Raw genomic sequence first — 57671 nt, forward strand, 5'->3', positions numbered from 1 at the left:
CGCGCAGAACACCTGGGACGGCATGCGCTACGACAAACGCAAAGCCACCTACGTCGATATGGAAGACGGGGCGACCTTTCTGGTGCGCAAACATCCGGCGGGCGGCTACCAACAAGCCTCTGCCCACCAGCGCAATTCGCTCGGCGCGCGGGTCGAGCAGATTCCCGGAAGCAAACGCTGGCGAACCCGAGCGTCCGACGACCAGTTACCGGGGCCAAGCAAACGTGCGCGCCTGACAGACGCTCATCACCCGGCGCTGGCACGCCCATCGTCTGGCCTGACACCCGAGGCGCAGCCTGCGACCGGAGTCTGGAGAAGCTGGGGCAAAACCAGCAAACCCGAGTGGAATGACTCCATAGACATAGATGGCCTGCACTACGTGATCGTGCCGCAGCGCATGCAGAGCGATACGCTGCTCGTCTATCTGGAGAACCCGCTGTTCACGCCTGGCCGATACGAGGCCTTCGAACAGATGTTGCAGACCGACCCGTCTCTGCAACCGAAATGGGCGGTTAAAAACGCTGATACCTGGACGGTGGTGGAGCAACGCCCGTTTGAGGGATCGCTGACCGAGTACGTCGGAAAAACCTTCCTGGATTTATCGCATCAGTCGTCGAACGCTATCGCCAGAACCGTGTTCAATCAGGCTAACCATTCCGAAGTCATCAACGGTGATGGGCTGCGCATTCTCTTCGACACGCTGTATCACTGGGAGAACCGAACCACCTCGGCAGCACCGAGACAGGAACTGGCCGACCCGTTATTGCTACTACCCATATTGCCGGCACAACCCAGTGCCGATCTGCTGGGACACAACCTCATGCTCCCTCGCCGTCCGGCGAAACCTTCCAGCGACTCGATTTCGATACCAGCCGATTCCACCAGCAATGGCGCGATGCGCTGGACACGCCGGGCAGCAGCTTGCGCGCGATGTTCAGTGACCTTCTCGAACACAGCGGGTACGCGGTCGATCGCACCAGCCGCATGTTCAGCGATGACGCGTTGATCTTCAAACGGGAAAACCTCGACAGCGTATTCGTCCTCAGGTTTCGCCCCAGCGCTGCCGACGGCACGCTGTATCGAGCCATGGACCCGGCTTCTGAACTGAGCGGCGAAGGGTTCAGGAGCAGGGTCGAGAAATCGAAATGGAACCAGATGCTCGAGCCCGGCAAGGTCGTCTATCTGGTCGGCGGTACACAACCCATCTCTGCACAGCAGACGTTGCTCTTCATTGTGAGAGAGGGCTGACGTTCAGCGCCAGGCACACCTGTTTCAGGCGCACTGCAACGTGCAGTGCGTCACCCGGAACCATCACGACTATCGAGATAAACAGAATGGCCAAAACACCAAAAAAACTACCAGGCACCGTTTCACCTGACTCTTCTACGCCAACTGCGCGACCTGTGACTGATGCGCTTGACGGCACTCACAGAATTGCCGGAAACACTGAGTCCGGCACCGCTGCAGATCAGCCCTTTGCACGTGTTCGCGAAAGTGCAGACGAAAACAATCCGGTCTCGGCGGTTTCCGTCAGCAATATGCCCGCAACGGCGTGGCCAACGCCGGATGCCGCTCGCCGATCGATTACCTGGCCGGCGGATCAAGTGCATCTGTTGCGCCCGCTGACGACCGACAGCGATCTGTTCATCAGTCCGGATGGCAGGACGTATGCGTATATCGAAAACGAGGGCCACTTTCTGGTTGAACGCCAACAGGATGGTCGTTATCAGGTGCCCTTCGACTTCACACCAGACTTGCCCGGACCTTTTTTGCATAAGGTCAGCGGCCAGTCATCGTGGCGTTTCGAACTGCCGGCCTGGCTTGCGGCGGACTCGCCAGCCAGCCCGACTCCTGCGGCCATTACCGCGCGCGCATCCGCGAAAACGCCCAGCGTTCTCGCGCCTCATCTCGCCGCACGACTCTCAGACGCGGCGGCGTCAGCGCAGGGCATCCGCTATGACAAGCACCGTAAAACGTATGTCGACACCGCAGAAGGCACCGTCATGGTCGGCATAAACGCCGACGGTGAATATCAGCAGACCTTTGCCAGCGAACTGAAACCTTCCGGCGAACGGGTGGAACAGATTCCCGGATCAAATCGCTGGCGCCGAAAAGTAGCGAACGCCACAAACGCTGCCGAGCCTACGCCGACAAATAATCGACGACCGGCCGAGCAATCGCAGGCAGACGAGTCAGGCCCGAGCAAGCGCCCGCATCTCACGGCACAAGACGAGACGGCATGGCCCCATCAGCCGGATAACTTCAACGGCGATCGCCAGCCGACATAACCCTGACAAAAGACTGATACCGCGCCGCCTCGGACCACATTCCACAGACGAAAAAAAGCCCGCAGTGTGGGCGGGCGAAAGACCAAAGAAGCTATATGCGCAGTCGCTTCCCGGTGGGGGCAGCTGCTTGGGGTCAGCTGCCCCGGTACGTGGAATAGCTGTATGGCGAAATCAGCAATGGCACATGGTAGTGATCCTGTTCGGCAGAGATGCCGAAACGCAGCACCACCACGTCGAGGAATGCCGGTTCCGGCAACTGAACGCCACGGGCGCGGTAGTAATCGCCGGCGTGGAACTGAACCTGATAAACCCCGGTACGGTAATCATCGCCTTGCAGCAGCGGTGCATCGACCCGGCCATCGCTGTTGGTTACAGCACTGGCGACCAATTCCAGTTGCGAACCTTCAACGCGGTACAGCTCGACCTTGATCGAACTGCCCGGACAACCGTGTGCAGCGTCCAAAACGTGTGTTGTCAAACGTCCCATTGATTCTGCGCGCCTGCCTGCGTGGAAGCAGTCAGACCTCGCGCCTCCCGAAGTCAGATAAAAAGGAGACCGCACCGATTCGGAGCACGAAAAGCTGCGGCGAGCGACTGATTAAGACACTTTTCATAAAAATTGTACACAATAAAAACGACATTTTTCACACCACCCCCGCCATTCGGGGGTTTCCTCACGATCTGCCAGCGGCAGGCCTATTCATTGAACCTCGTATCCATTAGCTGACTGGTCAGGCAGGTTTCTTGCAGGCTCACGCCATTAACAGTAAAAGATGACAGTCGGTGAAAAATGCAAAAAATCAGGCTTACAAATTGCGATTAAAGTTGTATACAATCAGCCCATCGCTGTGACGCCAGCCTGTTAACTCACCGCCAGGCCGCCACACTTATCTGTCAACGAATAAGAAGGAAGACTGCAGTGAGCGCTGACTACCCACGCGACCTGATCGGTTACGGCAGTAACCCTCCTCACCCACACTGGCCGGGTAATGCCCGCATCGCCCTGTCTTTCGTGCTCAATTACGAAGAAGGCGGCGAGCGCAACATTCTCCACGGCGACAAAGAATCGGAAGCCTTCCTCTCGGAAATGGTTGCTGCCCAGCCTCTGCAAGGCGCGCGCAACATGAGCATGGAATCGCTTTACGAGTATGGCAGCCGTGCCGGCGTCTGGCGGATCCTCAAGCTGTTCAAGGAATTCGACATTCCGCTGACCATCTTCGCCGTGGCCATGGCCGCGCAGCGCCACCCGGATGTGATCCGCGCGATGGTCGATGCCGGGCACGAAATCTGCAGCCACGGCTACCGCTGGATCGACTATCAGTACATGGACGAAGCGCAGGAACGCGAGCACATGCTCGAAGCGATCCGCATCCTCACCGAAATCACCGGCGAGCGCCCACTGGGCTGGTACACCGGCCGCACTGGCCCGAACACCCGTCGCCTGGTGATGGAAGAAGGTGGTTTCCTCTACGACTGCGACACCTATGACGACGACCTGCCCTACTGGGAGCCGAACAACCCGACCGGCAAGCCGCATCTGGTGATCCCGTATACCCTCGACACCAACGACATGCGCTTCACGCAAGTGCAGGGTTTCAACAAGGGTGACGACTTCTTCGAATACCTCAAAGACGCGTTCGACGTGCTCTACGCCGAAGGTGCCGAAGCGCCGAAAATGCTCTCGATCGGTCTGCACTGCCGTTTGATCGGCCGTCCGGGTCGCATCGCTTCGCTCAAACGCTTCATCGAATACGCTAAAAGTCATGAACAGGTTTGGTTCAGCCGCCGCGTTGACATCGCGCGTCACTGGCACGAAACCCAGCCGTACCAAGGGGCCGCCAAATGAGCCGCTTTCAAACCCTGCAACCGTCGACCCTGAGCCGCGACGCCTTCGTCAAAGCTTTCGCCGACATCTACGAACATTCGCCATGGGTGGCCGAGAAGGCCTACGACCTGGGCGTGGACGCTTCGATCGACGAGATCGAAACCCTGCACCAGCGCATGAGCGACATCCTGTTGAGCGCCGATCATGCAAGCCAGCTTGCCCTGATCAACGCTCACCCGGACCTGGCCGGCAAAGCTGCCGTCCAGGGCCAGCTTACCGCGGCCAGTACTGAAGAACAGTCTGGCGCGGGGATCCACCAATGCACGGCCGAAGAGTTCCAGCGCTTCACCGAGCTGAACGACGCCTACAAAGCCAAGTTCAAGTTTCCCTTCATCATGGCGGTAAAAGGCAGCAACCGGCATCAGATCCTCGCGGCGTTCGAAACGCGCATCCACAACTCGCAAGACACCGAGTTCAAGTGCGCGCTGGCGGAGATCAACAAGATCGCCCTGTTCCGTTTACTGACCCTATAGCGAGCCTGACCCGAGTACATCAAACGCGGAGAGTACCCAGGGTCTTGCAAGCATCCCCAGCCACTTTTTTAAAGGCAGACAAGAAGAATGAAAGCTTACGCCGTACCTTTCGAAAAATTCGTCAACCTGGCCGATGCCCGTCTGGGCACCAAAATCATCTCGGTCACCGATGACTGGTTCGCAGACGCCAATCGTCTGTTTCAACCGACTCCGGCCGTCTGGAAGGAGGGCGTGTTCGATGACAACGGCAAGTGGATGGACGGCTGGGAATCGCGCCGCAAGCGCTTCGAAGGCTTCGACAGCGCGGTGATCCGTCTGGGCGTACCAGGCTCGATCAAAGGCGTGGACATCGACACTTCATTCTTCACCGGCAACTTCCCGCCATCGGCCTCTCTGGAAGCCTGCTTCCTGGCCTCGGGCGAGCCTGATGAAAACACCCAGTGGACTGAAGTGCTGTCGGCCGTCGAGCTGCAGGGCAACAGTCACCACTACCACGAAATCAGCAACGACCAAGCGTTCAGCCACCTGCGCTTCAACATCTACCCGGACGGCGGTGTTGCCCGTCTGCGCGTGTACGGTGTGCCGCACCGTGACTGGTCGGCTGTTGGCGACAACGAGCAAGTCGATCTGGCAGCAGCCCTGAATGGTGGCCGCGCCCTCGCCTGCTCCGACGAACATTTCGGCCGCATGAGCAACATCCTCAACCCGGGCCGTGGCATCAACATGGGCGATGGCTGGGAAACGGCACGTCGTCGCACGCCGGGCAATGACTGGGTCATCGTCGCGCTGGGCCACCCGGGCGAGATCGAGAAGATCGTCGTCGACACCCTGCACTTCAAGGGCAACTACCCGGACACTTGCTCGATCCAGGGCGCGTTCGTGAAAGGTGGTACTGACAGCCAGATCGAAACCCAGTCGCTGTTCTGGCGCGATCTGCTGCCAAGCCAGAAGCTGGAAATGCACGCCGAGCACACCTTCGTCGAGCAGATCAAAGCGCTGGGCCCGATCACCCACATCCGTCTGAACGTGTTCCCGGACGGTGGTGTAAGCCGCCTGCGCGTTCTCGGCAAGGTCGCTAAATAATGCCGAGCCTGTAGGAGCTGCCGCAGGCTGCGATCTTTTGATCTTAAAAACAAAGTCAAAAGATCGCAGGCTTCGCCAGCTCCTACAGGGATCGCGCAAGACGCACTGACAAGTTGTACAACACAGAATTCGGATAAGAAGAACAGCATGCGCACACTAACGATTGAACCGCTGACCAAAGAAGCCTTCGCCCCTTTCGGTGACGTGATCGAAACCGACGGCAGCGATCACTTCATGATCAACAACGGTTCGACCATGCGCTTCCATAAACTGGCGACGGTCGAAACCGCTCAGCCTGAGGACAACGCGATCATCAGCATCTTCCGCGCCGACGCGCAGGACATGCCGCTGACCGTTTGCATGCTGGAACGCCATCCGCTGGGCAGCCAGGCTTTCATTCCGCTGCTCGGCAACCCCTTTCTGATCGTGGTCGCGCCAGTTGGCGATGAACCTGTATCAGGCTTGGTCCGCGCCTTCGTCACCAACGGCAGGCAGGGCATTAATTACCATCGCGGCGTTTGGCACCATCCGGTGCTGACGATCGAAAAGCGGGATGACTTCCTGGTGGTTGATCGCAGTGGCACAGGCAATAACTGCGATGAGCATTTTTTCAAAGAGGATGAGCGTTTGATCCTCGCCCCCCACCAATAAGAGAAGGTCTGATCACTCGACAACAAGAGTGACAGGCGAGAGGTAAAGACTGTGGAAGCACATCTGTTGGAATGGCTGAACCTGAGCGTGCGCTGGGTTCACATGATTACTGGCGTGGCCTGGATCGGCGCGTCGTTCTACTTCGTCTGGCTGGAGAACAACCTCAACCGCGTCAACCCGAAAACCGGTCTGGCCGGTGATCTGTGGGCGATCCACGGTGGCGGTATCTATCACCTGGAAAAATACAAACTGGCCCCTCCGTCGATGCCGGAGAACCTGCACTGGTTCAAATGGGAAGCCTACTTCACCTGGATGTCGGGTATTGCGCTGCTGTGCGTGGTGTTCTACTCCAATCCAACGCTCTACCTGCTGGCTCCGGGCAGCACCCTGAGCGGCCCTGAAGGCGTGGCCATCGGTATCGGCTCGCTGTTCCTCGGCTGGTTCATCTACTCCTTCCTGTGCGACTCCGCTCTGGGCAAACGCCCTGCCCTGCTCGGCTTCATCCTGTTCGTGCTGATCATCGGCGCGGCGTATGGCTTCAGCAAGGTGTTCAGCGGTCGTGGTGCGTACCTGCACGTCGGCGCGATCATCGGCACCATCATGGTCGGCAACGTGTTCCGCATCATCATGCCGGCGCAACGTGCACTGGTCGCGGCGATTGCCGAAAACCGTACGCCGGATCCGGCGCTGCCGGCGAAAGGCTTGCTGCGTTCGCGTCACAACAACTACTTCACCCTGCCGGTGCTGTTCATCATGATCAGCAACCACTTCCCGAGCACCTATGGCAGCCAGTACAACTGGTTGATCCTGGCCGGGATCGCAGTGTTGGCCGTGTTGGTGCGTCATTACTTCAACACCCGTCACGACAGCCACAAGTTTGCCTGGACTCTGCCGGTGGCAGCGGTGGGCATGATCACTCTGGCGTACGTCACTGGCCCAGCGCCAATGTCGACCGCTCCGGAAGTGGCCAAGGCGCCTGCAAAAATCGAGTACCAACCGCTGCCGGAAACAGCACTGGGTGGTGGCGCGAAACCGGCTGAAGCGGCGGCACCTGCTGCACCCGCCGAAGCTCCTGCTGCAGCACCGGCGCAAGCCTCCAATGCAGGGCCAGGCTTTGACAAAGTGCATAGCGTGATTCAAGAACGCTGCGCGGTTTGCCACTCGGCCAAACCGACCAGCCCGTTGTTCAGCGCTGCCCCAGCGGGTGTGATGTTCGACACCCCTGAGCAGATCCGCCAGAACGCGGCGCGCATCCAGGCGCAAGCCATCACCTCGCAGATCATGCCACTGGGCAACATCACACAGATGACCCAGCAGGAACGTGACCTGATCGGTGCATGGATCGCGCAGGGAGCCCAGACCAACTAAGCAGTAAAGCTTCGCGGGCAAGCCTTGCTCCTACCAGGATCACCTGAATCCTGTAGGAGCAAGGCTTGCCCGCGAATAGCCGCAACGCGGTTTACCTGATGCACAGAAACAGCTGTGAGCAACCCGGCAGCTGTTCAATCACAAGAATAAAAAAGATCCGAGGTGTTGCATGTCCGAGCTGTCCAAAGCGCGCATCCCCGACGCACCCGCCATTCAGCGTTTGCCCCTTTTGCAACTGATTCTGGTCGGTTTGCAACATGTTCTGCTGATGTACGGCGGTGCCATCGCGGTGCCGTTGATCATCGGACAGGCCGCTGGCCTGAGTCGTGAAGAAATTGCCTTCCTGATCAATGCTGACCTGCTGGTCGCTGGTGTCGCCACCATCGTGCAGTCCATGGGCATCGGCCCGATGGGCATTCGCATGCCGGTGATGATGGGCGCCAGTTTTGCTGCGGTCGGCAGCATGGTCGCCATGGCCGGCATGCCCGGTATCGGCCTGCAAGGGATCTTCGGCGCGACCATCGCTGCCGGATTTTTCGGCATGATCATCGCGCCGTTCATGTCCAAGGTCGTGCGCTTCTTCCCTCCTCTGGTGACCGGCACGGTCATCACCTCGATCGGTTTGTCGCTGTTCCCCGTGGCCGTGAATTGGGCAGGTGGCGGTGCTGGCGCTGCGCAATTCGGCTCACCGATTTATCTGGCCATCGCCGCCCTGGTGCTGGGCACTATCCTGCTGATCCACCGCTTCATGCGCGGTTTCTGGGTGAACATTTCTGTGTTGATCGGCATGTGCTTCGGCTACGTGTTGTGCGGCGCGATCGGCATGGTCGACCTGAGCGGCATGGCCAACGCGCCATGGGTGCAGTTCGTTACTCCGCTGCATTTCGGCATGCCGAAATTCGAACTCGCGCCGATCCTGTCGATGTGCCTGGTGGTGGTGATCATCTTCGTCGAGTCCACCGGGATGTTCCTCGCCTTGGGCAAGATCACCGGTCAGGAAGTCTGCCCACGCATGTTGCGTCGCGGCTTGCTGTGTGATGCCGGCGCTTCGTTCGTCGCCGGTTTCTTCAACACCTTCACCCACTCCTCTTTCGCGCAGAACATCGGCCTGGTGCAGATGACCGGCGTGCGTTGCCGTTCGGTGACCATCGTCGCCGGCGGCTTGCTGATCGTCCTCAGCCTGCTGCCGAAAGCGGCGTTCCTGGTGGCATCGATTCCGCCAGCGGTTTTGGGCGGTGCAGCGATTGCGATGTTTGGCATGGTTGCCGCGACTGGCATCAAGATCCTCCAGGAAGCCGACATCGGTGACCGTCGCAACCAGTTGCTGGTGGCGGTAAGCATCGGCATGGGCCTGATTCCGGTAGTGCGTCCGGAGTTCTTCGCGCACCTGCCGATGTGGATGAGCCCGATTACCCACAGCGGCATCGCGATGGCGACGCTCAGCGCGCTGACGCTGAATTTGCTGTTCAACATTCTCGGCGGCAAAGAGCGCGCGGCGATCAATGACTGCCACGCACACCAGCACTAAAAACAGCAACACCGATGTACCTCTGCAGAGCAGAGCTTGCTCGCGAAGAGGCCAGGTCAGCCACCATCAATGTTGAATGACCTACCGCTTTCGCGAGCAAGCTCTGCTCCTACAAAGGCATGCAACAGCTCTGCGCCTCAAACAATAAAAACAAGAGGGAGCAACAGATGATTCGTACACAGACAAACATGCTGTTAGGTGGTGGCCTGCTGGCCGCGAGTCAAGCCATGGCCGGCGATTTACTACTGTGGCAGACCAACAGCCTCAGCTATCTGTACGGCAAGAATTTCGCCATCAACCCGTCGATCCAGCAGACGGTGACGTTCGAGCACGCCGACAAATGGAAGTACGGCGACAACTTCCTGTTCGTCGACAAGATCTTCTACAACGGCCAGGAAGACCGCAACAAAGGCCCGCATACCTTCTACGGCGAATTCACCCCGCGTTTCTCGTTCGGCAAAATCTTCGACCAGAAGATCGAATTCGGCCCGATCAAAGACGTGTTGCTGGCGATGACCTACGAGTACGGCGAAGGCGACAGCGAGGCTTACCTGATTGGCCCCGGTTTCGACCTGAAAGTGCCAGGCTTCAACTACGTCACCTTGAACATCTTCCGCCGCCAGACCGAAGGCCCGCGCCCCGGCGATGGCGTCTGGCAGATCACCCCGGGCTGGTCCTACAGCATTCCCGTGGGCAATTCCGACCTGCTGATCGACGGTTATCTGGATTGGGTCGTCGACAATGACGAGAACTCGCGCGGCACCTACCACGCCAACCTGCACATCAATCCGCAGATCAAATACGACCTCGGCAAAGCGTTGGGCTGGAGTCAGAAGCAGCTGTATGTCGGCACCGAATACAGCTATTGGAAAAATAAATACGGCGTCGAAAGCAGCCACAACCTCGACACCAATCAGAACACCGCCAGCCTGCTGGTGAAGGTGCACTTCTAAGATGACCCGCAACCGTGCCCCATACCTGTCGTCGGTGCTCTGTTGCGGGGCACTTGAGAGCTGGCCAAGGAGTCAGTATTCTCCGCGGCCTCATGAATTCGGTCTAAAAAAAAGCCCGGATTTAATTCCTGACCGACGGGCCAACTTATCCCGGCCCCGGCCAGTACCGAGGCATCCCGAAAACACGCTCAATCGACTGTTTTTCAGCAGCCGAGAGGGCGTTTTTTTGCTTTTCGAAAGCCTTGGCTCAGCTTTTGCTAACACACAGAAGCTGACCGATCGGATGACTTTTGCAGCAACGAAAAAAGGCGCCACACCAGAGCGCCGATCTTAAAAAAATAAACGTGGAACACCTACTTTGGGAGCAACCGAATGAAACGTATGTGCACCAGCCTGATGCTCGCGGGATCGATGTTGGCCGGCGGCCAGGCCATGGCCGATGGTCTGCTGCAGTGGCAGAACAACAGCCTGACCTACCTCTACGGTAAAGACTTCAAGGTCAACCCTGCGATCCAGCAGACCGTCACCTTCGAGCACGCCGATGCATGGAAGTATGGGGACAACTTCCTGTTCGTCGACAAGATCTTCTACAACGGTGACAAGGACTTCAACAACGGCCCGAACACCTACTACGGCGAGTTCCAGCCACGCATCTCGCTGGGCAAGGTCCTCGACCAGAAGATCGAGTTCGGCCCGATCAAAGACGTCCTGCTGGCGCTGACTTACGAGTTCGGTGAGGGTGACACCGAGTCCTACCTGATCGGCCCGGGCTTCGACCTGGCCATCCCGGGTTTCGACTACTTCCAGTTGAACTTCTACCAGCGCCACACCGAAGGCTCGCGCCCGGGTGACAACGTCTGGCAGATCACTCCAGTGTGGTCCTACACCATTCCGGTCGGCGATTCGAACGTGCTGATCGACGGCTACATGGACTGGGTCGTCGACAACGACGTCAACAACCGTGGCGAATACCACGCCAACCTGCACTTCAACCCACAGGTCAAATACGACTTGGGCAAAGCGCTGAATTTCGGCGAGAAGCAGTTGTATGTCGGTGTTGAGTACGATTACTGGAAAGACAAGTACGGGATCGACGACACCCGTGCCTTCACCACCAATCAGAACGTGACCAGCTTCCTGGTGAAGTTCCACTTCTGATGCAGGTGTAGGTGGCGTCTGCGAGGACGCCATCGCGAGCAGGCTCACTCCTACAGGGGTTCATTGTTGATGCCATTTGCGCTTACGACATAAATCCTTGTAGGAGTGAGCCTGCTCGCGAAGGCCGCGCCACAGATCTCAGGCCGGAACCACCGCTGCGGATATACCCAAAAACCGGCACAGCTCTTCACGCTTGGCCAACGCATCACGCCGCCCCAGATCGATCAACTCGCTGCAATACCCCGCCTCGAACAGCAGATAACTCAACACCCCCGCCCCACTCGTCTTGGTCGCTCCCGGCCCACGCAAGAACAAGCGCAACGCCGCCGGCAGTTCCTGACGATGCCGCGCTGCGATTTCATCAATCGGCTGACTCGGCGAAATCACCAGCACCTCTACCGGCGCCACGCCCAATTCGCGCGTCGGTGTCCCGGCGGGCGTCAAATGGCTGAACTGGTTGAGACGCTGCAACAACTCGATATCGCTCTCCAGGCTGTCGATGAACGTGCTGTTGAGCATGTGCCCGCCGATCTGCGCCAACGTCGGCTGTTGCCCCGTGTAGCTGCGCTGCAGCGGCTCCTGCGGATCGGACCCGCGCGGATTGCCGCTGACCCCGACCACCAGCACTCGACTGGCGCCCAGGTGCAACGCCGGGCTGATCGGCGCCGATTGCCGCACCGCACCGTCACCGAAATACTCCTCGCCGATCTTCACCGGCGCGAACAACAACGGTATCGCCGAGCTGGCCAACAGATGATCCACCGACAACTGCGTCGGCACACCAATGCGCCGATGCCGCAGCCACGAATCAATCGTGCCGCCGCCCTGATAGAACGTCACCGCTTGCCCCGACTCGTAACCGAACGCGGTCACCGCCACCGCATGCAATTGCTTGCGCGCGATAGACTCGGCAATACCGGGCATGTGCAGTTTTTCATTGAGCAGATCGCGCAGCGGCGAACTGTTGAGCAGCGCCACCGGCAGATGTCGACCGAGGCCGAGCAAGCTGTGGCTGACAAAGCGGCTGGCCTGTCGGATGACACCGGGCCAGTCGCTGCGCAACACGCGATGGCTGCGAAAGCCCTGCCAAAATAATGTGAGGCGTTCGATGGCGGCGCGAAAATCGGTGGCGCCACTGGCGAGGCTGACTGCATTGATCGCCCCGGCCGATGTGCCGACGATCACCGGAAACGGATTGTCCGCGCCCAACGGCAACAACTCGGCAATCGCCGCCAGCACCCCCACCTGATACGCCGCCCGCGCCCCACCGCCAGAAAGAATCAAACCTGTGACCGGTTCAGCAGGGCTCATCGCAACACTCCATGGTGCTTGTCAGGGATGGGTTCAGCGGCGTTTGGCGTACAACTTCGGCTCGCCCGGTGGACGGCTCTTGAAGCGGCGATGCGCCCACAGGTATTGCTCAGGGCAATCACGCAAGACGCCTTCGACCCACTGATTGATGCGGATGCAGTCGGCTTCCTCCGTCTCGCCCGGGAAATCTTCCAGCGGTGGATGCACGACCAGACGATAACCGCTGCCGTCGGCCAGACGCTCCTGCGTGAACGGCACCACCAACGCCTTGCCCAAACGAGCAAACTTGGTGGTCGCCGTCACCGTCGCGGCCTGAATGCCGAACAGCGGTACGAAAATGCTTTGCTTGGCGCCGTAGTCCTGATCCGGCGCGTACCAGATCGCCCGGCCCGAGCGCAGCAGCTTGAGCATGCCGCGCACGTCGTCGCGCTCCACCGCCAGCGAATCGAGGTTGTGCCGCTCACGGCCCTGACGCTGGATGAAGTCGAACAACGGATTTTTGTGTTCGCGGTACATACCGTCGATGGTGTGCTGTTGACCGAGCAACGCCGCGCCGATTTCCAGGGTGGTGAAATGCACCGCCATCAGGATCACGCCCTTGCCTTCGCGCTGGGCCTTCTGCAAATGTTCCAGGCCTTCGACGTGGGCCAGTTTCGCCAGGCGCTCACGCGACCACCACCAGCTCATCGCCATTTCAAAAAAAGCGATGCCGGTGGAGGCGAAGTTTTCCTTGAGCAGACGTTTGCGCTCGGCGGCGGATTTTTCCGGGAAGCACAGCTCAAGGTTGCGCTTGGCAATGCGCCGCCGGTCGCCGGCCAGGCGATACATCATGGCGCCCAAAACTCGACCGATGGTCAGCAACGCCGGATACGGCAACTGCACGATCAGCCATAAAAGCCCAAGACCGCACCAGAGCGGCCAGAAGCGAGGCGATAAAAATGCTTTTCGAAAACGCGGGCGATCCATTAAAGCTTCCGTAAATACAGTGGCCGCGCATTCTACATCGTTCGACCCGGCTTGCGGCTCGCGGGCGTTCTCGTTATAAGTCTCGGCACTTTTAGTGACAAGCCGTTGTATGCCGACATGAGCCAAACCGAACCGTTAGACCAAGATCCCGTGTTCCAGCTGAAGGGCAGCATGCTGGCCATTACCGTGCTGGAACTGGCCCGTAACGACCTCGACAGCCTCGATCGGCAATTGGCCGCCAAAGTCGCGCAGGCGCCGAATTTTTTCAGCAACGCGCCACTGGTTCTGGCGCTGGACAAATTGCCGCCGGGCGAAGGCGCCGTCGACCTGCCAGGCCTGATGCGTGTGTGCCGCCAACACGGCCTGCGCACGCTGGCGATTCGCGCCAGCCGCATTGAAGACATTGCCGCCGCCATCGCCATCGACATCCCGGTGCTGCCGCCGTCCGGTGCCCGTGAGCGGCCGCTGGAAATGCCCGAAGCCGAAATCAAAAAGAAGCCGGAAAAACCGCCTGAGCCGACCGTCAAACAGACCCGCGTCATCACCACGCCAGTACGTGGTGGCCAACAGATATATGCCCAGGGTGGCGATCTGGTCGTGGTGTCGTCGGTCAGTCCGGGGGCGGAACTTCTCGCCGATGGCAACATCCATGTATACGGCCCGATGCGCGGTCGGGCGCTGGCCGGCGTCAAAGGTGATACCAAGGCACGGATTTTCTGTCAGCAATTGAGCGCTGAACTGATCTCTATCGCCGGTCATTACAAGGTGTCCGAAGATTTGCGTCGCGATCCAATGTGGGGTTCGGGCGTACAGGTCAGCCTGTCGGGCGACGTGTTGAACATCATTCGGCTTTAACGGATACTGCCGCATTTTCCAAGCATCTCTAAAACGTAGCGAAAACGGCTCAAACGAAGTAGGAAAAAGGCCAAAAGCCGAATTCCAGCCAAGGCTGTCCGACTGCAGTAGTTTTCAAGAGATGTTTTTCAGGGGCTAAAAAGTCCTTCTTCCTTAGGGGTGAAACACCTTGGCCAAGATTCTCGTGGTTACATCCGGCAAGGGTGGTGTGGGTAAGACCACCACCAGCGCCGCTATCGGTACCGGCCTCGCTCTGCGCGGCCACAAAACAGTGATCGTCGACTTCGACGTGGGCTTGCGTAACCTTGACCTGATCATGGGTTGCGAGCGCCGCGTGGTGTATGACTTCGTCAACGTGGTCAACGGCGAAGCCAACCTGCAACAGGCACTGATCAAAGACAAGCGCCTGGAGAACCTCTACGTACTGGCCGCCAGTCAGACCCGCGACAAAGACGCGCTGACCGTCGAAGGCGTGGAAAAAGTCCTGATGGAGCTCAAGGAACAATTCGAGTTCGTCGTCTGCGACTCGCCGGCCGGCATCGAGAAAGGTGCCCACCTGGCCATGTACTTCGCTGATGAAGCGATCGTCGTGACCAACCCGGAAGTGTCCTCGGTACGAGATTCGGACCGCATGCTCGGCCTGCTGGCGAGCAAATCGCGCCGCGCCGAACGTGGCGAAGACCCGATCAAGGAACACCTGCTGATCACTCGCTACCACCCGGAGCGTGTTGAAAAAGGCGAAATGCTGGGCGTTGAAGACGTCAAGGAAATCCTCTCGGTAACCCTGCTCGGCGTAATCCCGGAATCCCAGGCGGTGCTCAAGGCATCCAACCAGGGCGTACCGGTGATTCTCGACGACCAGAGCGATGCCGGTCAGGCTTATAGCGATACCGTCGACCGCTTGCTGGGCAAAGAAAAAGCCCACCGTTTCCTCGATGTCGAGAAGAAGGGATTCTTCGAGCGCCTGTTTGGAGGTAGGTAATGAACCTTTTTGACTTCTTTCGTGCCAACAAAAAGCCAAGTACCGCCTCGGTAGCGAAAGAGCGTCTACAGATCATCGTGGCGCATGAGCGCGGCCAGCGCAGCACGCCGGATTACTTGCCAGCCTTGCAGAAGGAACTGGTCGACGTGATCCGCAAGTACGTCAATATCGGCAACGACGACGTACATGTTGCACTGGAAAGCCAGGGCAGTTGCTCGATTCTGGAACTCAACATCACCCTGCCCGATCGCTGAGTCGATCCGGCAGGAACGACGGCGGTTCAGGTCCATTCCCGAAACGGGAATGACCCTGAACCGCCGTTGGCATTTGTTACGAGGCTGTTTTAATGCCGTTGTCCAACATCCGCATCATCCATCAGGACGCCGCCGTACTGGTGGTCGACAAACCGACCCTGCTGCTCTCGGTACCCGGTCGCGCCGACGACAACAAGGACTGCCTGATTACCCGCTTGCAGGAAAACGGCTACCCGGAAGCGCGTATCGTCCACCGCCTCGATTGGGAAACCTCCGGCATCATCCTGCTCGCGCGTGATGCAGACACTCATCGCGAACTGTCACGCCAGTTTCACGACCGTGAAACAGAGAAGGCTTACACTGCCCTCGCTTGGGGACAACCGGAGCTGGACAGCGGCAGCATCGATCTGCCCCTGCGCTACGATCCGCCGACCAAGCCGCGTCATGTGGTCGATCATGAATTCGGCAAACACGCGCTGACCTTCTGGCGTGTGCTGGAGCGTTGCGGCGACTGGTGCCGCGTCGAGTTGACACCGATCACCGGCCGTTCGCACCAGTTGCGCGTACACATGTTGTCCATCGGCCACCCGCTGTTGGGCGACGGACTCTACGCCCATGAGCAAGCCCTCGCTGCCTGGCCACGCCTGTGCCTGCACGCGAGCATGTTGAGCTTCACCCACCCGCAGTCCGGCGAGCGTTTGCGTTTCGAATGCCCGGCCCCGTTCTGACCGTACCCTCTGTAGGCGCTGCGGCACGCTGCGATCTTTTGATCCTAAAGACCAGAATCAGAAGATCGCAGCGTGCCGCTGCTCCTACATTGAGATGTTGTCATGTCCCAAGGCTTGGGCCGATGCGTTAAACTCCCGGCCATTGCTGTCTGGAGCTTCTTATGCGCGAAGAGTTGAACCAAGGCCTGATCGACTTCCTCAAGGCCTCCCCTACCCCGTTCCATGCCACTGCCAGCCTTGTTCAACGTCTGGAGGCCGCCGGTTTTGTGCGCCTCGACGAACGCGAGCCGTGGACCACCGAGGCCAACGGCCGCTATTACGTCACCCGTAACGACTCCTCGATCGTCGCGATCAAAATGGGCCGCCACTCGCCGTTGCACGGCGGCATCCGCCTGGTCGGCGCGCACACCGACAGCCCGTGCCTGCGGGTCAAGCCGCAACCGGAACTGCAACGTCAGGGTTTCTGGCAACTGGGCGTCGAGGTCTACGGCGGTGCGCTGCTGGCGCCGTGGTTCGATCGTGATCTGTCGCTGGCCGGCCGCGTGACCTTCCGCCGCGACGGCAAGGTCGAAAGCCAACTGATCGACTTCAAGGCGCCGATCGCGATCATTCCCAACCTGGCCATTCACCTCAACCGTGAAGCCAATCAGGGCTGGGCGATCAACGCGCAGACCGAGTTGCCGCCGATCCTCGCGCAGTTCGCCGGTGACGAGCGCGTCGATTTCCGCGCGGTACTCACCGATCAACTGGCGCGCGAACATGGTTTGAACGCCGACGTCGTGCTCGATTACGAGCTGAGTTTCTATGACACGCAAAGTGCTGCAGTGATTGGCCTGAACGGCGATTTCATTGCCGGCGCACGCCTCGACAACCTGCTGTCGTGTTACGCCGGTCTACAAGCCTTGCTCACTGCCGAGACCGACGAAACGTGCGTGCTGGTGTGCAACGACCACGAAGAGGTCGGTTCCTGCTCAGCCTGTGGCGCCGACGGCCCGATGCTCGAACAGACCCTGCGTCGCCTGTTGCCGGAAGGTGACGAGTTCGTCCGCACCATTCAGAAATCCCTGCTGGTCTCGGCCGACAACGCCCACGGCGTACATCCCAACTACGCCGAGAAGCATGACGCCAACCACGGCCCGAAACTCAACGCCGGCCCGGTGATCAAGGTCAACAGCAACCAGCGTTACGCCACCAACAGCGAAACCGCCGGGTTCTTCCGCCATCTGTGCATGGCCGAAGAAGTGCCGGTGCAAAGCTTCGTGGTGCGCAGCGACATGGGCTGCGGCTCGACCATCGGCCCGATCACCGCCAGCCATCTGGGCGTGCGCACCGTCGATATCGGCCTGCCGACTTTCGCCATGCACTCGATCCGCGAACTGTGCGGCAGCCACGACCTCGCGCACCTGGTCAAAGTGCTGAGCGCGTTCTACGCCTGCCACGAATTGCCGTAAACCCTGCTTTTGTGGCGAGGGAGCTTGCTCCCGCTGGGCTGCGAAGCAGCCCCGACCTGCCGCCGCGATGATCAGTCATATCGCGAACTCAGGTATTGCGACTGCTACGCAGTCGAGCGGGAGCAAGCTCCCTCGCCACACGATCAAAGCAAAACCGGCTCATTTCTGATACACATCAGCCTTGGTCAGCCGAATCCGACCTAGACTTCCATCATTCATTTCGACAAGGCAGTCTCCATGATCTCGATGTCTTCGTTTCACGCCATGCTCATTCCCATCCTGACCGGGATGATCCTGCTGGCCATCGGCTTCAACTTCCGCGACAAGAACGCCGGCGTGTTCGCCATGTGGATCGGCATGCTGATGATTCTTGCCACCGTGGTCTACAAGATCCTCGCCAAACTCAACGAATAATCCGCGACGGCTCGCATTGATTGGGTGGGCCTCGTACACTCCAGCGAATCCGCCCCTTGCGAGGTTGACCGCCTAGTGTTCGCTCGTCTTTTTGCTTTGCCCAGTCTGTTTCTCGTCTGCCTGATGATGCTGCTGCCGCTGGCCCCCGCCCAAGCGGTCGGCCTGCCGGGCCTGCTCAACACCACCAAGACGCAGCCCGAGGCCCAGGAACCGCTCGGCCAGTCCCTCGACGAAGTCATCAAGTCGTTGGAAAACGACAAGCAACGCGCACAGTTGCTGACCGACCTGAAAAAACTGCGCGACGCCACGAAAAAAGCCCAGGCGACCCAGGAAGAAGGCGTGCTCGGGCTGATCGGCGGCACTCTCGCCACGTTCGAGAAGCAATTTACCGGCGACGACAGTCCAATCAAGCGTTGGTCCACCGAGTTCAGCCTCGCCCGGGATGAATTGTCTGCGTTGATGCTGCCAGCCAGCGAGTGGCTGCCGATCATCTTCGCTTTCGCGATGATCCTCATGGTCTGGAGCCTGCTCGCCGCCGCGCTGATCTGGCTCGGTCATCGGGTACGAATGCGTTTCGGCCTGACCGAAGAACTGCCGCAGCACCCCAAAGCCCTCGACATGCTGCGCTTCGCTCTGCGCAAACTCGGGCCGTGGCTGATCGCATTGGTCATCACGGTCTACATGAGCTACGCGCTGCCCTCGTCATTGGGCAAAAGCCTGGCGATGGTGCTGGCTTACGCACTGGTTGTCGGTACCTGTTTCTCGGCGATCTGCGTGATCGCGTTTTCTCTGCTCGATGGCCCGCACCGCCATCGCGCGCTGTACATCCTGCGTCATCAGGCCTTTCGGCCGCTGTGGCTGATCGGCAGCTTCGCCGCGTTCGGTGAGGCGTTGAGCGATCCACGCCTGGTCGAGAGCCTCGGTGTGCATCTGGCGCACACCGCCGCGACCGTGGCCAATGTTCTCGCGGCGTTCTCCACCGGGTTGTTCATCCTGCGTTTCCGTCGGCCGGTGGCACACCTGATCCGCAATCAGCCGCTGTCACGACGGCTGACCCGCCGCGCCCTCAGCGACACCATCGATATCCTCGGCACCTTCTGGTACGTGCCGGCGCTGGTGCTGGTCGGCATCTCGCTGTTCGCCACCTTCGTCTCCGCCGGCGACACCAGCACCGCGCTACGCCAGTCACTGATCTGCACCGTGCTGCTGGTGTTATGCATGGTCATCAACGGTCTGGTGCGTCGCCACTCACTGAAACCGCAACGCGGGCCAAAACGTCACGCGCTGTATTCCGAGCGGCTGAAAAGCTTCTTTTACACCCTCGCGCACTTGCTGGTGTGGCTGGCCTTCATCGAACTTGGCCTGCGCGTGTGGGGCCAGTCGCTGATCGGTTTCGCCGAGGGCGAGGGCCATGACATCAGCGTCAAACTGTTCAGTCTGATCGGCACGCTGATTTTCTCCTGGCTGATCTGGATCCTCGCCGACACCGCCGTGCACCACGCCCTAACCCGCTCGCGCAAAGGCCTGGCCAATGCACGCGCGCAAACGATGATGCCGCTGATCCGCAATGTGCTTTTCGTGGCGATCTTCATCATCGCGCTGATCGTTGCGCTGGCGAACATGGGCATGAACGTCACGCCACTGCTGGCCGGTGCCGGTGTGATCGGTCTGGCCATCGGTTTCGGCGCCCAGTCGCTGGTCGCCGACCTGATCACCGGTCTTTTCATCATCATTGAAGACTCGCTGGCCATCGACGATTACGTCGACGTCGGCGGCCACCTCGGCACCGTCGAAGGCCTGACCATCCGCACCGTGCGTCTGCGCGATATCGACGGCATTGTCCACACCATCCCGTTCAGCGAAATCAAAAGCATCAAGAACTACTCGCGGGAATTCGGCTACGCGATCTTCCGCGTCGCGGTGCCGTACAACATGGAAATCGACGACGCGATCAAACTGATGCGCGATGTCGGCCAGAAGATGCGCACCGATCCGCTGCAGCGGCGCAATATCTGGTCGCCACTGGAGATTCAGGGCGTGGAAAGTTTCGAGTCCGGCAGCGCGATTCTGCGGGCTCGGTTCAAGACCGCGCCGATCAAACAATGGGAAGTTTCCCGAGCGTTCAACCTGTCGCTCAAGCGCCATCTGGATGAGGCTGGACTGGATCTGGCAACACCGCGCATGAGCGTACAAGTGATCACTGCCGGTGGCGGCCAGCCGAAGGAATAGCACGCACGCGCGCGCGCGGTTGCAGTCACAGGCAGAGAAGCCCTAACAACAATAATCAAGGAGAGCCCGATGCTACTGACGCGCATTGCCCAAGCCGTACTACTCACCCTTTTCGCCGGCCACGCCGGCGCGGCGACAATGGACAGCACCCGTACGCAAATTGCCGAACAAGCGCAAAAGCTCGAACCCGAATTGCTGGAAACCCGCCGCGACATCCATGCCCACCCCGAGCTCGGCAACAACGAAAAGCGCACGTCCGAGTTAGTCGCCAAACAACTGAAAGCCATGGGCCTGGAAGTCAAAACCGGCGTCGCCCGCACCGGCGTCGTTGCCATCCTCAAAGGCGCCCTGCCCGGCCCGACCGTAGCCCTGCGCGCCGACATGGACGCGCTGCCGGTCAAAGAAGTCTCCAACCTGCCCTTCGCCTCGAAAGCCAAAGGCACCTACCTCGACAAAGAAGTCGACGTCATGCACGCCTGCGGCCACGACGCCCACACCGCCATCCTGCTGAGCACGGCAAAAATTCTCACCGGCATGCGCGACACCCTGCCCGGCACCGTGGTGTTCTACTTCCAGCCTGCCGAAGAGGGCCCGAGCGACTTCATCCCCGACGGCAAAAACACCTGGGGCGCGAAAATGATGGTCGAGGAAGGCGTGATGAAATCACCCAGACCCGACGCCGTCTTCGGCCTGCACGTCTGGGCCGGCGTCCCCGCCGGCCAAATCGCCTACCGCCCCGGCCCGACCCTGGCCAGCTCCGACGACCTGCGCATCAAAATCCTCGGCAAACAAACCCACGCCGGCCGCCCCTGGGACGGCATCGACCCGATCACCGTCGGCGCCCAAACCATCGTCGGCCTGCAAACCGTAGTCAGCCGCCGCACCGACATCTCGTCTTATCCATCGGTGGTCAGCATCGGCACGATCAATGGCGGGACGCGTTACAACATCATTCCCGAATCGGTCGACATGAGCGGAACGATCCGCTCCTACGACTACGGCATCCGCCAGAAACTGCACGCCGACGTACGCCAGACCATCGAAAAAATCGCAGAAAGCGGTGGTGCGAAAGCGGACGTCACCATCATCGAAAAATACGACCCGACGATTAACAACCCGGCACTCACCGAAAAAATGCTACCGACGTTGAAGTGGGCGGCCAAGGACGACGTGGTGAATGCCCCGCTGGTGGGCGGCGCAGAAGACTTTTCTTTCTATGCCAAGGAAGTGCCGGGATTGTTTGTATTTCTCGGGGTGACGCCACGGGATCAGGACATGAGCAAAGCGGCGCCGAATCACAACCCAGGTTTCTTCGTGGATGAATCGGCACTGGTGGTGGGCGTGAGGACACTCGCCTCGTTGGCGACCGATTATTTGTATGCCAATGCGGGGGTAGGCAAATAAGGACAGGGATTAGGGCGATTGTGGGGGCGCTTTCGCGAGCAGGCTCGCTCCTACATCTAGACCATGTGCAGCCTGCCAGAGATTGGTCGGCTGTTCGGGCGCCTTCGCGAGCAGGCTCGCTCCCACATTTGGACCATGTGCAGCCTGCCAGAAATTGGTCGGCTGTCAGGTTGCCATCGCGAGCAGGCTCGCTCCCACATTTGGACCATGTGCAGCCTGCCAGAAATTGGTCGGCTGTCAGGCCGCCATCGCCAGCAGGCTAGCTCCCACATTTGGACCGCGTGCAGCCTGCCAGAGAATGGTCGGCTGCCAGGCCGCCATCGCCAGCAGGGCTAGCTCCCACAATGGACCGCGTGCAGCCTGCCAGAAAATGGTCGGCTGTCAGGCCGCCATCGCCAGCAGGCTAGCTCCCACATTTGGACCGCGTGCAGCCTGCCAGAGAATGGTCGGCTGTCAGGCCGCCATCGCCAGCAGGGCTAGCTCCCACAATGGACCGCGTGCAGCCTGCCAGAGAATGGTCGGCTGCCAGGCCGCCATCACTGTCACAAAAAAACGAGTACACCCCAAACGCGGCGCATGCCGCCCCACTCAACACGATGAGCGTTAGCTCGAGTAAAGCTCTTGATCTAGAAGGCCCGTCGGCAGGCTGAGTGGAGGGATTGATCCGGGGGTGGGAGCGCAGCGACCGTTTGGCGAAGCCAAATGCATCGAGAGGAGGTGCAGCGAAGCAAACCGTAGGCGATGCGCCCGGATCGATCCCGGAGCGAAGGAATCCGAGCCTGCGAGGGCCGAACGCTGGGGCAAGCCTTTTTTTGCTTACTTTTTTGAGGCGTTTGTCAAAAAAGTAACTCGCCGTCAGGGCGAAACCCTAAGCAGCCATCACCGCAGCAACGGATATACACACACAAACCATCAAACCACATCAACCCCGACGTGAATCGCATCATGCCGCCAAAACTCCAGATCACAATCAATCAACCGCTCATGCTGATCATAATTAACCCGAGCAATCCTTAATCCCGGGCTCCCCACAGACACCCGCAAAGCCGCCGCCGCATCCACCGACAACGACGTAGGAACAATCTCAAACCGCACCCGCCCATAGTGCAAATCGTAATGCCGCGCATACAACTCAGTAATCGACTGATTCAAATCAAACTCCAGAATCCCGGGAAAAAATTGCGGATTCAAATAGTGCTCCACATACAACACCAACCGCCCATCAATGCGCCGCGACCGGCAAATCTGAATCACGCTCGACAACGCCGGCAGCTGCAACCAGGCACACACCGCCGCCGAAGCCGGCTGCAACCGCGCCGAAATCACCTCGGTCGAAGGCTCCCGCCCCTGCGCACTGACCATCGCGTGAAAGTGACTGCGCTGCATCAGGTTGTAAGCCAGACGCGGCGGCGACACAAACCAGCCCCGCCGCTCCTCGCGATAAATCTGCCCCTGCGCCTCCAGCTGTAACAACGCCTCGCGCACGGTAATCCGCGTCGTACCAAACAACTCACTGAGCTTGCGCTCGGCCGGCAACTTGCTGCCTGCAGCCAACAACCCGTGATCGAGCTGTTCCTGCAACACCTGGCCAATCGCTGTCACCGCTTTTGTTGCCTCATCGCGCATCAACGTTACCTATCTGGACTAGACCAGCACTGTTTCAGGGCAAAACCACACGGCCAACGAAGCGTTTCCGTGTGTTGCAAGCCTAGGCAGTACAGATGACCGAGAGATGACAAAACTACCCAACGGTCGCTCTCATGACTTGCAATACATCGGCCAAGTCCCTTGTCAGCCGGGGCCTGGGCATGGTCTACGCTTATCTGGCAGCCGCTGATATCGGGCAAACAAAAGGCTTGCCGCAGGGCCACCGACATCAAAGTGTCATCCAGCCCCCTTAAATTGGCTCAGGTATTGCTGACCTAGACCAACACAAACCGCAATCGCAGCGTTGAACACGACCAAGGAGCTTCGGAATGAAACAGCTTTTCCTGGCAACACTGTTAGGCTCGACCATTGTTATGTGCACCTCCGCCATGGCGGCGGGCACCGATCTGAAAACCCTCGAAGCCGCTGCGAAAGCGGAAGGCGCCGTCAACAGCGTCGGCATGCCCGATGACTGGGCCAACTGGAAAGGCACCTGGGAAGACCTGGCCAAGACCTACGGCCTAAAACATATCGACACCGACATGAGCTCGGCTCAGGAAATCGCCAAGTTCGCCGCGGAAAAAGACAACGCCAGCGCCGACATCGGCGACGTCGGTGCCGCCTTCGGCCCGATTGCGGTCAAGCAAGGCGTGGTGCAACCGTACAAGCCAAGCACCTGGGATCAAGTCCCGGACTGGGCCAAGGACAAGGACGGCAACTGGGCCCTGGCCTACACCGGCACCATCGCTTTCATCGTCAACAAGAAGCTGTTGCACGGTTCCGAAGTACCGACCAAATGGGCTGACCTCAAGGGCGGCAAATACAAGGTTTCCATCGGTGACGTGAGCACCGCCGCACAAGCGGCCAACGGCGTTCTCGCTGCTGCCCTGGCCAACGGTGGCGACGAGAAAAACATCCAGCCTGCGCTGCTGCTGTTCGCCGACATCGCCAAGCAAGGTCGACTGTCGATGGCCAACCCGACCATCGCCACCATGGAAAAAGGCGAGATCGAAGTCGGCGTGGTCTGGGACTTCAACGGCCTGAGCTACAAGGCCAAGATGGCCAACCCGGATGACTACGTGGTGCTGATCCCGTCCGACGGCTCGGTGATTTCCGGCTACACCACGATCATCAACAAGTACGCAAAAAATCCTAACGCCGCCAAGCTGACCCGCGAATACATCTTCAGCGACGCCGGCCAGACCAACCTCGCCCGCGGCAATGCCCGCCCGATCCGCGCCGAGCACCTGCAACTGCCGGAAGACGTGAAGGCCAAACTGCTGCCGAACGAGCAGTACAAAAAGGTTACCCCGATCAAAGACGCCGACGCATGGGAAAAAACCTCCAAGGCCCTGCCGCAGAAGTGGAACGAAGAAGTCATCGTAGAGATGAAGTAAAGCGGCTGATCACCACTTTGTGATCTGAAACAAATCCCCATGCAGGAGTGAGCCTGCTCGCGATAGCGGTCGAACATTCAACAACAGTCTTGACTGATCCACCGCTATCGCGAGCAGGCTCACTCCTACAGGAGATCCAGGTTGAATCTTGAATTTTCTGTTTCGCGGAGTTTTTGCCCCTATGAAGCACAACGTCATCCTTGTCGTGCTCGACGGCCTCAATTACGAGGTCGCGCGCCACGCCATGGGGCATCTGCAGGCTTATGTTGGCGCAGGACGCGCCGCGCTCTACCAGTTGGAGTGCGAGTTGCCGGCCCTGTCCCGACCGCTTTATGAATGCATCCTCACCGGTGTGCCGCCGATCGACAGCGGCATCGTCCACAACAACATCTCGCGCCTGTCCAATCAGCGCAGCATCTATCACTACGCTCGCGACGCCAGCCTGAAAACCGCCGCTGCGGCCTATCACTGGGTCAGCGAGTTGTATAACCGCTCGCCTTTCGTGGCCGCCCGCGACCGTCATACCGACGACCCGGATCTGCCAATCCAGCACGGGCACTTCTACTGGAACGATCACTACCCGGATTCGCACCTGTTCGCCGACGCGGAAAACCTGCGCCTGCGCCACGCGCCGAACTTCCTGCTGATCCACCCGATGAACATCGACGACGCCGGGCACAAGCACGGCCTCGACAGCTCGCAGTACCGCAACAGCGCGCGCTCGGCAGACATCATCCTTGCTGACTATTTGCAGACCTGGCTCGATGCCGGTTATCAAGTGCTGGTAACCGCCGACCACGGCATGAACAACGACCGCTCGCACAACGGCCTGCTGCCGGAAGAACGTCAGGTACCGCTGTTCGTCCTCGGTGACGCCTTCAGCCTCGACGCTGGCGCCATACCAAAACAGACCGAGATCTGCGGCACAGTCTGCGAACTGCTCGGTGTGCCCCACGACAAACCTGTGTGCCGGGAGCTGCTCAAGTGAAATCCATGACCCGCGGCAAATGGCTGGCGGCGCTGTGGCTGGTGCCCTTCGCGCTGTTCTTTATCGTCTTCGAAATCGCCCCGCTGGTCTGGGTGATGATCAACAGCCTGCAATCGGAAGAGTTCGGTTGGGGCGTCGAAAACTTCACGAAAATCTTCAGTTCGAAGTTTTATTTGCAGGCGATCCAGTACAGCCTCGAAATCAGTTTCTGGTCGAGTGTGTTCGGCATCATCATCGCCGTGCTCGGCGCCTACTCATTGCGCCGGGTCGATTCGAAACTGCGCAACTTCGTGAATGCCTTCGCCAACATGACCAGCAACTTCGCCGGTGTTCCCTTGGCGTTTGCGTTCATCATCCTGCTCGGTTTCAACGGCAGCTTCACCATCATGCTCAAACAGGCCGGGATCATTCAGGACTTCAATCTGTACTCGAAAACCGGGCTGATCATCCTCTACACCTACTTCCAGATCCCGCTTGGCGTGCTGCTGCTCTACCCGGCCTTCGACGCCTTGCGTGAAGACTGGCGCGAGTCCGCCGCACTGCTCGGCGCCAGCGGCTGGCAGTTCTGGCGGCACATCGGTTTGCCGGTGCTGACCCCGGCATTGCTTGGCACTTTCGTGATCCTGCTGGCCAACGCCCTTGGCGCCTATGCCACGGTATATGCATTGACTACCGGCAATTTCAACGTGTTGCCGATCCGCATTGCGGCGATGGTTTCCGGGGATATTTCCCTCGATCCGAATCTGGCCAGTGCCCTCGCCGTGGTGCTGGTGGCACTGATGACCATCGTCACCGTCGTGCATCAACTGCTGTTGAAGAGGAGCTACCATGTCTCGCGCTGAATCCGGCCCCGCCGGCCTCTACCACCGCGTCGTGGTTTACCTGTTGTTCGCCATTCTGTTGCTGCCATTGGCGGGCACGCTGGTCTACTCGATCGCCAGCAGTTGGTCGGCGACCATTCTGCCCAGCGGTTTCACCTTCAAGTGGTACATCCAGCTGTGGAGCGATCCGCGCTTCCTCCATGCGTTCGGCCAGTCGTTGCTGGTGTGCGTCGGCGCGCTGGTGCTGTCGGTGGTGCTGATTCTGCCGCTGCTGTTCGTGGTGCATTACCACTTCCCGAAACTCGATGCGCTGATGAACATCCTGATCCTGCTGCCCTTCGCGGTACCGCCGGTGGTGTCGTCGGTGGGGCTGTTGCAGCTCTACGGTTCCGGGCCGATGGCGATGGTCGGCACGCCGTGGATCCTGATCGGTTGCTACTTCACCGTGGCGCTGCCGTTCATGTACCGGGCGATCACCAACAACCTGCAAGCGATCAACCTGCGCGACCTGATGGACGCCGCACAACTGCTCGGCGCCAGCACTTTTCAGGCAGCGTTCCTGGTGGTGCTGCCAAACCTGCGCAAAGGCCTGATGGTCGCGCTGCTGCTGTCATTCTCGTTCCTGTTCGGTGAGTTCGTGTTTGCCAACATCCTCGTCGGCACCCGCTACGAAACCCTGCAGGTTTACCTGAACAACATGCGCAACAGCAGCGGCCACTTCACCAGTGCACTGGTCATCTCGTATTTCTTTTTCGTGCTGGTCCTGACCTGGATCGCCAACATCTTGAACAAGGACAAAAGCGAATGAGCTACGTCAGCGTCCAACACCTGCAGAAAAGCTACGCCGGCACCACCGTGTTCAGCGACATCGATTGCGAAATCAACAAGGGCGAGTTCGTCACACTGCTCGGCCCGTCCGGTTGCGGCAAGTCCACACTGCTGCGTTGCATCGCCGGCCTGACGTCGGTGGATGGCGGCAAGATTCTGCTCGATGGCGTCGACATCGTGCCGCTGAGCCCACAAAAGCGCGGGATCGGCATGGTGTTCCAGAGCTACGCGCTGTTCCCCAACATGACCGTCGAGCAGAACGTTGCATTCGGTTTGCGCATGCAAAAAGTCAATGCCGACGACAGCCATAAACGTGTCGCCGAAGTGTTGAAACTGGTTGAACTGAACGACTTCGCCAGCCGCTATCCGCATCAACTTTCCGGCGGCCAGTGCCAGCGTGTCGCCCTCGCCCGCTCGCTGGTCACGCGTCCACGCTTGCTGCTGCTGGATGAACCGCTGTCGGCACTCGATGCACGCATTCGTAAACACCTGCGTGAACAGATCCGGCAGATCCAACGCGAACTCGGCCTCACGACAATCTTCGTCACACACGATCAGGAAGAAGCGCTGACCATGTCTGACCGGATTTTCCTGATGAATCAGGGAAAAATCGTACAAAGCGGCGATGCTGAAACGCTGTATACGGCGCCAGTCGATGTGTTCGCGGCAGGCTTTATCGGGAACTACAACCTGCTCGACGCAGAGGATGCCTCGAAGCTGTTGCAGCGCCCGATCAATCACCGCATCGCCATTCGCCCGGAAGCCATCGAACTGAGCCTCAACGGCGAACTCGACGCGCAGATTCGCAGCCACAGCCTGCTCGGCAACGTGATCCGCTACCGAATCGAAGCGCGGGGCGTGGAATTGGTCGTGGACGTGCTTAATCGTTCGGCTGCCGATCTGCATCCCGATGGTCAACGCCTGGCGCTTTCCATCGATCCAACGGCCCTGTGCGAAGTAGCTTAAAAGCAGCTGCAAGCTTCGAGCTACAAGCTTCAAGTTGTAGACTGCGGCGTACTTGATTTCAATTCTTGCAGCTCGAAGCTTGTAGCTCGCAGCTGTTCTCGGAGAGAACCGATGGCTTTGGCAATTTTTGATCTGGACGAAACGTTGATCCACGGCGACTGCGCCACCCTCTGGAGCGAGCAGATGGGGCGCTTGGGCTGGGTCGATCCCGAGTCGTTCATGCGCAAAAACAACGAACTGATGGACGCTTACAGCCATGGCAAATTGCGCATGGAAGACTATATGGAATTCAGTCTCGAACCGCTGATCGGGCGCACGCCGGAAGAGGTCGAGCACCTGGTCGGCCCGTGGGTTGAAGATTTCATCGAACCGATCATCTTCAGTGACGCCACCAAAACCATCGCCGCCCACCGCAAGGCGGGCGACCGGATTCTGGTAATCTCGGCGTCGGGTACGCACCTGGTCAGGCCGATTGCTGACCGACTGGGTATCGATGAAATTCTCGGCATCGAGCTGGAAGTCGCGCATGGCGTGTACAGCGGCCATACGGTCGGCACCCTGACCTACCGCGAAGGCAAGATCACTCGGTTGCTGGAGTGGCTGGATGCCGAGGAAGAAAATCTGGAGGGCGCGAGTTTCTACTCCGACTCACGCAATGATTTGCCTCTGCTGCTGAAAGTGGATTTCCCGCATGTGGTCAACCCGGATCCAGTGCTGCTTGAGCACGCTCAAAAGGCTAACTGGCCGATCCACCTCTGGAAATAACCCGATCCCGTAGGAGCAAGGCTTGCCCGCGAAAAGCGTCGTGTCAGTCAACATCACCGTTGAATGACACGACGCTTTCGCGGGCAAGCCTTGCTCCTACGGGGTTCTGTCGTGTCAGGTGAGGCTTTCGTCAATCACCAACACCAGTTTCCCCGCCACCGTATTGCTCGCCAACTCGGCAAACGCCGCCTCGGCATCCTTCACCGCAAAAGCCTTGGCCAACTGCGGCTTCAGGCGTCCTTCGGCAAACAGCGGCCACACATGCTGGCTCAGGTCACTCAACAGATCTGCCTTGAACTGATCACCGCGGCTGCGCAGCGTCGAGCCCAGCAGTTGCACACGCTTGGCCAACACCTGCGCCAAATCGAGTTTCGCCTCGCGGCCGCCCATCAATCCGATCAACACCCAACGTCCGTCCAGCGCCATGAGCTTGAGATTGAGCGCCGAATAATTGCCGCCGACCGGATCGAGGATCACATCGAACGGCCCGAAATCGCGCAAGCTGTCCAGATCATCCGTGCGCACTACCCCGCCCTGGGCCCCCAGCGCCTCACAGTAGGCCAAACGCTCTGCCGAACCGACGCTGACCCAACAAGGATTGCCAAACGCCTTGCACAACTGAATGGCCGCTGAACCGATTCCACTTGCCCCGGCGTGCAAGAGAACTTTCTCACCCGGTTTGAGCGCCGCAAGTTGAAACACATTCAACCAGACTGTTGCATAAACCTCGGGCAATGCCGCGGCCTCGATCAGCGAAACGCCTTCGGGCACCGGCAGCACGTGCCGTCCGTCGACCACCACCTCTTCGGCCATCCCACCCCCGGCCAGCAAGGCGCAAACCCGATCGCCAACCTGCCACGAACTGCCCGCACCCACTTCGCTGATCACACCAGAGCACTCGAGACCGAGCACTTGGCTGGCGCCTGGCGGTGGTGGATACAGCCCCGCTTTCTGTAATAAATCGGCGCGATTGAGGCCAGCAGCCGCCACTCGAATGCGTACTTGTCCTACATCACACGTAGGACTCGGCTCCTCAACCCATGCCACTTGACCTTCAACGCCTTGCAATGCCTTCACAGTGCCTCCATAGTGAGTCTGGACTGAGCCCGAAGCTGTAGCGCCGGGCTTTTTGCATTATGCGACCGGCTCTCGTAGAACCGGCGACTTCAAAGACGGCCTAATATGCGTTATCAATTGTCCCCGCGTCGAATCAGCATGAAGCATTTGCTCCCCAGCACCGCCCTCGCTCTTTTCATCGGTATCGGCTTGTTGCCGGTGTCGGGCAGTACATTCGCAGCCAACAGCTGGGACAAGTTGCAGCCTGATCGCGATGAAGTCATCGCCAGTCTGAACGTCGTCGAGTTGCTCAAGCGTCACCACTACAGCAAGCCGCCGCTCGACGATGCGCGCTCGGTGATCATCTACGACAGCTACATCAAGCTGCTGGATCCGTCGCGTAGCTACTTCATGGCCAGCGACATCGCCGAATTCGACAAGTGGAAGACCCAGTTCGACGACTTCCTCAAAAGCGGCGACCTCAACGCCGGCTTCACCATCTACAAGCGCTATCTGGATCGCGTCAAGGCGCGTCTGGACTTCGCCATCGCCGAGCTGAACAAAGGCGTCGACAAGATGGACTTCACCACCAAGGAAACCTTGCTGATCGATCGCAAGGACGCTCCTTGGCTCAAATCCACCGCTGAACTCGACGACCTGTGGCGCAAACGCGTCAAGGACGAAGTGCTGCGGATGAAGATCGCCGGCAAAGAGCCGAAGCAGATCCAGGAAACCCTGACCAAGCGCTACAAGAACCAGTTGGCGCGCCTGGACCAGACCCGTCCGGAAGACATCTTCCAGGCGTACATCAACACCTTCGCCATGTCTTACGATCCGCACACCAACTATCTGTCGCCGGATAACGCGGAAAACTTCGACATCAACATGAGCCTGTCCCTCGAGGGCATCGGTGCCGTGTTGCAGAGCGACAACGACCAGGTGAAAGTCGTGCGTCTGGTGCCGGCAGGCCCTGCCGACAAGACCAAACAGGTGGCTCCGGCCGACAAGATCATCGGCGTTGCCCAAGGCAACAAAGAGATGGTCGACGTGGTTGGCTGGCGTCTGGACGAAGTGGTCAAGCTGATCCGCGGTCCGAAGGGCACCGTGGTGCGCCTGGAAGTGATTCCGGCGAGCAATGCGCCGAACGACCAGACTACCAAGATCGTGCCGATCACCCGTGAAGCGGTGAAGCTCGAAGACCAGGCCGTAAAGAAGTCCATCCTCAACCTGAAACAGGACGGCAAGGACTACAAGCTCGGCGTGATCGAGATCCCGGCCTTCTATCTCGACTTCAAGGCGTTCCGTGCCGGTGATCCGGACTACAAGAGCACCACCCGCGACGTCAAGAAACTGCTGACTGAACTGCAAAAGGACAAAGTCGACGGCGTGGTCATCGACCTGCGCAACAACGGCGGCGGTTCCCTGCAGGAAGCCACCGAGCTGACCAGTCTGTTCATCGACAAAGGCCCGACCGTCCTCGTGCGTAACGCCGATGGCCGCGTCGACGTACTTGAAGATGAAAACCCGGGCGCGTTCTACAAGGGCCCGATGGCGCTGCTGGTCAACCGCCTGTCCGCCTCGGCATCGGAGATTTTCGCCGGCGCCATGCAGGACTATCACCGCGCGCTGATCATCGGCGGCCAGACCTTCGGCAAAGGCACTGTGCAGACCATTCAGCCGCTGAACCATGGCGAACTGAAACTGACTCTGGCCAAGTTCTACCGGGTTTCCGGTCAGAGCACCCAGCATCAGGGCGTGCTGCCGGACATCGACTACCCGTCGCTGATCGACACCAAGGAAATCGGCGAGAGCGCGCTGCCGGAAGCCATGCCATGGGACACCATCAAGGCTGCGATCAAACCGGCGGCAGATCCGTTCAAGCCGTACCTGGCACAGCTCAAGTCCGAGCATGACACGCGTACCGCCAAGGATGCCGAGTTCGTGTTCATCCGCGACAAGCTGGCGCTGGCGCAGAAACTGATGGAAGAAAAAACCGTCAGCCTCAACGAAGCCGACCGCCGCGCCCAGCATGCCGACATCGATGCCAAGCAACTGGTGATGGAAAACATCCGTCGCAAAGCCAAGGGCGAAGAGCCGCTCAAAGAGCTGAAGAAAGAAGACGAAGATGCTCTCGCGGCAGCCGAGCCGGACAAGGTCAAACCGGAAGACGATGCCTACCTGAGCGAAACCGGGCGCGTGCTGCTGGATTACCTGAAGCTGAGCAATCAGGTGGCCAAGAAGTAAGATGATGGCAATTTAATGCTGACGATCTGCGGATCGTCATCAAACAGTCATCATTCTGTCGTGCAATAAAGGACTGGGAGCCACTCTCTTCATCGAGAGCGCTCCCAGTCCTTTTTTTATCGCCAGAGATTGCCATGACCACGACCGAACAGCTGAGTGCCTTGAGCTCGATCCTGACTCAAAGCGGTTTGCACAGCCTGTTCCAGCCGATCATTTGCCTCTCCGAGCGACGGATACTCGGCTACGAAGCCCTCACCCGTGGCCCGTCCAACAGTCCATTGCACTCGCCCATCGCACTGTTTGCCGTGGCGCGCCAGGCCGGGCGCTTGAGCGAACTGGAAATCGCCTGCCGGCAAAGCGCTTGCCGCCGTTTCAACGAGCAGCAACTACCGGGCAAGCTGTTTCTCAACGTCTCTCCTGAATCCTTGCTGGAAGCCGCGCACCAACCGGGTCGCACGTTGCAGTTGCTGCAAGACTTCGGTATTCCGCCCAGTCAGGTCGTCATCGAACTGACCGAACAGACGCCGATCGACGACTTTCAGCTGCTGCAAACAGCGCTGCATCACTATCGGGCGATGGGCTTTTCGATTGCGCTGGATGATCTGGGTGCCGGTTACTCGAGCCTGCGTTTGTGGTCAGAGTTGCGCCCCGACTATGTGAAGATCGACCGACATTTCATCGACGGCATTCACCAGGATGCCTTGAAGCGCGAGTTCGTCGGTTCGATCCTGCAAATCGCCAAAGCTTCCCGCGCGCAGGTGATTGCCGAAGGCATCGAACTGCCAGAAGAACTCGCGGTATTGACCGAGATGGGCGTGGACCTGGTGCAGGGTTACCTGCTCGGACGTCCACAAGAGCATCCACCGCGCGATGCCCGCGCCTTGATGCCGAAACACGACAGCAGCGCCGTCGCACTGAATGACGAAGGCAGCGACCTCAGCGCCCTGCTCAACGACCAGCCGGCCGTCCCACGCGACACACCGACCGCCACTGTGCTGGAAGCCTTCCGCCGCCAGGCCAACCTCAACTCACTGGCAGTCCTGGACGAACAAGGCCAGCCGTGCGGAATCGTCCACCGTCATTCCTTGTCTGATGCCCTGCTCAAACCCTTCGCCACCGACCTGTTCGCGCGCAAACCGATCAGCCGCCTGATGAACGACGACTTCCTCGCCGTGGAAATGAGTCAATCACTGCAACAAGTCAGCCGCCTGATCACCAGCCGCGCCCGCCAGCGCATCGAAGAAGACTTCATCATCACCCTCAACGGCGGCTACCTGGGTCTTGGCCGGGTGATCGATGTGCTCAAGTTGATTACCGAACTGAAAATCCAACAGGCGCGTTACGCCAATCCGCTCACGTTGCTACCCGGCAACGTGCCGATTCAGCAATGCCTGACACGCTTGCTGCAACAGGGGCGCGAATCGGTTATCTGCTACGTCGACATCGACAGCTTCAAACCCTTCAACGACATCTACGGGTACGGACGTGGTGACGAAGTTCTGTTGTGCCTGGCGCAATGCCTCAACGAACGCGTCGATCCGTCGCGCGACTTCGTTGGCCACATTGGCGGGGATGACTTTCTGCTCGTCCTTGGCCCGGAAGACTGGCGCAAACGCCTCAACCAGTTGCTCGACGATTTCCAGAGCCAATGCCGCCGTTTCTACCGCACGGAACACCTTGAGGCCGGCTGCTTCATCGCGCCGAACCGCCAAGGGATTCGACAGGAATTCCCGCTGCTGTCGCTATCCATTGGCGTAGTCCACCTTCACCCTGAAGCCTGCGCACAACTTGATGCCAGTCAGCTGGCGGAGATGGCTTCGCAGGCGAAGCATCATGCGAAGAATGTTCCGGGGTATAGCGTGCATTTGCTTGATAGCCTCACTGCCCCCGATCTCCATACCCCGCAGGTAATCGGTCAACGCTGATCCTCCAAATAACATACATCTATGTGGGAGCGGGATTGCCTGCGAAGGGGACTGTCATGAACCAACATTTCTATTGATCAAAAATAATAAAAGCTTATCCAAGACAATTTAAATATAACTTTTTGGTTCCTCTCGAATAACCGCAGAAATGTGCTTCAACCAGGCATATCCATTTTTCCAGTCATGCCAATAGCAGTAACAACATCCTATTTCTTTCAGCAAAAAATCCCGAGTTTCGTTTTCTGTAATATTCATGGCCAACAAGTCATTGATTTCCTTTATCACTTCCCCCACTACACAAGCTTCTGAGTCTGCCAGGAAAGATTTTACAACGTCATCTGCCAAGTCAAACTCACACATCCAATCCTCGTGAAAATAGGCCCCGAGAAATTGGAATAGGCTAGGAAAATCTTCAGTTGTCATTCACAAAACCCGTCAAGATAAAGTACCCAAGTGGTGAAGTTGCATCTCGCCGCAGCACTAATCTAATACTAAACAGCTGTTCCAAATTTCCGCTCTGCCTCACAACACCCACACCAGCAGGAATAGGCACCCGTTCATTAATTACGAGTTTATTTGCGTTACCTGCTAGAAAGTCATCAATTTTTACTTTGTTGCTCCTCATAACATTCGAGAGTGCAGCTTCAGCTTCAGCCCTATTAAGAAATGTTGATGCAATGGGTATGTTCGGTTCAGCTAATAGTCTAGCTCTCAGTTGGGCCTCCGATCTATCGACATGTCTCGCAATAGCATGTCCTCCTCGAGACTCATGAGCCTCTAACCCTCCTCCTGGAACGATTTCACTGTAGGGGCCATCAGCAACACCCGACCCAGGACAAGGAGTGCAAGCCAACCCCAACGGATCCACCCACCCCGTCGGATTCGGCACGTACTGGTACTGATTCAACCCACCCGCCAACTTGATCGGATCCGGCGTCAGATACCGTCCAAGCCTAGGGTCGTAATACCGATGCCGGTTGTAATGCAGTCCGCTTTCCCCATCGAAATACTGCCCCTGAAAGCGCAGCGGCTGGTCCAGGTATTCCTCGCCGGCCAGGGTGATCGCGGCGACTTTGCCGTAGGCGTCGTATTGCGCTGACCAGACAATTTCGCCGCTGTAATCGGTGAGTTCCTGCGGGGTGCCGAGGTGGTCGAGTTGGTAGTAGAACGGGCAGGCTTTTTCGGGCCTTTGCCGTCGAGCAGCGCCAGCGGGCGGAAGGTGCCGGGCTCGTAGACGTAGCTGCGGTATTCGCTCGCGCTGCGTTCGGCGAGGAGGTGGTCGCCCTGCCAGAAGAATTCGGTGGTGACGCCGTCGACGGTTTTGCTGATGCGCCGGCCGAAGGCATCGTAGCGGTAGCTAGCGGTTTTGCCGTCGGGGCGAGTCAGACCGATCAGCCGATGCTGACAGTCGTAGCGGTATTCGGTGACGAGCTTCTGCGCGGTGCCGCGCCGTTCGCGGATCAGGTTGCCGAAGGCGTCGTAGTCGTAGTGGCGATCGCCCTGCATCAGCAGGCGGTTGCCCTTGACCTGTGTCGGGCCGGGGCGGTCCTGCATCAGCAGGTTGCCGGCGGGGTCGTGGGCGAAGGATTCCGGCAGTTCGTCGCGTGAATGGGTGACGCGGATCAGCTGGTCGAGGGCGTCGTAACCGTAGGTGCGTTGGCCGTGACGGGTGTCGGCGATGTAGTTCAGATTGCCGTTGGCGCTGTAGGCGTAGTCGCGGCGATAGAGGGAGTCGCGCCGGTGGCCTACGGCGTGAGCCAGCAATCGACCCTGATCGTCGTAGGAATATTCGCTGAGCAGCAGGCCTTGCTGGCGTTGTTGCTCGCGACCCGATTGATAGACGTGGCCTGTCAGTTGTGAACCGTTGAGGTCGATGGCCGTCAGCACGCCGCCCTTGGCGTAGTGGTAATCGAGCTTGCTGTTGTCCGGCAGGCGCATGCGTTTGAGCTGGCCGCAGGCGTCGTAGGTGTAACGCAGGGTGCCCCAGCCCTGATGCTCGGCGACCAACCGATCCTGCAGGTCGTACTCAAACGCCAGCGGATATGTCTGGCCATCATTGACCGCCATCAGAAGACCGAGGTGGTCGTATCGGTAGGTGATCTTGACCCCGTCCGGCAGGGTCTTGACCAACAGGCGCCCGGCGGCATCGCGCGCATAAGCGGTGACTAACTGCGAGCCGTCATCGCCGAACTCGATCTTCTCCAGCAGATGCCCGTTGAGGTCATAGGCATACGCCGTGCGCCGGCCGTCGAAGCCGGTTTCCTGTCGGATCAATCCGGTCGGCGTGTAGTCCAGCAGGTATTTTTCGCCAGACTCGTTTTCGATCTCGGTGAGCAGCAGCTGCGCATGATCGTAGCGATACTGCACCCGCGTGCCGTCGGGGTTGATCTTGCGCGAGACCAGGTGCAGGTCATCGTCGTATTCATAGCGGGTGAAGCGGCCCAGTTCATCGCGTTCAGCCGTGACCTGGCCGTAAGCGCCGTAGCTGTAGGCGCGGGTGGCGCCGGTAGGAAAAGTCGTCTGAACCAGTCGGCCAACGGCGTCCCAGTGCTGACGGGTAACGGCACCGTGTTCGTCAACCGTGGTCGTCCGCCGCCCCAGCGCATCATAGGAAAAGCGTCGTACACCGCCGTCAGGCCGGGTTTCTTCGATCAGTTGACCGAGGTCGTTCCACACCAGCACCTGCCGACTGGTGTCTGGATAGCGGATCGACAGCAGTTGCCCGCGAGCGTCGTAGTGGTAATGGCTGACCTGCCCGTCGGGATCGATCGCCTCAGTGACATCGCCCTGAGCATTACGCCGATACGTCCACACCGCCTCGCCACGCGAGCGGCTGTGCAGGAAACCGTTGCGGTACTCGTAGGACGTCGGCTCATCGTCCGGCGGAAGTAGCGCAATTAAACGTCCGACTTCGTCGTAGCGGTATTCGGTGAAGGCGCCGAGCGGATCCTGCTCGGCGATCAAACGGCCCTGATCGTTGTAAGCCTTGAGGTGCTCGCCGCCATCGGCTTCGACCTTGCGCACCAGCCGTGCGCGATCGTCGTGAACGTAGGTTTCTTCAGTGCCATCGACGTAATGCACCGCGACGCTGCCGTCGTCATCCCAGACGTAGCGAGTGTCCATCTGCGAGAACGAGGCCCAGTGCCGCATGCAGCGCGCCGCCTTGCCGGAGCGTTCCCACTCCCAGAAGAAGCTCGCGCCTCCGGTCAACTGGCGCTGCAGGATGACGTGCTGGTCGTCGTAGTCGTAGCGCTCGCTGTCGCCGACGGCGTTACACGCTTCGATCAGGTGCTGATAGGCGTCGTAGCCATAACTGACGAGGGTCTGTTCGGTGTGCCAGGGCTCAGCAAGATTTTGCGTCGGGTCAAAGCGCTGGTAATCCACCGCAACCAGATGAGCCCGGTCATAGCGCAGCAACAGCGCTCGACCCGCACCGTTATCCAGACGCTGAACACGATCCTGACGATCCCGCGAAATACGCAGACGGTTGTCATAACCATCACTAACCGCCGTCAGCCTTCCAGCGCGAAAGTGATAAAACCGTGCGGTTTCTCCGGCCAGCGCCAGAATCAGTTCCTCCGGCTCATCCCCGAGAAAAATCGCCGCCCGCGACAGACTGTTATGAATCGCCGGTCGCTCGACACTGGGCAGTGGAAACCGCGTGCGCCGGTTCTCATGGTCAACCCAGACCACAAAATCGCCATCGAACTCCAGCCGATGGGCCAGCGAGTGGCTCCAGCCAAACCCCAGACCGACATCAATCTCGGCGGCACTGCTGCGATACAACCGCGTGAACTCGAACGGAAACAACCCATCAAGGACACCATCTGTCAGGGTCAGCAGTTCCTCGCCGGTGACCATCGATACCGGGCAGCCGTTGGTGCAGGTCTCCGGCCCACAGTCAGCGCTGTCGCCGTTAGGATTTTTCGCCTGATCCGGCGCGTCATCGTGATGTTCGTTTTTCTTTAACAAAGCATTGCGCCTGGCGTCCCAGCGCAACTGCATCCGGCCTTTTTTCACACCCGTAGCGATACCTCGGGCGGCCACTTTTTTGTATTTGTCGACGTATTTGATGAACCCCTCGACGATGGCGAACATCGCCTTCACCAAACGCACCACGGCCGACAACAATTGCCCTGCACGTTGCGCCAGACGTAGCGTCAGATAGGCGATTCCTGCTGCGGCGCCGACGAACGTCAAGACAACACCGATCAGCACATCGATCAGCACTTGCACCACGACCATCGATACCGCTTCAGCGGTCTTGCCGCTCATTTCGCCGGGGGGCAACATTTCCAGCCAAAGGCTCGCGGTTCGCAGCAACAGACACAGCGCCGCTTCGTCACTGACCAGCAGCTGCAGTTTTTCCATGACCTGGGGAGCTGTCTCCGCCAGCACTTGCAGTTGCGTGGCGCCCTCCCCCAACCGTTCGGCGAACGCTCCCGGATCCTTGAGGATGTCGGACAGCATGCCAATGCTGTCCCACACACCCTCGATCGCCGCCCAGCTCCCGGCGAGCATGCCGTTACCCGCCGCCGTCGCTGCCGACAGCGGCCACTGCGGCTTGAATGTCTGCCACTCGTTACGCAACCAGCCATCCAGCTCAGCGTTCAAGCCATCGTAAGCAGTGAACAAATCCTCGACCTGCGCCGGCGAGACCTCGCTGTGTACATGCACTCGATAGAACTTGCCCGCGATCCCTGCGAACGTGCCCCTGCCTTGCGCATCGAGGGTCACGGGCGTGGTTTTGCCGCCATCCACGGCCACCACATCGACGACGATGTCGCCGAGCGCAATGTCGTATACCGACTCGAATTTGCTCTCGATCTCCATCACCCCACCCTCAGGGCACTGGATGACGCTGGAGAAAAAATTGTCGTCGCTGCTGCTGACGGCGGAACTGCGATCACCGAAGCGGATGACCCGCTCCATGCCCATCAGCGATGGCAGATCCGTGGCGTGGCTGACTTTGTCCGCTGTTTGACTGGCCCAGTGTTTGAGCTGTTCGCGGTAGAGGCTGAGGGTGTCAGGGAAGCTGTCGAGTTCCTGCTCGATACGAGCGATGGCTTCCATCAGCGCACGTCTGGATGCGGGTAGAACTGGTTGACCGGGTCGAACATGAGCGTTCCCTCGCGCAAAAAAATTTAGGCGCGGGAACTGTGCGGGGGATCAATCAGGAAAGAAGTCAGGCAAGTAGGCGATAGCTGTAGGACTAATCTGTAAAAAACTGCCAGAAAATAAACAGCCAAACAAAACGCAAACGCGGCGTGAGGTTTCCCTCACGCCGCGTTTATCAAACAGACAACAACAGGTTTATGGTGCGGTGTCGCGCGAACTCAACTCTCTGAGTTTGTGTTCGGCCAACGGATGCCCGGCCTTGGCGGCCATGCCCCACCAGCGAGCGGCTTCATCAGGATCCGGTGCCTTGCTTGGGCTGCCGGCAAGGCTGATCACGCCGACCTGATAAGCCGCTTTGCCATCCCCTGCCAGCGCCGCCAGACGCAGCAATCGTACACCCTCTTCGCGCGCTCCCAACCCCACGCCGCGAAACGTCAGAATGTGCCCATAGAAGCTTTGCGCGTCGACATCACCGAGGTTGGCCATGCGCGCAAATTGCCCTTCGAGCCAGCGCCAACCGCGCGGTTGCCGGACAAACCACGACCAGTGAAACAATCGGCGAGCCAGCCAGTAAGCGGCCCGCGCCTTGAGTCGTAAAAACACTCAGGCCTCCGCCGATTCCGGGTACTCGTATTCGAACACTCTGACCACTTCCGAGGCATGCCAGGACGCCGCGGCAACGCCGTCGGACGGCCCGGAAAAACGCCCAAGACGTTCAACGCATTCAAAAAAACCGGTGCGTGGTAAACGGCTTGCGCCCTGGCTGATGACCAGCGAGCTGCGCAACGGTTGTTCGGCCTTGGCGTCCAGCGCCGCCAGGTGTTCGAGCGCGGCGGTCAGGGTCTGCATCGCCGGCGTTGGTAACTGCAAACGTTCGAGCAATGCCCGATAGGTCAGAAGATGGCGCTGGCGGCGCGCCTGATCCAGCTCCCCTAACAATCCATCCCAATGTTGACGACTGATGCGTACGCTCACGATTCATCCCTCCAACCTGGCACCGTCAGTTCCCAGGCCAGGCTGCGGCGAATCGCGGCGTCGGGCAGACGCTCACCACTTTCGATCATGGCCAGATAAGACGGGCTGATGCCTACCGTGCGGGCCAACGCCTCGATGGCGATGCCCTTCCCTTCGCGCAAACTGCGTAGTTGATCCAGACCCGGAAGAATCGAGTCTGGTGATGCCGCGAGCGGCGCTGGGGCCGGCTGCGACGGTGTTGCGTTGATACCTGCTGCTTTCAGTAGAGCCTGATATTGAGCCCAAGGCAGAACCGCGTATTCGGGTTCGCCATCGCGTGCAATTATCTGAATATCCATGACTACCCCGTAGGACAACAACACTTAGCGAGTCGGCACTTTTCCCTAGAAGTGTAATCCTAACAGCGGCTAAGGTCGCGGGGGGTATCTATCTGTGAAAGGGACTACAACAATCAGGGCTTTTTCGGGCCCTGAAGTTGAAGTTGTTCCGGGGTATCAGGCAAACGTTCGACCACGGCGAGCTTTTCCGGTTGCTGGCGATTACGCCACAGACGGAAGGCATTGAGTTCATCGTCGAGACTTTTCATCACCCAGGCGAGGACGGCGATATCGTCGAGCATGCCGAATACGGGGATGAAATCGGGAATGGCATCCACCGGGCTGAGGAAGTACATCAAGCCTGCCACCACCGAAATCAACGCCTTTGGACTGATCGCGCGGTACTCGCCACGCCAGTAGGCCAGGCACAACGCCTGGAGCAAGCGCAGGTCATCTTTGAGCTTACCCAAGCGATTGCCTTGCGCTGCGCCTTTGCTGGCCACGGCAAACAGCAAGGTCGGCAGCCGGCCACGGGCCAGCAGTCGGCCAGCCAGAGGCAGGAATCGAGCGAAATTCCACGGAGCTTTCATCTATTCCTCCCGTTAAAATGTTATCCACACAAATTGTGGATAACCTTGTGAACAGAGCTGCATTTCAGCGCTGAGAGCCCCGTTTTATAAGGGCTGCGCTCAGATCGGGCGTTTTTTACTCACATAAAAAACCCCAATAATTCATTGACTTGGCGGCCAAGGGCGTCTAGCGCGAGTAGCCTAAAGCTATGACTGCCCTGACCGCCATCGGTTCGCTCTGTTTACCCTTGCCAACATCCAGATGCAACAACGCCCCGCATAAGCGAGGCGTTGTTGGTGAAACCGACGCTGATTACTTGGCAGCGGCGTCTTCTTTGGCTGGATCCTTGATGGCCAGCAGTTCCAGGTCGAAAACCAGAACCGAGTTGGCCGGGATAGCCGGGCTTGGCGATTGCGCGCCGTAAGCCAGATCGCTAGGGATGTACAGTTTGTACTTCTCGCCAACGTGCATCAGTTGCAGACCTTCAACCCAACCTGGAATCACGCCGCTCACCGGCAGATCGATCGGGCTGCCGCGCTCGACGGAGCTGTCGAATACGGTGCCGTTGGTCAGTTTGCCGGTGTAGTGAACAGTCACCACGTCGGTCGGCTTAGGCTGTGGGCCGTCAGCTTTTTTGACCACTTCGTATTGCAGGCCGGAAGCGGTGGTTGTTACACCCGCTTTCTTGCCGTTTTCTTCGAGGAATTTCTTGCCGGCGGCTGCCGACTCTTCGCTCATCTTGGCCATACGCTCTTCAGCACGCTTTTGCAGCGCGGCGAAGGCTTCAACCAGATCTTCATCTTTCAGCTTCTGTTCTTTCTTGCCGACGGCATCTTCGATGCCCTGGGCTACCGCTTTGGAGTCCAGATCATCCATGCCTTCCTGAGCCAGGCTTTTGCCCATGTTCAGGCCGATACCGTAGGAAGCTTTCTGCGCCGGGGTTTTCAGCTCTACGCTGGTCTGCGAATCACAACCCGCGAGGACCAGGCTAACCAGGGCTACCGCCGCCGCCAACCGATGCTGTTTCATGCTATTTCCTTGTTCATGCGCCGAAAGGGCAATCGAGTAAAGCCGCGAGCTTATCAGGCCGCCACGACCAATGGCTACCGGCATGAGAGCAGTAAAGCGGCGATAAGTTCAGGGATTAAAACGCATTTGGGCAAAGCGACGATGAAGCTTCTGTCATCTCGCTCTGACACAGGCATGCACCTCCTCGTCCATCATCGGGCGTAATGGCCACTTGCCCCACAAGGCTCGGCTCAGGCATAACAGCGCAACAATTCGACAAGGATGTTTTAACTTGCGCCTCTTATTCCGTGTTCTGACCCTGATCGTGGTGCTGCTGGGACTGGTTCTGGCAGTGGTGCTGTATTACATCGCCAACCCGAAACTGCCCCTCTTTACCCCCGTAGAACAGGTGCATTACCTGCAGCAATGGTCGGAGGAAGACCGGCAGACCTACTATTTCACGCCCCAAGGCACGCAGGTCAAAGGCCTGCGTTATGAATGGTTCCAGGCGCTGGAGCTACCCTTCTCCGAACAGCGTTTCGCCGCCCCCGACTACCTCGCCCGCTTCGGTTTTCTGATCGATCCGCAACAACAAGCCACGCCGAACAACCCCGGCAATCTGCCGGTGGGTTTCGCGCGCCATCAGAATCCCGGCAGTTCGGAGCAATATCTGGACATAACTTGCGCCGCTTGCCACACCGGCGAACTGCACTTCAAAGGCCAGGCCGTACGGATTGACGGCGGTACCGCGCAGCACGTCCTGCCTTCCAGCGTTCCGACATTACGCGGTGGCAGTTTCGGACAAGCATTGGTCGCCAGTCTGACCTCGACTTACGTCAACCCTTGGAAATTCGAACGCTTCGCCCGCAATGTGCTGGGTGACGAATACGAAGTGCGCCACGAACAACTGCGCAAGGACTTCAAAACTTCCCTGGACACCTTCCTCAAAGTTGCCTGGAACGACACCCACCGCGGTCTCTACCCCACCGAAGAAGGCCCGGGCCGCGCCGACGCCTTCGGGCGGATTGCCAACGCGACGTTCGGCGATGCCATCTCTGCGAGCAATTATCGCGTGGCCAACGCGCCAGTGGATTACCCGCAACTGTGGGACATGTGGACATTCGATTGGGTGCAGTGGAACGGTTCGGCGCAGCAACCCATGGCGCGCAATATCGGCGAAGCGCTGGGTGTAGGCGCGACGTTGAACTTCTTCGACGACAACGGCCAGCCGCTGCAAGGCGATGCGCGTTACGCCTCCAGCGTGCGCGTGCGCGATCTGCACAAGATCGAGGAAACCCTGCAGAAACTGCAGCCGCCGGCCTGGCCGGAAGAGCTGTTGGGTGCCGTCGATAAACCGCTGGCGGCCAAGGGACGTGCTTTGTTTACCGAGAACTGCGCCGGCTGTCACGTCCCGCGCGTCACACAAGAAGGTGAACGCTGGGTGCAGCGTTTGCACATGCTACCGGTGCAGGTCATCGGCACCGATCCCAACGCAGCCAACAACATTGCCAACCACCGTTTCGACCTCACTGCGCTGCAATGGGACTTGAAAGAACTGGAAAAAATGGATGTAAAACTGCATCCGACACCCAAGGAACCGCTGGATCTGAGCCAGCTGTCAGTCGCCAAAGGCCTAGCTTACGTCACCGCATTCGTCGAAAACCGTGCCTATCGAGAGGCCAAAGTGACGCCCGAGGAAAAGCCAAAGCTCGACGGTTTCGGCCTGCCCATCGGTGTTCGCGAGGAAGTCGCCTACAAGGCCCGACCGCTGGCCGGCGTGTGGGCCACGGCACCTTTTCTGCACAACGGCTCAGTGCCGAGCCTTTATCAGTTGCTGTCACCGCAGGATGAGCGCGCCAGCACCTTCTATAAAGGCACCTTCGAATATGACCCTCGGCATCTGGGCTATCGCACCGAGGCGTTTACCAATGGCTTTTTGTTCGACACGCGGATCACCGGCAACCATAACAGCGGCCACGAATTTCGCGCAGGCGAACGCGGCAATGGCGTCATCGGCCGACTGCTGCAGCCAGAGGAACGCTGGGCCTTGCTCGAATACCTGAAAGTTCTGGGCGGCCCACTGGAGGCGCAATTGCCATGATCTCGACATTCAAAAAGGAACTGCCGTTGCTGGCGCGAATCTGGTTGTGGCTGGGGCGTTTTCTGGGCAAAACGTTGCTGATCCTGATCGCCATTGGCCTGCTCGGCTGGGCTGTCGCCGCGGCCTGGTTTGCCTGGCAGCATCGCGGCCCGGTTTCGGCGCTGGAACAGATTCCGCCCGGTGAGGCTGCGATGACTCAGGATGTGATCCAGACGGCCGTGCGCATCGTTGATCAACACCGTGAAGGCACACGCTACCTGCGCGACGCGCATGCCAAGGCGCATGGTTGTGTAAAGGCTGAGGTTCAAGTGCTGCCGGCACTGGCGCAGTCGCTGCGCCAAGGCGTTTTCAGTGAACCGGGAAAAACCTGGCACGCGATGATCCGCCTTTCCAATGGCAATGCCTATCCGCAATTCGACAGTATTCGCGATGCTCGGGGCATGGCAATCAAACTGTTCGATGTGCCGGGCAAAGCGTTATTAAGTGACCGCCAGCAGCAGCGCGAACAGGATTTCGTGATGTTCAGCCACCCGAACTTCTTTGTCAGCGATGTCGCCGAGTATCGTCAGAATGTGGCAGCGCAGGCTGACGGCAAAAAAGTCATGGCGTTTTTTCCGGCGTGGGATCCACGCACCTGGCAAGTGCGCCATTTGTTTATCGCGCTGGCAACGTTGGCGCCGCCGCCGGACAGTCCGACGGGGACTGCCTATTTTTCGGTATCGCCCTACAAGTTCGGGGAAGCCAATGCCAAGTTTCGGGTGATGCCGGATCCGGACAACTGCCCGGCTTACACACTGCCCAAACAGAACCACGACTTGCCGAACTTTCTTCGTAGCGCGCTGAGCCAGCAGCTATCTACGGATCGCGTGCCCGCCTGTTTCGTCCTGCAGATCCAGCGTCAGGACGCGAACAAGTACATGCCGATCGAAGACACCAGCATTGAGTGGCGCGAGGTGGACGCACCCTTCGAAACCGTGGCGCGGATCACTTTGCCGCCACAGGACTTCGATACACCGGCGCTGAATCTGGCCTGCGATAACCTGTCGTTCAATCCGTGGTTTGGCGTTGAAGCGCATCGGCCGATTGGCGGGATCAACCGCTTGCGCAAAGCGGTGTATGAGGCAGTGAGTGACTATCGGCATCAGCGCAATGGCGGTTGATCACGGCTCTTTCTGTGCGGTAGATGAAGCCCTGACCCTTCCGGTTTCAGGCCATGTGGCGCTTGGAAGAAGGACGCTGAGAATTCCGGCGTTGGCGACCTTGTCGATCAACACCTGCACACTGATGGCGCCGAAATCGATTTTTTGCTCAGGGCCTGGAGCGAGTGCTGCGATCAACTCGTGAACCTTGGGCATTATCGGCTTGGCAAAACGCAGGACAGCACCGTCGGGGGTGATCGCAAAAATACGTTGATGAGGCGCTTCGCTGACACGTTCCAGACTGATTTTGAGATCGGCGGGCGAGAAAAAATCCCGGTGAAGATCGGTCCCGCCCGCAGCCAGTCGATTCGCCGGTAATCGCTGAATCGAGTGATAAATGCCATGCACGCGAAACCCTCGGGGGATGCGTGGCTGGCCCTGCGCATTCTTGGGGAACAGCGCGCTGCGGTCGAAGCCCGCGTATTGTCTGGAGAGCGGCACGGTAACAACTAGAAACTCACTGACGTTATGTCTGAGAATAAAACCGACATGGGGATTTGCCGACGGCAGTGCGGCTATTTGTTTTTGCAGATAGACGGCTGCTTTTTTTGCATTTCGACAGATCGGACCAAAAATCGGCATTAATTTGATCGGCGGTGGCGCCTGCAGGATGTCCGACCGCCAACTGGCTTTGAGCCGGCCTCGGTGCCGCCAGAGATCCCCGGCAACCACAACGTTTATCTCTCCGGCCGCCAACGCCAACAGGATCCACAGACTGCTGGGAATCGAGCCCTCTTCATACAGACTCTGGAAACGTCGCGAATCGCCATCGGGATTTGGCGCCAGGCGCGGCGACAGTTCCTGCTCATACGGCAGATTGCTCGACGTGTACAAGAGAAGTCCACCGTTACCGGCACTCAGATAACATTTCGAGTATTTTCGATGCATGTTCATCACTGCGGATAAATCGGCAATGGTGAAGAAGCGATTGCGCTGGACCCATTCCGTGGTGGCTTCGTCGGCGCCTTGAACCTTCGCCGGACGAGCATGAAAACTCGCCTCGAGAGAAAAACCCTTGGGGACGATCAACTGGCCGTTCGCACCAGCAGTCACTGCCCACTCGTGACGCTGATCCACGGCTGGCTCAGGCGGTTTTTCCTGGACCGCGCTGGCCTCAGCCTCGATCCGCTGAGCGCAATAGAATCGCCCGTCGCTGCTTTTCAGAATGAACCAGTGCAACTCGTTCCTTCGTGGCAGTTTCAGCAGGCCATGCAAACACGCTGCGGCGTCGTCGCTCGAGAGAAATGCAGGTTTGTCTGCCATGAATGACAGCGCATCCGTGTCGTCGGCAGTAACAGTGGTGGTTGCAGAGGGAGTTGGAGGCATGCGGTCGGGCTCTCGACAGGCAATGGGATCGGCGCCATGACTTGAAAAGGTCATGAACAACAGGAGCCATTGTCCGAAAGCGGTGCGACTGGCAGGCACTACATAGATATAGGCCGTGAAAAAAACCCAAACGCCAGACAGCAAAAAGCCCGCACTAGGCGGGCTTTCTGTGGAATCTGGCGTTCAGTGTTCCAGATTCCGAATATGGCGCAGCGGACGGGACTCGAACCCGCGACCCCCGGCGTGACAGGCCGGTATTCTAACCGACTGAACTACCGCTGCGCGAAACGCTTGAAACGAATGGTGGGTGATGACGGGATCGAACCGCCGACATTCTGCTTGTAAGGCAGACGCTCTCCCAGCTGAGCTAATCACCCTTCGCTTCGTTACGGGACGCATTATGCCACAAGTTTTCGTAAAGTGTTGATTTAATTGAAGTTTTTTTCAAATAAATCCGAAAACCGGTAAAACGACACATCCCGCGGGTACAACGTACAAACTTGAGACAGAAAAAAACCCGCATCAGCGGGTCTTTCCGTGGTGACCTGGCGTTCAGCGTTCCAGGTTACCGAATATGGCGCAGCGGACGGGACTCGAACCCGCGACCCCCGGCGTGACAGGCCGGTATTCTAACCGACTGAACTACCGCTGCGCTAAACACATGAAACGAATGGTGGGTGATGACGGGATCGAACCGCCGACATTCTGCTTGTAAGGCAGACGCTCTCCCAGCTGAGCTAATCACCCTTCGCTTCGGTGTGGCGCGCATTCTACGGAGCGACCCCACCTCTGGCAAGCACTTTTTTAAATAATTTTCTCAGGCCTTCCAAAGGCTTAGAGAAGGGTTGGCCTATTAGACGGCGGAGACAATAATGCCCCCCTTTGTATAAAGGAGAGACTCACCCCATGTGGTTCAAAAACCTGCTTATCTATCGCCTGACCCAAGACCTGCCTGTCGATGCCGAGGCGCTGGAAACTGCACTGGCCACCAAACTGGCGCGTCCATGTGCAAGCCAGGAGTTGACCACCTACGGTTTCGTTGCGCCGTTCGGCAAAGGCGAAGATGCTCCACTGGTGCACGTCAGCGGTGACTTCCTGCTGATTTCCGCACGTAAAGAAGAACGTATTCTGCCGGGCAGCGTCGTGCGCGACGCGGTCAAGGAAAAGGTCGAAGAGATCGAAGCCGAGCAAATGCGCAAGGTCTATAAGAAGGAACGCGACCAGATCAAGGATGAAATCATCCAGGCGTTCCTGCCGCGCGCCTTTATCCGTCGCTCGTCGACCTTCGCCGCCATCGCGCCGAAACAAGGCCTGATCCTGGTCAACTCGGCCAGCCCGAAACGCGCCGAAGACTTGCTCTCCACCCTGCGTGAAGTAATCGGCACCCTGCCCGTCCGCCCACTGACGGTAAAAATGTCGCCAACCGCGACCATGACCGAATGGGTTACCACGCAAAAAGCCGCCGACGACTTCTATGTACTGGACGAGTGCGAGCTGCGCGACACCCACGAAGACGGCGGTATTGTCCGTTGCAAGCGTCAGGATCTGACCAGCGAAGAAATCCAGTTGCACCTGAGCACCGGTAAAGTGGTCACTCAACTGTCGCTGGCCTGGCAGGACAAACTGTCGCTCATGCTCGACGACAAGATGACCGTCAAGCGTCTGAAGTTCGAAGATCTGTTGCAGGATCAGGCGGAACAGGACGGTGGCGACGAGGCACTGGGACAACTGGATGCCAGCTTCACCCTGATGATGCTGACGTTTGGCGATTTCCTGCCGGCGCTGGTTGAAGCGTTGGGTGGGGAAGAGACTCCGCAGGGGATCTAAAGCCTGACGAGCTTCATAATGTAGGAGTGAGCCTGCTCGCGATGAGGGAACGGCATTCAACGAAGATGTTGACTGTAATACCGCGATCGCGAGCAGGCTCACTCCTACATTTGTTTGTGGTGTTCATTCAATAATAAGGAACAAGCCATGCGCGCACTGGCTGCACTCAGCCGCTTTGTCGGCAATACCTTCGCTTACTGGGTTCTGATCTTTGCCGTCGTAGCGTTCCTGCAACCGGCGTGGTTCCTCGGCCTCAAAGGCGCGATCGTGCCGCTGCTCGGGCTGGTGATGTTCGGCATGGGCCTGACCCTCAAACTCGATGACTTCGCCGCTGTCGCCCGCCATCCGTGGCGTGTGGCGCTGGGCGTGGTCGCGCACTTCGTGATCATGCCCGGTGTGGCGTGGTTGCTCTGCCAGGTGTTCCACCTGCCGCCGGAAATCGCCGTCGGGGTGATTCTGGTCGGTTGCTGCCCAAGCGGCACGTCGTCGAATGTGATGACCTGGCTGGCACGCGGCGACCTAGCGCTGTCGGTGGCCATCGCCGCCGTCACCACCCTCCTCGCTCCGCTGCTGACCCCGGCGCTGATCTGGCTGCTGGCCTCGGCGTGGTTGCCGGTGTCGTTCATGGAGCTGTTCTGGTCGATTCTGCAAGTGGTGCTGCTGCCGATCATCCTCGGTGTGGTCGCGCAACGTTTGCTCGGTGACAAGGTTCGCCACGCCGTGGATGTGTTGCCGCTGGTGTCGGTGGTCAGCATTGTGATCATCGTGACCGCCGTAGTGGCGGCCAGTCAGGCGAAAATCGCCGAGTCCGGCCTGCTGATCATGGCCGTGGTGATGCTGCACAACAGCTTCGGTTATCTGCTGGGGTATTTCACCGGGCGACTGTTCAAGCTGCCGTTGGCCCAGCGCAAGTCGCTGGCCCTGGAAGTGGGAATGCAAAACTCCGGGCTGGGCGCTGCGTTGGCCAGTGCCCACTTCTCGCCACTGGCGGCGGTGCCGAGCGCGTTGTTCAGTGTCTGGCATAACATTTCCGGCGCACTGCTTTCGACGTACTTCCGCCGCATGAGTGAAAAGGAAGATCGTGAAGCGCTGGCGCAACGGGCGGCCGACTGACCTGAAAACTTGATCCCTGGATTAATGCTCGTCACTATGGTTCGCAACGCGGGGACGACCCTGCGGCTCGATCGAGTTTTTAATCTGGGGACGACCCCGTCAATCGATGGAGGTCTCTCATGTCCTGGATCATTCTGTTTTTCGCCGGCCTGTTCGAAGTTGGCTGGGCCGTCGGCCTGAAATACACCGACGGCTTCAGCCGCCCGCTCCCCACCGTACTGACTATCGCAGCCATGGCCGTCAGCCTTGGCCTGCTCGGCCTTGCGGTGAAGGAATTGCCGCTGGGCACGGCTTATGCGATCTGGACGGGCGTCGGCGCCGTGGGCACGGTGATTGCCGGGATCATTCTGTTTGGTGAGTCGATGGCGTTGATTCGGCTGGCCAGCGTGGCGTTGATCATCACGGGTTTAATCGGCCTCAAGGTCAGCGCTTAAACCACTACCGCTTTCGCGAGCAGGCTCACTCCTACAGGGAACCGCATTTCAAATGTAGGAGTGAGCCTGCTCGCGATGAGACTTACACAGTCACAGATTATCTGACGGCCCCACGCAATTCGCCCACCAAACCCTGCAACTTCGCCGGCTCCGCCCCTTCAACAGCAACAGGCGCACCCGCCACCAACGTCACCCGCGACCACAAGCGACGGAACACACCCTTGTTCGGATCGCGACTGAAGAAACTCCCCCACAACCCCTGCAATGCCAGCGGAATCACCGGCACCGGCGTCTCTTCGAGAATGCGCGTCAGCCCACCCTTGAACTCGTTCATCTCACCATCAGCCGTCAACTTGCCTTCCGGGAAGATGCACACCAGCTCACCGTCCTTCAGATACTGGGCGATGCGGGTGAAGGCTTTTTCGTAGATCTGAATGTCTTCCTGGCGCCCAGCGATAGGAATTGTACCCGCCGTGCGAAAGATAAAGTTCAGCACCGGCAGGTTGTAGATCTTGTAGTACATGACAAAGCGAATCGGTCGACGCACCGCGCCGCCAATCAGCAAGGCGTCGACGAACGATACGTGGTTGCACACCAGCAACGCTGCGCCTTCATCCGGGATTGCTTCGAGGTTGCGATGCTCGACACGGTACATGGAATGGCTGAGCAACCAGATCATGAAACGCATGCTGAACTCGGGAACAATCCTGAAGATGTAGGCGTTGACACCGATGTTCAGCAACGAGACCACAAGGAACAGCTGCGGGATCGACAGTTTCGCCACGCTCAACAACACGATCGAGACAATGGCCGACACCACCATAAACAGTGCGTTGAGAATGTTGTTGGCCGCGATCACCCGCGCCCGCTCATTCTCGGCGGTACGCGACTGGATCAGGGCGTACAGCGGCACGATGTAGAAACCGCCGAAAACGCCGAGACCGAGAATGTCGATCAATACCGCCCAGGTGTGGACGAAACCCAGTACCTCAATCCAGCTGTGGCCGGTGACGCTGTCCGGGATTCCACCGGAATGCCACCACAGCAGCAGCCCGAACACGGTCAGACCGAATGAGCCGAACGGCACCAGACCGATCTCGACTTTGCGCCCGGAGAGCTTCTCGCAAAGCATCGACCCCAAAGCAATACCGACCGAAAACACGGTCAGGATCAGCGTGACCACGGTTTCGTCGCCGTGCATCCACTCCTTGGCGTAGGCCGGGATCTGCGTCAGATAAATCGCCCCGACAAACCAGAACCACGAGTTGCCGACAATCGAGCGTGACACCGCCGGGGTCTGGCCCAGGCCGAGTTTCAGGGTCGCCCAGGATTGGCTGAAGATGTTCCAGTTCAGGCGCATTTGCGGCGTTGCCGCCGCCGCTCGCGGAATGCTGCGACTGGCCAGATAACCCAGCACCGCAATCCCGACGATGGCGCCGGAGACCAGCGGTGCGTAGTGCGTGGACGACATGATGACGCCCGCGCCGATGGTGCCGGCGAGAATCGCCAGAAACGTGCCCATCTCCACCAGACCGTTGCCGCCGACCAATTCGTCCTCGCGCAATGCCTGCGGCAGAATCGAATACTTCACCGGCCCGAACAACGCCGAGTGCGTGCCCATGGCGAACAGCGCCACCAGCATCAGCGACAGATGGTCAAACAGGAAACCGACCGATCCTATCGCCATGATGGCGATTTCCGCGAGTTTGATTACACGGATCAACGCGTCCTTGGCGAACTTCTCACCGAATTGCCCGGCCAGCGCCGAGAACAGGAAAAACGGCAGGATAAACAGCAGCGCACACAGGTTGACCCAGATCGAGCGGTCACCCTCGATGGCCAACCGATAAAGAATCGCGAGGATCAGCGACTGTTTAAACACGTTGTCGTTAAACGCACCGAGCGACTGCGTGATGAAGAACGGCAGGAAGCGCCGGGTACGCAGCAGGTTGAACTGTGAGGGGTGACTCATCTTCCGTGTTTCCCTGATTTTTCTTAGAGAGGGGCCTGGATACTTCTTATTGGAATCTCGAACCGCGTTCCAGGCCACACCTTACCTAAACTTTTCAGGTTATTTCTTTAAACCTGCGATGCACGGCGAGACAAACAGCTCACCGCGCCAAGCGCCCTGCACGGTGCGTTTGCCGACGATCAGCCACATCACCGCGAGCAACGTCACCAGTGCCGTGCCGAATACGCTGAAAAACGTCAGGTTGAGAACACTCGCCAGTTTCAGCGTCGCCAGCGAATAAACCCCCAGCGGAAAGGTGAAGCCCCACCAGCCAAGATTGAACGGAATGCCGTCGCGCAGATAGCGCACGGTGATCAGCAGCGCCATCAACATCCACCACAACCCGAAGCCCCACAAGGTGATCCCGCCGACCAGTCCCAGCCCCGCAGCAATTTCGCCAATACCCGGCAAGCCGTTAGCCGCAAAGATCGCCGGGGCATCGCCGCCGAGCAACAACATGCCCAAGGCGCCCGTACCGATCGGGCCGAGGGCCAGCCAGCTCGACGCAGCCATGTTTTCGTGAGGCAATTTGTGCAGCGCCATGCGCAACAGCAGGATCGTCAGAATGCTGAACGCCACGGGTAGGGAAAATGCCCAGAGCACGTAGCTTGTGGTCAACACCACCAGTTGCGAGTGGGCATCGGTCAGATGCGGCGCGAGCAAACCACCACTGGCCGCCGCGACTTCCGCGGCCACCACCGGCAACAGCCAAACCGCAGTCATCTGATCGATGCTGTGTTCTTGCCGGGTAAACATCATGTACGGAATCAACACGCCGCAGGCCAGCGACATCGCCACATCAATCCACCACAGCACTTCGGCAAGGTGAATCACGCCATCGCCCCAACGCGGCAGACCAAACACCAGAAAACCGTTGATGATCGTCGCCAGGCCCATGGGAATAGTGCCGAAGAACATCGACACGGTGGAGTGCCCGAAAATCCGCCGCGCCTCGTCGAAGAACAGCATCCAGCGGGCAGCGTAGGCAACGGTAAACAGCGTGAACAACAGAATGTTGAACAGCCACAAACCTTCGGCTACCGCGTGCAGGCCGGGAATGGCCAGTGGCAATTGCGCCAGCGCCAACGCCAGCACGCCGGTACCCATGGTCGCGGCGAACCAGTTCGGGGTGAATTGACGGATCACTTCACGCGGATGCTGAAGCTGGCTGAACGGCTTGATGCCGGGTTTGCTGCTGTTGGGGCAAGTCATCGTGAACTCCTGTCCTCTGGTGAGGTTGAGTCCATGGTAGAACCGAATCGAATATCTATATAACGGGTAATATCTCTAACTGTTATCTGTTTTATCAATAAGCGGTCAGACACTGCCCTCCGCTTCGATCACCAGAATCCGCGCCGCGCCCTGCGGATGCGCGACATGCTCGGTGCCGACCGACGCATGGAAGATGTCGCCAACTTCAAGCTGCACCTGTTTTTCCTCGCCCAGTTCGCGGTATTGCATGAGCACTTGGCCATCGAGCACCACGAACACTTCTTCGCCATCGTTGACGTGCCACTTGTACGGCTGATCGGTCCAGTGCAGGCGCGTGGTGATGCCGTTCATGTTGGCGATGTCCAGCGCGCCCCAGGCGCGCTCGGCGGTAAAAGACTTGCTGCGAATTATCTTCATGCGTCGATCCATGAGAGGAAAACTCCCTCAAGGCTAACCGAAACCACAGCCGTTATGGAGCGCTGCAAACCTTGGCCGCGGCTGGACGCAAGCTGAGCAACAGCGCGCCAACCGCCAGCACGATCAATACTGCACCGTAGCCATCAGTGGTCGCCAGCAAGCCAAAGCTGCGCGCCAAGTGCCCGGCGAGCAAGGCTGGTAAGCAAAACGCCAGATAACTGAGCACGTAATACGCTGACATCAAACCGGCGCGCTCGTGAGGCAAGGCCAGCGGCACCAGGCTGCGCACGGCACCGAGAAAACCCGAGCCGAAGCCGCAACCGGCGACCAGAGTACCGAGGAAAAACACCGTCAAACTGGCGCTGTGTACACCGAGCAGAATCAGCACCAGACCGATCGGCAGCAAACTCGCGCCCAATTGCAGCGAGCGTCTGGCGCTGCGATTGCGCAGGCTGAAGATCATCAGCGCGCCGGTCACGGTCAATGCCGCCACGGTTGCCCCGCCAATCAGGTTGGACGTCGAACCGGTCGCCGTGCGCACCAATGACGGTGCCAGCGAGGCGTAAAAACCACCCAATGCCCATGTAGCTGTGTTTAACGGCAGGACTTTCCACAAAATCGCGCGCGCTTGAACCGGCACATGCAAGGTCGGCCGCAACGACGCCCAGGCACCGGCTTGTCGGCTGACGCTTTCCGGCAAACGCCAGACATACAGCGCCTGCAACACAAACAACGCCAGCAACAGCCAGTACGTCAGTTGCAATGGCGCCGGGGCGAATTCGGCCAGCAGCCCACAACCCATGCCGCCCAGTGCCATGCCCAGCAACGGCGCCACACTGTTGATCAACGGTCCTTGCTGACGATCAGTGTCGAGCAGCGTCGCGCTCAACACGGCGGTGGCCATGCCGGTGGCAAAACCTTGCAAGACGCGCGCGCTGATCAGCCATGTCACGCTGTCGGCGTAGATGAACAACAGCATCGCCAGTGCATTGAGCAGCACGGCGACGAAGATCACCGGTTTGCGTCCCAAATGGTCAGACAGCGAGCCGACTGTTAATAGCGCCGCCAACAGACTGAGTGCGTAGACGCCGAAGATCAGCGTCAGCACCGCTGAGGAGAACTGCAGTTGATCCTGATACAGGTGATACAGCGGCGTCGGCGCCGTGGAAGCCGCGAGAAAACTCAGTAAGGTAATCGCCAGAAACCACAGGCTGGATCGATGGGACGCAAGGCTGGTCATGTGCACACTCCGCAAAAGCTAATTTTTTGCTTTTGCGGAGTGTGCTCTCGGCTTGCTCTTAAAGCAAATTCTTTGTGTTAAGGTCTGCCCCATGGCTATTAAAGAAGGTTTACGCCCCGGCGGCCGCAGTGCCCGGGTGCAAGAGTCGATTCATTCGGCAGTCCACGCGCTTCTGCAAGAGCAGGAGCGCTCAACCGTGACCGTCCCGCAAATCGCGGCGCGCGCGGGGGTTACGCCGTCGACGATCTATCGGCGCTGGGGCGATCTGGCGGCGTTATTGGCTGACGTCGCCCTCGCCCGCATGCGCCCGGACATCGAGCCGGCAGAAACCGGCAGCTTGCGCAGCGATATTCGCGCCTGGGCCGAACAGTATCTCGACGAGATGAGTTCCGAGCCCGGCCGCAACATGATGCGCGATGTGCAGGCGAGCGCGACGCCGGGGTATTGCGTGACGATTATTGGCGCGCAATTGCAGACGATCATTGAGCGGCATCCCGATGAGCAGGCGCCGAGCGTTGATCATTTGATTAATCTGGTGGTGGCGCCGGTGGTGTTTCGCATTCTGTTTTCGGCAGCGGCGCTGGAGGTTGAAGAGTTGCATCGGTTGATCGATATCGCGTTGCAACACGACTGACGCCATCGCGAGCAGGCTCACTCCTACAATTGGAATGCATTCCCCTGTAGGAGTGAGCCTGCTCGCGATGGCGCCTTAAGAGTCACCCCAAAAACCACCCGGTTCCCCACCTGCGACACCCCGCCGCTCCACGACCTTGGTCGACACTGACTAACCGCCCCGCGCATGCGAGACTGTCCGCCCGGGCAGGAGTGCCGGGAGGTCTTCTGTCAGGAGTGTTGCATGTCGTTGTCCAGCGGGCTGATCGCCGCCGTCGCCCTGGCCTATATGGCCATCATGTTCGCCATCGCCTTCTACGGCGACCGTCGCAGCGCACCTTTGCCGCCGCGTATGCGTGCCTGGGTGTACAGCCTGTCGCTGGCGGTTTATTGCACCAGTTGGACATTCTTCGGCGCGGTCGGCCAGGCCGCCGAGCAACTATGGTCATTCCTGCCGATTTACCTCGGGCCGATCCTGCTGTTGGTGGGCGCGCCGTGGGTTCTGCAAAAAATGGTGATGATCAGCAAACAGGAAAACATCACTTCCATCGCCGACTTCATTGCCGCGCGCTACGGTAAATCGCAAACCCTGGCGGTGGTGGTCGCGCTGATCTGCCTGGTCGGCGTTCTGCCTTATATAGCCTTGCAACTCAAAGGCATCGTTCTCGGCGTCAACCTGCTGATCGGTGCCGGTGCCGACGCCATGGGCACCCGCGCCCAGGACACTGCATTGATTGTGTCGCTGGTACTGGCGCTGTTCACCATCGTCTTCGGTACGCGCAACCTCGACGCCACCGAGCACCACCGCGGCATGGTGCTGGCGATTGCCTTCGAATCGCTGGTCAAACTGTTCGCGTTTCTTGCCGTCGGCGCCTTCGTGACTTATGGCCTGTATGACGGTTTCGACGACTTGTTCAATCAGGCCATGCTCGCCCCGCGCCTTGAGGAATACTGGAAAGAGACGATTAATTGGCCGTCGATGGTCGTGCAGACCGGCGTGGCGATGATGGCAATCATCTGTCTGCCCCGGCAGTTTCATGTCACGGTGGTGGAGAACATCGATCCGCAAGATCTGCGCTTGGCCAAATGGGTATTCCCGGCTTATCTCGCCTTGGCCGCGCTGTTTGTAGTCCCTATCGCGTTGGCCGGTCAGATGCTGCTGCCCAGTGACGTGCTGCCAGACTCATTCGTGATCAGTTTGCCGCTCGCTCAGGCCCACCCGGCGTTGGCGATGCTGGCGTTTATCGGTGGCGCATCGGCAGCGACCGGCATGGTCATCGTTGCCAGCGTGGCGCTGTCGACCATGGTTTCCAACGACATGCTGCTGCCATGGTTGCTGCGGCGCAACAACGCCGAGCGCCCGTTCGAGGTGTTCCGCCAATGGATGCTCTCGGTGCGTCGGGTGAGCATCGTTTTGATCCTGCTGCTCGCCTACGTCAGCTATCGCTTGCTCGGTTCGACGGCCAGCCTGGCGACCATCGGCCAGATCGCCTTCGCGGCGGTCACGCAACTGGCACCGGCGATGCTCGGCGCGCTGTACTGGAAACAGGCCAACCGTCGCGGTGTGTTCGCC

The 57671-nt window shown here is 59.0% G+C and carries 50 protein-coding genes, 4 tRNA genes and 1 pseudogene (2 of these 55 cut by a window edge); 34 read left to right on the plus strand and 21 right to left on the minus strand.

All coding sequences use genetic code 11. The annotated features are described in order from the left end of the window. The 3 genes from JFT91_RS26580 to JFT91_RS26590 all read left to right on the plus strand — a co-directional run. Positions 1–1006 carry the 3' portion of a hypothetical protein gene (locus JFT91_RS26580; RefSeq protein ID WP_201234361.1) on the plus strand. It extends 599 nt beyond the left edge of the window, so the window shows 1006 of its 1605 coding nt (coding positions 600–1605); its start codon lies beyond the left edge, outside the window; it ends in the stop codon at positions 1004–1006. Then, positions 985–1248, plus strand: a complete 264-nt coding sequence (locus tag JFT91_RS26585; protein ID WP_201234362.1) for a hypothetical protein — start codon at positions 985–987, stop codon at positions 1246–1248. The genes JFT91_RS26580 and JFT91_RS26585 overlap by 22 nt, the downstream gene beginning before the upstream one ends. 86 nt (positions 1249–1334) lie before the next feature. Beyond that, positions 1335–2288 carry a prolipoprotein diacylglyceryl transferase gene (locus JFT91_RS26590; protein WP_201234363.1) on the plus strand — a complete coding sequence of 318 codons (954 nt, stop codon included), beginning with the start codon at positions 1335–1337 and terminating at the stop codon, positions 2286–2288. A 133-nt stretch (positions 2289–2421) separates the two neighbouring features. On the opposite strand, the gene uraH is transcribed toward JFT91_RS26590, so the two are convergent. Then, the gene (gene uraH / locus JFT91_RS26595; protein WP_008080901.1) at positions 2422–2775 is read right to left on the minus strand and encodes a hydroxyisourate hydrolase; all 354 of its coding nucleotides are present in this window, start codon (positions 2773–2775) and stop codon (positions 2422–2424) included. A gap of 432 nt (positions 2776–3207) precedes the next feature. Between uraH and puuE the strand changes: the two genes are divergently transcribed. The 8 genes from puuE (at position 3208) to JFT91_RS26635 (ending at position 11387) form a co-directional block, all read left to right on the plus strand. After that, entirely contained in the window at positions 3208–4134 is a 927-nt protein-coding gene (gene puuE / locus JFT91_RS26600) for an allantoinase PuuE (RefSeq protein ID WP_034151757.1), read from the plus strand. After that, on the plus strand, positions 4131–4646 hold the full coding sequence (gene uraD / locus JFT91_RS26605; protein ID WP_201234364.1) for a 2-oxo-4-hydroxy-4-carboxy-5-ureidoimidazoline decarboxylase: 516 nt from the start codon (positions 4131–4133) through the stop codon (positions 4644–4646). Before puuE ends, uraD begins: the two co-directional genes overlap by 4 nt. Before the next feature lie 87 nt (positions 4647–4733). Further along, complete coding sequence (gene alc / locus JFT91_RS26610) at positions 4734–5729, plus strand: allantoicase (RefSeq protein ID WP_008080896.1); 996 nt, start codon at positions 4734–4736, stop codon at positions 5727–5729. A 147-nt stretch (positions 5730–5876) separates the two neighbouring features. Further along, on the plus strand, positions 5877–6380 hold the full coding sequence (locus JFT91_RS26615; RefSeq protein ID WP_024012211.1) for an ureidoglycolate lyase: 504 nt from the start codon (positions 5877–5879) through the stop codon (positions 6378–6380). Positions 6381–6431: 51 nt separating this feature from the next. After that, the gene (locus JFT91_RS26620; protein ID WP_201227324.1) at positions 6432–7748 is read left to right on the plus strand and encodes a urate hydroxylase PuuD; all 1317 of its coding nucleotides are present in this window, start codon (positions 6432–6434) and stop codon (positions 7746–7748) included. Between the two features lie 169 nt (positions 7749–7917). Further along, a complete protein-coding gene (locus JFT91_RS26625; RefSeq protein WP_201227325.1) occupies positions 7918–9276 on the plus strand; it encodes a nucleobase:cation symporter-2 family protein in 1359 nt (452 codons plus the stop codon). 167 nt (positions 9277–9443) lie between these two features. Next, on the plus strand, positions 9444–10229 hold the full coding sequence (locus JFT91_RS26630; protein ID WP_201227326.1) for an outer membrane protein OmpK: 786 nt from the start codon (positions 9444–9446) through the stop codon (positions 10227–10229). Positions 10230–10601: 372 nt separating this feature from the next. Beyond that, positions 10602–11387, plus strand: coding sequence for an outer membrane protein OmpK (locus JFT91_RS26635; protein ID WP_201234365.1), 786 nt, complete (start codon positions 10602–10604; stop codon positions 11385–11387). 138 nt (positions 11388–11525) lie between these two features. Here JFT91_RS26635 and JFT91_RS26640 read toward each other — a convergent pair whose 3' ends face one another. Both JFT91_RS26640 and JFT91_RS26645 read right to left on the minus strand, forming a co-directional pair. Then, positions 11526–12698 carry a patatin-like phospholipase family protein gene (locus JFT91_RS26640; protein ID WP_201234366.1) on the minus strand — a complete coding sequence of 391 codons (1173 nt, stop codon included), beginning with the start codon at positions 12696–12698 and terminating at the stop codon, positions 11526–11528. Positions 12699–12731: 33 nt separating this feature from the next. Then, a complete protein-coding gene (locus JFT91_RS26645) occupies positions 12732–13664 on the minus strand; it encodes a lipid A biosynthesis lauroyl acyltransferase (protein WP_201234367.1) in 933 nt (310 codons plus the stop codon). Positions 13665–13781: 117 nt separating this feature from the next. Here JFT91_RS26645 and minC point away from each other — a divergent pair, with 117 nt between their 5' ends. The 8 genes from minC (at position 13782) to JFT91_RS26685 (ending at position 21981) form a co-directional block, all read left to right on the plus strand. Beyond that, positions 13782–14519, plus strand: coding sequence for a septum site-determining protein MinC (gene minC / locus JFT91_RS26650; protein WP_201234368.1), 738 nt, complete (start codon positions 13782–13784; stop codon positions 14517–14519). Positions 14520–14688: 169 nt separating this feature from the next. Next, positions 14689–15501 (plus strand): septum site-determining protein MinD, encoded by an 813-nt coding sequence (gene minD, locus JFT91_RS26655; RefSeq protein WP_007913953.1) that lies wholly within the window; start codon positions 14689–14691, stop codon positions 15499–15501. Next, positions 15501–15755, plus strand: a complete 255-nt coding sequence (gene minE, locus JFT91_RS26660) for a cell division topological specificity factor MinE (protein ID WP_003223146.1) — start codon at positions 15501–15503, stop codon at positions 15753–15755. The genes minD and minE overlap by 1 nt, the downstream gene beginning before the upstream one ends. A 92-nt stretch (positions 15756–15847) precedes the next feature. Then, a complete protein-coding gene (locus tag JFT91_RS26665) occupies positions 15848–16483 on the plus strand; it encodes an RluA family pseudouridine synthase (RefSeq protein ID WP_008080882.1) in 636 nt (211 codons plus the stop codon). A 161-nt stretch (positions 16484–16644) separates the two neighbouring features. Continuing rightward, on the plus strand, positions 16645–17934 hold the full coding sequence (locus JFT91_RS26670) for a M18 family aminopeptidase (RefSeq protein WP_201227331.1): 1290 nt from the start codon (positions 16645–16647) through the stop codon (positions 17932–17934). A 237-nt stretch (positions 17935–18171) separates the two neighbouring features. Then, positions 18172–18348, plus strand: coding sequence for a hypothetical protein (locus JFT91_RS26675; RefSeq protein ID WP_201148638.1), 177 nt, complete (start codon positions 18172–18174; stop codon positions 18346–18348). A gap of 75 nt (positions 18349–18423) precedes the next feature. Further along, on the plus strand, positions 18424–20577 hold the full coding sequence (locus tag JFT91_RS26680) for a mechanosensitive ion channel domain-containing protein (protein WP_201234369.1): 2154 nt from the start codon (positions 18424–18426) through the stop codon (positions 20575–20577). Between the two features lie 69 nt (positions 20578–20646). Beyond that, entirely contained in the window at positions 20647–21981 is a 1335-nt protein-coding gene (locus tag JFT91_RS26685) for an amidohydrolase (RefSeq protein WP_201201952.1), read from the plus strand. Positions 21982–22893: 912 nt separating this feature from the next. On the opposite strand, the gene JFT91_RS26690 is transcribed toward JFT91_RS26685, so the two are convergent. Then, on the minus strand, positions 22894–23607 hold the full coding sequence (locus JFT91_RS26690; RefSeq protein ID WP_201227334.1) for a UTRA domain-containing protein: 714 nt from the start codon (positions 23605–23607) through the stop codon (positions 22894–22896). A gap of 350 nt (positions 23608–23957) precedes the next feature. Between JFT91_RS26690 and JFT91_RS26695 the strand changes: the two genes are divergently transcribed. From JFT91_RS26695 to JFT91_RS26720, 6 genes are all read left to right on the plus strand, one after another. After that, positions 23958–25025 carry an ABC transporter substrate-binding protein gene (locus JFT91_RS26695; protein ID WP_201234370.1) on the plus strand — a complete coding sequence of 356 codons (1068 nt, stop codon included), beginning with the start codon at positions 23958–23960 and terminating at the stop codon, positions 25023–25025. Positions 25026–25206: 181 nt separating this feature from the next. Next, positions 25207–26013, plus strand: coding sequence for an alkaline phosphatase family protein (locus tag JFT91_RS26700; RefSeq protein ID WP_201234371.1), 807 nt, complete (start codon positions 25207–25209; stop codon positions 26011–26013). Between the two features lie 5 nt (positions 26014–26018). After that, positions 26019–26855, plus strand: a complete 837-nt coding sequence (locus tag JFT91_RS26705; protein ID WP_201148474.1) for an ABC transporter permease — start codon at positions 26019–26021, stop codon at positions 26853–26855. Then, a complete protein-coding gene (locus JFT91_RS26710; protein ID WP_034156555.1) occupies positions 26842–27642 on the plus strand; it encodes an ABC transporter permease in 801 nt (266 codons plus the stop codon). Before JFT91_RS26705 ends, JFT91_RS26710 begins: the two co-directional genes overlap by 14 nt. Further along, the gene (locus JFT91_RS26715) at positions 27639–28628 is read left to right on the plus strand and encodes an ABC transporter ATP-binding protein (protein WP_201148465.1); all 990 of its coding nucleotides are present in this window, start codon (positions 27639–27641) and stop codon (positions 28626–28628) included. Before JFT91_RS26710 ends, JFT91_RS26715 begins: the two co-directional genes overlap by 4 nt. Before the next feature lie 111 nt (positions 28629–28739). Beyond that, the gene (locus tag JFT91_RS26720) at positions 28740–29393 is read left to right on the plus strand and encodes an HAD family hydrolase (protein WP_201227336.1); all 654 of its coding nucleotides are present in this window, start codon (positions 28740–28742) and stop codon (positions 29391–29393) included. Between the two features lie 114 nt (positions 29394–29507). Here the strand turns inward: JFT91_RS26720 and JFT91_RS26725 are convergent, their stop codons facing one another. Beyond that, positions 29508–30470 carry a zinc-binding dehydrogenase gene (locus JFT91_RS26725; RefSeq protein WP_201227337.1) on the minus strand — a complete coding sequence of 321 codons (963 nt, stop codon included), beginning with the start codon at positions 30468–30470 and terminating at the stop codon, positions 29508–29510. 138 nt (positions 30471–30608) lie between these two features. Here JFT91_RS26725 and JFT91_RS26730 point away from each other — a divergent pair, with 138 nt between their 5' ends. Together JFT91_RS26730 and JFT91_RS26735 are read left to right on the plus strand one after the other, a co-directional pair. Then, complete coding sequence (locus JFT91_RS26730; protein ID WP_201227338.1) at positions 30609–32693, plus strand: carboxy terminal-processing peptidase; 2085 nt, start codon at positions 30609–30611, stop codon at positions 32691–32693. Between the two features lie 134 nt (positions 32694–32827). Next, entirely contained in the window at positions 32828–34618 is a 1791-nt protein-coding gene (locus JFT91_RS26735; protein WP_201234372.1) for a bifunctional diguanylate cyclase/phosphodiesterase, read from the plus strand. Between the two features lie 108 nt (positions 34619–34726). Here JFT91_RS26735 and JFT91_RS26740 read toward each other — a convergent pair whose 3' ends face one another. The 7 genes and pseudogenes from JFT91_RS26740 to bamJ form a co-directional block, all read right to left on the minus strand. Next, positions 34727–35041 (minus strand): contact-dependent growth inhibition system immunity protein, encoded by a 315-nt coding sequence (locus JFT91_RS26740; protein WP_201234373.1) that lies wholly within the window; start codon positions 35039–35041, stop codon positions 34727–34729. Then, positions 35031–39691 (minus strand): annotated as a pseudogene (locus tag JFT91_RS26745) (RHS repeat-associated core domain-containing protein). Before JFT91_RS26745 ends, JFT91_RS26740 begins: the two are co-directional and overlap by 11 nt. Before the next feature lie 240 nt (positions 39692–39931). After that, entirely contained in the window at positions 39932–40339 is a 408-nt protein-coding gene (locus JFT91_RS26750; RefSeq protein ID WP_201227343.1) for an SEL1-like repeat protein, read from the minus strand. Then, positions 40340–40711 (minus strand): hypothetical protein, encoded by a 372-nt coding sequence (locus JFT91_RS26755; RefSeq protein WP_003223109.1) that lies wholly within the window; start codon positions 40709–40711, stop codon positions 40340–40342. It lies immediately after the preceding gene. Next, positions 40708–41049 (minus strand): helix-turn-helix domain-containing protein, encoded by a 342-nt coding sequence (locus JFT91_RS26760; protein WP_201227344.1) that lies wholly within the window; start codon positions 41047–41049, stop codon positions 40708–40710. Before JFT91_RS26760 ends, JFT91_RS26755 begins: the two co-directional genes overlap by 4 nt. Positions 41050–41162: 113 nt before the next feature. Next, positions 41163–41618: a YkvA family protein gene (locus JFT91_RS26765; RefSeq protein WP_201227345.1), complete on the minus strand. Its 456-nt coding sequence runs from the start codon at positions 41616–41618 to the stop codon at positions 41163–41165. A gap of 292 nt (positions 41619–41910) precedes the next feature. Continuing rightward, on the minus strand, positions 41911–42627 hold the full coding sequence (gene bamJ, locus JFT91_RS26770) for a BamJ family beta-barrel-assembly machinery protein (RefSeq protein WP_201227346.1): 717 nt from the start codon (positions 42625–42627) through the stop codon (positions 41911–41913). Between the two features lie 271 nt (positions 42628–42898). Here bamJ and JFT91_RS26775 point away from each other — a divergent pair, with 271 nt between their 5' ends. Beyond that, a complete protein-coding gene (locus JFT91_RS26775) occupies positions 42899–44707 on the plus strand; it encodes a di-heme-cytochrome C peroxidase (protein ID WP_201234374.1) in 1809 nt (602 codons plus the stop codon). A 26-nt stretch (positions 44708–44733) separates the two neighbouring features. Then, positions 44734–45867, plus strand: a complete 1134-nt coding sequence (locus JFT91_RS26780; RefSeq protein ID WP_201234726.1) for a catalase family protein — start codon at positions 44734–44736, stop codon at positions 45865–45867. On the opposite strand, the gene JFT91_RS26785 is transcribed toward JFT91_RS26780, so the two are convergent. From JFT91_RS26785 to JFT91_RS26805, 5 genes are all read right to left on the minus strand, one after another. Next, positions 45868–47286 (minus strand): hypothetical protein, encoded by a 1419-nt coding sequence (locus tag JFT91_RS26785; RefSeq protein WP_201234375.1) that lies wholly within the window; start codon positions 47284–47286, stop codon positions 45868–45870. 151 nt (positions 47287–47437) lie between these two features. Next, positions 47438–47514 (minus strand) — tRNA-Asp (locus JFT91_RS26790). Between the two features lie 19 nt (positions 47515–47533). Then, positions 47534–47609: transfer RNA gene (locus JFT91_RS26795), tRNA-Val, on the minus strand. Positions 47610–47807: 198 nt separating this feature from the next. Continuing rightward, a tRNA-Asp gene (locus JFT91_RS26800) sits at positions 47808–47884 on the minus strand. Positions 47885–47903: 19 nt separating this feature from the next. Next, positions 47904–47979, minus strand: a tRNA-Val gene (locus JFT91_RS26805). 159 nt (positions 47980–48138) lie between these two features. On the opposite strand from JFT91_RS26805, the gene rdgC reads away from it, so the two are divergent. The 3 genes from rdgC to sugE all read left to right on the plus strand — a co-directional run bounded on the left by rdgC (position 48139) and on the right by sugE (position 50606). Continuing rightward, positions 48139–49059 (plus strand): recombination-associated protein RdgC, encoded by a 921-nt coding sequence (rdgC, locus tag JFT91_RS26810; RefSeq protein WP_201234376.1) that lies wholly within the window; start codon positions 48139–48141, stop codon positions 49057–49059. A gap of 147 nt (positions 49060–49206) precedes the next feature. Beyond that, a complete protein-coding gene (locus tag JFT91_RS26815; protein WP_201234377.1) occupies positions 49207–50172 on the plus strand; it encodes a bile acid:sodium symporter family protein in 966 nt (321 codons plus the stop codon). 119 nt (positions 50173–50291) lie between these two features. After that, the gene (gene sugE / locus JFT91_RS26820; RefSeq protein WP_201227350.1) at positions 50292–50606 is read left to right on the plus strand and encodes a quaternary ammonium compound efflux SMR transporter SugE; all 315 of its coding nucleotides are present in this window, start codon (positions 50292–50294) and stop codon (positions 50604–50606) included. Positions 50607–50703: 97 nt separating this feature from the next. On the opposite strand, the gene JFT91_RS26825 is transcribed toward sugE, so the two are convergent. From JFT91_RS26825 to JFT91_RS26840, 4 genes are all read right to left on the minus strand, one after another. Next, positions 50704–52578, minus strand: a complete 1875-nt coding sequence (locus JFT91_RS26825) for an MFS transporter (RefSeq protein WP_201234378.1) — start codon at positions 52576–52578, stop codon at positions 50704–50706. A 99-nt stretch (positions 52579–52677) separates the two neighbouring features. Continuing rightward, positions 52678–53829, minus strand: coding sequence for a TDT family transporter (locus JFT91_RS26830; RefSeq protein ID WP_201227352.1), 1152 nt, complete (start codon positions 53827–53829; stop codon positions 52678–52680). 105 nt (positions 53830–53934) lie between these two features. Then, on the minus strand, positions 53935–54246 hold the full coding sequence (locus JFT91_RS26835; protein ID WP_201234379.1) for a cupin domain-containing protein: 312 nt from the start codon (positions 54244–54246) through the stop codon (positions 53935–53937). A gap of 52 nt (positions 54247–54298) precedes the next feature. Then, positions 54299–55486, minus strand: coding sequence for an MFS transporter (locus tag JFT91_RS26840; RefSeq protein WP_201234380.1), 1188 nt, complete (start codon positions 55484–55486; stop codon positions 54299–54301). Between the two features lie 91 nt (positions 55487–55577). On the opposite strand from JFT91_RS26840, the gene JFT91_RS26845 reads away from it, so the two are divergent. Beyond that, positions 55578–56120, plus strand: a complete 543-nt coding sequence (locus JFT91_RS26845; RefSeq protein WP_201234381.1) for a TetR/AcrR family transcriptional regulator — start codon at positions 55578–55580, stop codon at positions 56118–56120. A 222-nt stretch (positions 56121–56342) separates the two neighbouring features. Then, a protein-coding gene (locus JFT91_RS26850; protein WP_201227356.1) for a hybrid sensor histidine kinase/response regulator crosses the window boundary here: on the plus strand, positions 56343–57671 show its start. Its footprint extends 2142 nt past the window's final position; only the first 1329 of its 3471 coding nucleotides appear in the window; its start codon is at positions 56343–56345; its stop codon lies off the right edge, out of view.

Source organism: Pseudomonas sp. TH08, assembly GCF_016651275.1.
GTDB lineage: Bacteria > Pseudomonadota > Gammaproteobacteria > Pseudomonadales > Pseudomonadaceae > Aquipseudomonas.

What these genes read in the sequence shown, in the direction of transcription:
- JFT91_RS26585 (WP_201234362.1), top strand. Translation starts at nt 985, where the DNA reads ATGTTCAGCGATGACGCGTTGATCTTCAAACGGGAAAACCTCGACAGC.
- JFT91_RS26590 (WP_201234363.1), top strand. Translation starts at nt 1,335, where the DNA reads ATGGCCAAAACACCAAAAAAACTACCAGGCACCGTTTCACCTGACTCT.
- uraH (WP_008080901.1), bottom strand. Translation starts at nt 2,775, where the DNA reads ATGGGACGTTTGACAACACACGTTTTGGACGCTGCACACGGTTGTCCG.
- uraD (WP_201234364.1), top strand. Translation starts at nt 4,131, where the DNA reads ATGAGCCGCTTTCAAACCCTGCAACCGTCGACCCTGAGCCGCGACGCC.
- alc (WP_008080896.1), top strand. Translation starts at nt 4,734, where the DNA reads ATGAAAGCTTACGCCGTACCTTTCGAAAAATTCGTCAACCTGGCCGAT.
- JFT91_RS26615 (WP_024012211.1), top strand. Translation starts at nt 5,877, where the DNA reads ATGCGCACACTAACGATTGAACCGCTGACCAAAGAAGCCTTCGCCCCT.
- JFT91_RS26625 (WP_201227325.1), top strand. Translation starts at nt 7,918, where the DNA reads ATGTCCGAGCTGTCCAAAGCGCGCATCCCCGACGCACCCGCCATTCAG.
- JFT91_RS26630 (WP_201227326.1), top strand. Translation starts at nt 9,444, where the DNA reads ATGATTCGTACACAGACAAACATGCTGTTAGGTGGTGGCCTGCTGGCC.
- JFT91_RS26635 (WP_201234365.1), top strand. Translation starts at nt 10,602, where the DNA reads ATGAAACGTATGTGCACCAGCCTGATGCTCGCGGGATCGATGTTGGCC.
- JFT91_RS26640 (WP_201234366.1), bottom strand. Translation starts at nt 12,698, where the DNA reads ATGAGCCCTGCTGAACCGGTCACAGGTTTGATTCTTTCTGGCGGTGGG.
- JFT91_RS26645 (WP_201234367.1), bottom strand. Translation starts at nt 13,664, where the DNA reads ATGGATCGCCCGCGTTTTCGAAAAGCATTTTTATCGCCTCGCTTCTGG.
- minC (WP_201234368.1), top strand. Translation starts at nt 13,782, where the DNA reads ATGAGCCAAACCGAACCGTTAGACCAAGATCCCGTGTTCCAGCTGAAG.
- minE (WP_003223146.1), top strand. Translation starts at nt 15,501, where the DNA reads ATGAACCTTTTTGACTTCTTTCGTGCCAACAAAAAGCCAAGTACCGCC.
- JFT91_RS26665 (WP_008080882.1), top strand. Translation starts at nt 15,848, where the DNA reads ATGCCGTTGTCCAACATCCGCATCATCCATCAGGACGCCGCCGTACTG.
- JFT91_RS26670 (WP_201227331.1), top strand. Translation starts at nt 16,645, where the DNA reads ATGCGCGAAGAGTTGAACCAAGGCCTGATCGACTTCCTCAAGGCCTCC.
- JFT91_RS26675 (WP_201148638.1), top strand. Translation starts at nt 18,172, where the DNA reads ATGATCTCGATGTCTTCGTTTCACGCCATGCTCATTCCCATCCTGACC.
- JFT91_RS26685 (WP_201201952.1), top strand. Translation starts at nt 20,647, where the DNA reads ATGCTACTGACGCGCATTGCCCAAGCCGTACTACTCACCCTTTTCGCC.
- JFT91_RS26690 (WP_201227334.1), bottom strand. Translation starts at nt 23,607, where the DNA reads ATGCGCGATGAGGCAACAAAAGCGGTGACAGCGATTGGCCAGGTGTTG.
- JFT91_RS26695 (WP_201234370.1), top strand. Translation starts at nt 23,958, where the DNA reads ATGAAACAGCTTTTCCTGGCAACACTGTTAGGCTCGACCATTGTTATG.
- JFT91_RS26700 (WP_201234371.1), top strand. Translation starts at nt 25,207, where the DNA reads ATGAAGCACAACGTCATCCTTGTCGTGCTCGACGGCCTCAATTACGAG.
- JFT91_RS26705 (WP_201148474.1), top strand. Translation starts at nt 26,019, where the DNA reads ATGACCCGCGGCAAATGGCTGGCGGCGCTGTGGCTGGTGCCCTTCGCG.
- JFT91_RS26710 (WP_034156555.1), top strand. Translation starts at nt 26,842, where the DNA reads ATGTCTCGCGCTGAATCCGGCCCCGCCGGCCTCTACCACCGCGTCGTG.
- JFT91_RS26715 (WP_201148465.1), top strand. Translation starts at nt 27,639, where the DNA reads ATGAGCTACGTCAGCGTCCAACACCTGCAGAAAAGCTACGCCGGCACC.
- JFT91_RS26720 (WP_201227336.1), top strand. Translation starts at nt 28,740, where the DNA reads ATGGCTTTGGCAATTTTTGATCTGGACGAAACGTTGATCCACGGCGAC.
- JFT91_RS26730 (WP_201227338.1), top strand. Translation starts at nt 30,609, where the DNA reads ATGAAGCATTTGCTCCCCAGCACCGCCCTCGCTCTTTTCATCGGTATC.
- JFT91_RS26735 (WP_201234372.1), top strand. Translation starts at nt 32,828, where the DNA reads ATGACCACGACCGAACAGCTGAGTGCCTTGAGCTCGATCCTGACTCAA.
- JFT91_RS26740 (WP_201234373.1), bottom strand. Translation starts at nt 35,041, where the DNA reads ATGACAACTGAAGATTTTCCTAGCCTATTCCAATTTCTCGGGGCCTAT.
- JFT91_RS26760 (WP_201227344.1), bottom strand. Translation starts at nt 41,049, where the DNA reads ATGGATATTCAGATAATTGCACGCGATGGCGAACCCGAATACGCGGTT.
- JFT91_RS26765 (WP_201227345.1), bottom strand. Translation starts at nt 41,618, where the DNA reads ATGAAAGCTCCGTGGAATTTCGCTCGATTCCTGCCTCTGGCTGGCCGA.
- bamJ (WP_201227346.1), bottom strand. Translation starts at nt 42,627, where the DNA reads ATGAAACAGCATCGGTTGGCGGCGGCGGTAGCCCTGGTTAGCCTGGTC.
- JFT91_RS26785 (WP_201234375.1), bottom strand. Translation starts at nt 47,286, where the DNA reads ATGACCTTTTCAAGTCATGGCGCCGATCCCATTGCCTGTCGAGAGCCC.
- rdgC (WP_201234376.1), top strand. Translation starts at nt 48,139, where the DNA reads ATGTGGTTCAAAAACCTGCTTATCTATCGCCTGACCCAAGACCTGCCT.
- JFT91_RS26815 (WP_201234377.1), top strand. Translation starts at nt 49,207, where the DNA reads ATGCGCGCACTGGCTGCACTCAGCCGCTTTGTCGGCAATACCTTCGCT.
- sugE (WP_201227350.1), top strand. Translation starts at nt 50,292, where the DNA reads ATGTCCTGGATCATTCTGTTTTTCGCCGGCCTGTTCGAAGTTGGCTGG.
- JFT91_RS26825 (WP_201234378.1), bottom strand. Translation starts at nt 52,578, where the DNA reads ATGAGTCACCCCTCACAGTTCAACCTGCTGCGTACCCGGCGCTTCCTG.
- JFT91_RS26830 (WP_201227352.1), bottom strand. Translation starts at nt 53,829, where the DNA reads ATGACTTGCCCCAACAGCAGCAAACCCGGCATCAAGCCGTTCAGCCAG.
- JFT91_RS26835 (WP_201234379.1), bottom strand. Translation starts at nt 54,246, where the DNA reads ATGAAGATAATTCGCAGCAAGTCTTTTACCGCCGAGCGCGCCTGGGGC.
- JFT91_RS26840 (WP_201234380.1), bottom strand. Translation starts at nt 55,486, where the DNA reads ATGACCAGCCTTGCGTCCCATCGATCCAGCCTGTGGTTTCTGGCGATT.
- JFT91_RS26845 (WP_201234381.1), top strand. Translation starts at nt 55,578, where the DNA reads ATGGCTATTAAAGAAGGTTTACGCCCCGGCGGCCGCAGTGCCCGGGTG.